At 66.1% G+C, this 55898-nt stretch carries 56 protein-coding genes (2 of these 56 running past the window's edge); 16 read left to right on the forward strand and 40 right to left on the reverse strand.

Annotated features, from left to right (window positions below):
- Positions 1-3196, reverse strand: the 5' portion of a protein-coding gene (locus ASD86_RS24040; protein ID WP_200957302.1) for a TIM-barrel domain-containing protein. It extends 140 nt beyond the left edge of the window; the window shows 3196 of its 3336 coding nt (coding positions 1-3196); its start codon is at positions 3194-3196; the stop codon falls past the left edge of the window.
- 377 nt (positions 3197-3573) lie between these two features.
- Here ASD86_RS24040 and ASD86_RS24045 point away from each other — a divergent pair, with 377 nt between their 5' ends.
- From ASD86_RS24045 to ASD86_RS24070, 6 genes are all read left to right on the forward strand, one after another.
- Positions 3574-4728: an SIS domain-containing protein gene (locus ASD86_RS24045; protein WP_056116851.1), complete on the forward strand. Its 1155-nt coding sequence runs from the start codon at positions 3574-3576 to the stop codon at positions 4726-4728.
- Entirely contained in the window at positions 4721-5662 is a 942-nt protein-coding gene (locus ASD86_RS24050; protein ID WP_056116853.1) for an ROK family protein, read from the forward strand. Before ASD86_RS24045 ends, ASD86_RS24050 begins: the two co-directional genes overlap by 8 nt.
- A 48-nt stretch (positions 5663-5710) precedes the next feature.
- Positions 5711-7039, forward strand: coding sequence for a D-tagatose-bisphosphate aldolase, class II, non-catalytic subunit (locus tag ASD86_RS24055; protein WP_056116855.1), 1329 nt, complete (start codon positions 5711-5713; stop codon positions 7037-7039).
- 48 nt (positions 7040-7087) lie between these two features.
- On the forward strand, positions 7088-7864 hold the full coding sequence (locus ASD86_RS24060; RefSeq protein WP_056117386.1) for a DeoR family transcriptional regulator: 777 nt from the start codon (positions 7088-7090) through the stop codon (positions 7862-7864).
- A complete protein-coding gene (gene nagA / locus ASD86_RS24065; protein WP_056116857.1) occupies positions 7861-8985 on the forward strand; it encodes an N-acetylglucosamine-6-phosphate deacetylase in 1125 nt (374 codons plus the stop codon). Before ASD86_RS24060 ends, nagA begins: the two co-directional genes overlap by 4 nt.
- Positions 8986-9269: 284 nt before the next feature.
- Positions 9270-9923, forward strand: coding sequence for an outer membrane beta-barrel protein (locus tag ASD86_RS24070; RefSeq protein ID WP_056116859.1), 654 nt, complete (start codon positions 9270-9272; stop codon positions 9921-9923).
- A gap of 54 nt (positions 9924-9977) precedes the next feature.
- Here ASD86_RS24070 and ASD86_RS24075 read toward each other — a convergent pair whose 3' ends face one another.
- From ASD86_RS24075 to ASD86_RS24090, 4 genes are all read right to left on the reverse strand, one after another.
- Complete coding sequence (locus tag ASD86_RS24075; RefSeq protein ID WP_056116861.1) at positions 9978-10157, reverse strand: hypothetical protein; 180 nt, start codon at positions 10155-10157, stop codon at positions 9978-9980.
- 143 nt (positions 10158-10300) lie between these two features.
- Positions 10301-11722, reverse strand: a complete 1422-nt coding sequence (locus ASD86_RS24080) for a hypothetical protein (RefSeq protein WP_162253730.1) — start codon at positions 11720-11722, stop codon at positions 10301-10303.
- A gap of 358 nt (positions 11723-12080) precedes the next feature.
- On the reverse strand, positions 12081-12875 hold the full coding sequence (locus ASD86_RS24085) for a pectate lyase (RefSeq protein WP_056116865.1): 795 nt from the start codon (positions 12873-12875) through the stop codon (positions 12081-12083).
- A gap of 119 nt (positions 12876-12994) precedes the next feature.
- A complete protein-coding gene (locus tag ASD86_RS24090; protein WP_056116866.1) occupies positions 12995-13228 on the reverse strand; it encodes a hypothetical protein in 234 nt (77 codons plus the stop codon).
- A 226-nt stretch (positions 13229-13454) separates the two neighbouring features.
- Between ASD86_RS24090 and ASD86_RS24095 the strand changes: the two genes are divergently transcribed.
- Complete coding sequence (locus ASD86_RS24095) at positions 13455-14510, forward strand: LacI family DNA-binding transcriptional regulator (protein ID WP_056116869.1); 1056 nt, start codon at positions 13455-13457, stop codon at positions 14508-14510.
- Between the two features lie 32 nt (positions 14511-14542).
- On the opposite strand, the gene ASD86_RS24100 is transcribed toward ASD86_RS24095, so the two are convergent.
- The 8 genes from ASD86_RS24100 to ASD86_RS24135 form a co-directional block, all read right to left on the reverse strand.
- Complete coding sequence (locus tag ASD86_RS24100) at positions 14543-14983, reverse strand: cupin domain-containing protein (RefSeq protein WP_056116870.1); 441 nt, start codon at positions 14981-14983, stop codon at positions 14543-14545.
- Positions 14984-15004: 21 nt separating this feature from the next.
- Positions 15005-15766, reverse strand: coding sequence for a 2-dehydro-3-deoxy-D-gluconate 5-dehydrogenase KduD (kduD, locus tag ASD86_RS24105; RefSeq protein ID WP_056116872.1), 762 nt, complete (start codon positions 15764-15766; stop codon positions 15005-15007).
- Between the two features lie 10 nt (positions 15767-15776).
- Positions 15777-16622, reverse strand: a complete 846-nt coding sequence (kduI, locus tag ASD86_RS24110) for a 5-dehydro-4-deoxy-D-glucuronate isomerase (protein WP_056116873.1) — start codon at positions 16620-16622, stop codon at positions 15777-15779.
- A 361-nt stretch (positions 16623-16983) separates the two neighbouring features.
- Entirely contained in the window at positions 16984-18054 is a 1071-nt protein-coding gene (locus ASD86_RS24115) for a LacI family DNA-binding transcriptional regulator (protein WP_056116875.1), read from the reverse strand.
- A gap of 134 nt (positions 18055-18188) precedes the next feature.
- The gene (locus ASD86_RS24120) at positions 18189-19472 is read right to left on the reverse strand and encodes a TRAP transporter large permease (RefSeq protein ID WP_056116877.1); all 1284 of its coding nucleotides are present in this window, start codon (positions 19470-19472) and stop codon (positions 18189-18191) included.
- Positions 19472-19999 (reverse strand): TRAP transporter small permease, encoded by a 528-nt coding sequence (locus tag ASD86_RS24125; protein WP_235567884.1) that lies wholly within the window; start codon positions 19997-19999, stop codon positions 19472-19474. The genes ASD86_RS24120 and ASD86_RS24125 overlap by 1 nt, the downstream gene beginning before the upstream one ends.
- A gap of 10 nt (positions 20000-20009) precedes the next feature.
- The gene (locus ASD86_RS24130) at positions 20010-21002 is read right to left on the reverse strand and encodes a TRAP transporter substrate-binding protein (protein WP_056116878.1); all 993 of its coding nucleotides are present in this window, start codon (positions 21000-21002) and stop codon (positions 20010-20012) included.
- Position 21003: 1 nt separating this feature from the next.
- Positions 21004-21834 (reverse strand): hypothetical protein, encoded by an 831-nt coding sequence (locus ASD86_RS24135; RefSeq protein WP_056116880.1) that lies wholly within the window; start codon positions 21832-21834, stop codon positions 21004-21006.
- A gap of 104 nt (positions 21835-21938) precedes the next feature.
- Between ASD86_RS24135 and ASD86_RS24140 the strand changes: the two genes are divergently transcribed.
- Positions 21939-23342, forward strand: a complete 1404-nt coding sequence (locus ASD86_RS24140) for a pectate lyase (protein ID WP_157477080.1) — start codon at positions 21939-21941, stop codon at positions 23340-23342.
- 52 nt (positions 23343-23394) lie between these two features.
- Complete coding sequence (locus ASD86_RS24145; protein WP_235567904.1) at positions 23395-24939, forward strand: carboxylesterase/lipase family protein; 1545 nt, start codon at positions 23395-23397, stop codon at positions 24937-24939.
- Here the strand turns inward: ASD86_RS24145 and ASD86_RS24150 are convergent.
- Both ASD86_RS24150 and ASD86_RS24155 read right to left on the reverse strand, forming a co-directional pair.
- Complete coding sequence (locus ASD86_RS24150; RefSeq protein WP_200957303.1) at positions 24936-25730, reverse strand: rhamnogalacturonan acetylesterase; 795 nt, start codon at positions 25728-25730, stop codon at positions 24936-24938. The genes ASD86_RS24145 and ASD86_RS24150 overlap by 4 nt on opposite strands.
- Positions 25731-25878: 148 nt before the next feature.
- Positions 25879-28677 carry a TonB-dependent receptor gene (locus ASD86_RS24155; protein WP_056116884.1) on the reverse strand — a complete coding sequence of 933 codons (2799 nt, stop codon included), beginning with the start codon at positions 28675-28677 and terminating at the stop codon, positions 25879-25881.
- Positions 28678-28878: 201 nt separating this feature from the next.
- Here ASD86_RS24155 and ASD86_RS24160 point away from each other — a divergent pair, with 201 nt between their 5' ends.
- Entirely contained in the window at positions 28879-29898 is a 1020-nt protein-coding gene (locus ASD86_RS24160) for a sugar kinase (RefSeq protein WP_056116886.1), read from the forward strand.
- Between the two features lie 92 nt (positions 29899-29990).
- Here the strand turns inward: ASD86_RS24160 and ASD86_RS24165 are convergent, their stop codons facing one another.
- Complete coding sequence (locus ASD86_RS24165; protein WP_200957304.1) at positions 29991-30875, reverse strand: hypothetical protein; 885 nt, start codon at positions 30873-30875, stop codon at positions 29991-29993.
- Between the two features lie 417 nt (positions 30876-31292).
- Positions 31293-31790: a general stress protein gene (locus ASD86_RS24170; RefSeq protein ID WP_056116888.1), complete on the reverse strand. Its 498-nt coding sequence runs from the start codon at positions 31788-31790 to the stop codon at positions 31293-31295.
- A 224-nt stretch (positions 31791-32014) separates the two neighbouring features.
- Between ASD86_RS24170 and ASD86_RS24175 the strand changes: the two genes are divergently transcribed.
- The 6 genes from ASD86_RS24175 (at position 32015) to ASD86_RS24200 (ending at position 38029) form a co-directional block, all read left to right on the forward strand.
- A complete protein-coding gene (locus ASD86_RS24175; RefSeq protein WP_082578681.1) occupies positions 32015-33073 on the forward strand; it encodes an SDR family oxidoreductase in 1059 nt (352 codons plus the stop codon).
- Positions 33074-33212: 139 nt separating this feature from the next.
- Complete coding sequence (locus ASD86_RS24180) at positions 33213-33830, forward strand: ferritin-like domain-containing protein (RefSeq protein WP_056116890.1); 618 nt, start codon at positions 33213-33215, stop codon at positions 33828-33830.
- Between the two features lie 43 nt (positions 33831-33873).
- Positions 33874-34719 carry an exodeoxyribonuclease III gene (gene xth, locus ASD86_RS24185; RefSeq protein ID WP_056116892.1) on the forward strand — a complete coding sequence of 282 codons (846 nt, stop codon included), beginning with the start codon at positions 33874-33876 and terminating at the stop codon, positions 34717-34719.
- A 289-nt stretch (positions 34720-35008) separates the two neighbouring features.
- Positions 35009-36274, forward strand: a complete 1266-nt coding sequence (locus tag ASD86_RS24190) for a phospholipase D-like domain-containing protein (RefSeq protein WP_056116893.1) — start codon at positions 35009-35011, stop codon at positions 36272-36274.
- Between the two features lie 148 nt (positions 36275-36422).
- Positions 36423-37076 carry a DUF6766 family protein gene (locus ASD86_RS24195; protein ID WP_056116896.1) on the forward strand — a complete coding sequence of 218 codons (654 nt, stop codon included), beginning with the start codon at positions 36423-36425 and terminating at the stop codon, positions 37074-37076.
- Positions 37077-37252: 176 nt separating this feature from the next.
- Entirely contained in the window at positions 37253-38029 is a 777-nt protein-coding gene (locus ASD86_RS24200) for a hypothetical protein (RefSeq protein WP_056116898.1), read from the forward strand.
- A 1246-nt stretch (positions 38030-39275) separates the two neighbouring features.
- On the opposite strand, the gene ssb is transcribed toward ASD86_RS24200, so the two are convergent.
- From ssb to ASD86_RS24320, 23 genes are all read right to left on the reverse strand, one after another.
- Positions 39276-39833, reverse strand: coding sequence for a single-stranded DNA-binding protein (gene ssb / locus ASD86_RS24210; protein ID WP_056116901.1), 558 nt, complete (start codon positions 39831-39833; stop codon positions 39276-39278).
- A 451-nt stretch (positions 39834-40284) separates the two neighbouring features.
- On the reverse strand, positions 40285-40977 hold the full coding sequence (locus tag ASD86_RS24215; RefSeq protein WP_056116903.1) for a sigma-70 family RNA polymerase sigma factor: 693 nt from the start codon (positions 40975-40977) through the stop codon (positions 40285-40287).
- Positions 40978-40992: 15 nt separating this feature from the next.
- Entirely contained in the window at positions 40993-41757 is a 765-nt protein-coding gene (gene fliP / locus ASD86_RS24220) for a flagellar type III secretion system pore protein FliP (RefSeq protein WP_056116905.1), read from the reverse strand.
- Positions 41741-42193, reverse strand: a complete 453-nt coding sequence (locus ASD86_RS24225) for a hypothetical protein (RefSeq protein WP_056116907.1) — start codon at positions 42191-42193, stop codon at positions 41741-41743. Before ASD86_RS24225 ends, fliP begins: the two co-directional genes overlap by 17 nt.
- Complete coding sequence (locus ASD86_RS24230; RefSeq protein WP_082578683.1) at positions 42190-42498, reverse strand: FliM/FliN family flagellar motor C-terminal domain-containing protein; 309 nt, start codon at positions 42496-42498, stop codon at positions 42190-42192. Before ASD86_RS24230 ends, ASD86_RS24225 begins: the two co-directional genes overlap by 4 nt.
- Complete coding sequence (locus ASD86_RS24235) at positions 42495-43265, reverse strand: FliM/FliN family flagellar motor C-terminal domain-containing protein (protein WP_056116909.1); 771 nt, start codon at positions 43263-43265, stop codon at positions 42495-42497. Before ASD86_RS24235 ends, ASD86_RS24230 begins: the two co-directional genes overlap by 4 nt.
- On the reverse strand, positions 43265-44431 hold the full coding sequence (gene flgF / locus ASD86_RS24240; RefSeq protein ID WP_036101697.1) for a flagellar basal-body rod protein FlgF: 1167 nt from the start codon (positions 44429-44431) through the stop codon (positions 43265-43267). The genes ASD86_RS24235 and flgF overlap by 1 nt, the downstream gene beginning before the upstream one ends.
- Before the next feature lie 78 nt (positions 44432-44509).
- Positions 44510-44929: a flagellar hook capping FlgD N-terminal domain-containing protein gene (locus ASD86_RS24245; RefSeq protein WP_036101693.1), complete on the reverse strand. Its 420-nt coding sequence runs from the start codon at positions 44927-44929 to the stop codon at positions 44510-44512.
- A complete protein-coding gene (locus tag ASD86_RS24250) occupies positions 44929-45726 on the reverse strand; it encodes a hypothetical protein (RefSeq protein ID WP_056116912.1) in 798 nt (265 codons plus the stop codon). Before ASD86_RS24250 ends, ASD86_RS24245 begins: the two co-directional genes overlap by 1 nt.
- Positions 45723-46172, reverse strand: a complete 450-nt coding sequence (locus ASD86_RS24255; protein ID WP_056116913.1) for a hypothetical protein — start codon at positions 46170-46172, stop codon at positions 45723-45725. The genes ASD86_RS24250 and ASD86_RS24255 overlap by 4 nt, the downstream gene beginning before the upstream one ends.
- Positions 46169-47500: a FliI/YscN family ATPase gene (locus tag ASD86_RS24260; protein WP_056116915.1), complete on the reverse strand. Its 1332-nt coding sequence runs from the start codon at positions 47498-47500 to the stop codon at positions 46169-46171. Before ASD86_RS24260 ends, ASD86_RS24255 begins: the two co-directional genes overlap by 4 nt.
- Entirely contained in the window at positions 47497-48171 is a 675-nt protein-coding gene (locus tag ASD86_RS24265; protein ID WP_056116917.1) for a FliH/SctL family protein, read from the reverse strand. The genes ASD86_RS24260 and ASD86_RS24265 overlap by 4 nt, the downstream gene beginning before the upstream one ends.
- A complete protein-coding gene (locus tag ASD86_RS24270; RefSeq protein ID WP_056116919.1) occupies positions 48171-48644 on the reverse strand; it encodes a hypothetical protein in 474 nt (157 codons plus the stop codon). The genes ASD86_RS24265 and ASD86_RS24270 overlap by 1 nt, the downstream gene beginning before the upstream one ends.
- Complete coding sequence (gene fliF / locus ASD86_RS24275; protein ID WP_056116920.1) at positions 48641-50068, reverse strand: flagellar basal-body MS-ring/collar protein FliF; 1428 nt, start codon at positions 50066-50068, stop codon at positions 48641-48643. The genes ASD86_RS24270 and fliF overlap by 4 nt, the downstream gene beginning before the upstream one ends.
- Positions 50069-50082: 14 nt before the next feature.
- The gene (gene fliE / locus ASD86_RS24280; RefSeq protein ID WP_056116922.1) at positions 50083-50406 is read right to left on the reverse strand and encodes a flagellar hook-basal body complex protein FliE; all 324 of its coding nucleotides are present in this window, start codon (positions 50404-50406) and stop codon (positions 50083-50085) included.
- On the reverse strand, positions 50406-50798 hold the full coding sequence (locus ASD86_RS24285) for a flagellar basal body rod C-terminal domain-containing protein (RefSeq protein ID WP_056116924.1): 393 nt from the start codon (positions 50796-50798) through the stop codon (positions 50406-50408). The genes fliE and ASD86_RS24285 overlap by 1 nt, the downstream gene beginning before the upstream one ends.
- A gap of 2 nt (positions 50799-50800) precedes the next feature.
- The gene (locus ASD86_RS24290; RefSeq protein ID WP_056116926.1) at positions 50801-51175 is read right to left on the reverse strand and encodes a hypothetical protein; all 375 of its coding nucleotides are present in this window, start codon (positions 51173-51175) and stop codon (positions 50801-50803) included.
- Between the two features lie 64 nt (positions 51176-51239).
- Positions 51240-52373, reverse strand: a complete 1134-nt coding sequence (locus tag ASD86_RS24295) for a flagellar basal body P-ring protein FlgI (protein ID WP_056117404.1) — start codon at positions 52371-52373, stop codon at positions 51240-51242.
- 5 nt (positions 52374-52378) lie between these two features.
- Positions 52379-53059, reverse strand: coding sequence for a flagellar basal body L-ring protein FlgH (locus ASD86_RS24300; RefSeq protein WP_235567885.1), 681 nt, complete (start codon positions 53057-53059; stop codon positions 52379-52381).
- Entirely contained in the window at positions 53052-53777 is a 726-nt protein-coding gene (flgA, locus tag ASD86_RS24305) for a flagellar basal body P-ring formation chaperone FlgA (RefSeq protein WP_056116928.1), read from the reverse strand. The genes ASD86_RS24300 and flgA overlap by 8 nt, the downstream gene beginning before the upstream one ends.
- A 2-nt stretch (positions 53778-53779) precedes the next feature.
- Positions 53780-54559 (reverse strand): flagellar basal-body rod protein FlgG, encoded by a 780-nt coding sequence (flgG, locus tag ASD86_RS24310; RefSeq protein WP_056116930.1) that lies wholly within the window; start codon positions 54557-54559, stop codon positions 53780-53782.
- Between the two features lie 17 nt (positions 54560-54576).
- Entirely contained in the window at positions 54577-55248 is a 672-nt protein-coding gene (locus ASD86_RS24315) for a flagellar hook basal-body protein (protein ID WP_056116932.1), read from the reverse strand.
- Between the two features lie 11 nt (positions 55249-55259).
- Positions 55260-55898: the final stretch of a flagellar biosynthesis protein FlhA gene (locus ASD86_RS24320; RefSeq protein ID WP_036101656.1), read on the reverse strand. Its footprint extends 1428 nt past the window's final position; the window shows 639 of its 2067 coding nt (coding positions 1429-2067); its start codon lies off the right edge, out of view; the stop codon is at positions 55260-55262.

Here is a 55898-nt window from a genome sequence, read left to right on the forward strand (position 1 = left end):
GTTCCGGCTTGACCACGCCGGGCGCCTTCACCAAGCCACTGTCGTAAAGCAGGCGCTCGTCGCCCCAGACCTGGAACTGCAGACCGCCGGCGGCGCGACAGGCATCGTCGATGCCGAGATCGGCGCGCAATACACGCCACTGACCTTGCAGGCGCAGATCGATACGGCTGGCCGGGCCGACGCCCAGGCCGCGGCGGAACAGCAGACCGTTCATGCGCAGCGCATCGTCGCCGCGAAACGCACGATCGGCATGCACCTGGCTCTTCAACGTGGCCGGTAACGGCAACTCGGACAGGTAACGCTGCTGCGCCGGACGCTCGGGCTCCTGGTGTTCGAGGATATGGAAACTCGACAATGCGATCGGGCCGACATCGCGCGGCTGCAGCGCATCGACCGCGCGCGCCGCATTGGCTTGCGCCGCGGTGACCATCGGATCGGTCGCCGACGCGCCATCACCCTCGGGGTTCTGCACGCTGAGCACGCGGAAGCGCAACAACCGGCCGGCGCGCGCGGGGAACTCGATTCGCTGCGGTTCCTGCTTGAGCTGCAGATGACCACGCGCGATCGGTTCGCCCCATTCGCCGTTGCTGTCGCCCAGGTACACCTCGTAGTCGCGGACCTGACCGTGCTTCCAGTTCTTGTCGTTGCGCGGCGCGATTTCGATGCCGTCGATCAACTTGCGTTCGCCGAATCCGATCGACCATTCGTGCGCGCCGGTACGCACGGCCTGATTACGCACGCTGCGGAACCACGTCGCGGGATCGTCGTCGAACGCATTTTCCAGCGCATGCCCGGGTTCTTCGGCCGGACGATTGACCACCAGCAGACTGTCCGCCGGCAACGCGCGGCCGAGCGCCGGCGCGGCCGGGAACGCATCGTCGCCGGGCGCCGCGGCGATGGCGATATCGAGCGCGAACTGCAGCGGCTTGCGAATATCGACCGCGGCGGTACGCACATGCACGCTGCCCTTGCGTTCGGCTGGATCGAAATACCAACCTTCGCTCGCCGCCTGCAACGCGGCGGCATCAGCCAGCTTCGGCAGCGCGCGGCCGTCGACCGACACCGCGCGCGGCGCCTGCCGGCTGAGCACGCGCAAGCCGTAGCGACGTTGCGGCAGCTGGCCCTGGTACTGACCCTGCACCGCGTCGATCCGCACACTGACCGGGCCACTGCCCTGCGCCGGCGCGTTCATGCGCACTTGCTGAGTGCTTGACTCGCCCTGCTCGTAACGACGCGTGTTGCCATCGTCTTCGTACATCGTGTACTGCGAATCGCCCTGCGGGTATAGGTCGAAAGTGATTTCGTCGAGCGGCTTTTCGCCGTCGAACAGCATCGCCGGATGCATCGGCACGATCGCGCCGGCGCGGACGAACAACGGCAGCGTGGCGAGGTCAACCTGGCGGTCGAGTTCGCGACCGGCGGCGCCGGCCTGCACGCTGCGCCCGTCCCAGTAATCGATCCAGCGGCCGGCCGGCAGATGGATACCGCGCCGCCAGCCACGGCTCGCGGCCTGACTGCGGTACACCGGCGCCACCAGCAGATCGCGACCGAGCAGGAACTGATACTTGTAGGCCTCGTCGCGCGCATGCGGATCTTGCGGGTAATCCCACATCAACCCGCGCACCGGCGGCGCGCCGGTCTGCGCGGCGTCGTGGGTGAGGCCGTACATGTACGGCGTCAGCCGCATCTTCAATTTCAGATAATCGCGATTGATGCTGCGGTACGGCTCGTCGAACCACCACGGATGCTTGCGCGCGTTCGACGACCAACCCGACATGCCCATGAGTACCGGCGTGAACGCCTTCCACTGCAGATCGCGGGTATAGGTTTCGGCGCTGCCACCGAAGATCGCATCGACGTCGCCGGTGGCGTAAGCCATGCCCGACAGGCCCGAACCGATCAGGGTCGGCACATGCCAGCGGATATAATCCCAGCTCGCGCTCTGATCGCCGGTCCAGGCCACTGCATACCGCTGGATGCCGGCCCAGCCCATCACTGTCCACAGGAACGGGCGCGAATCGGAGTTGTGCAGGATGCCGTTGAACGCCGATTGATTGGCGTCCATTGCGAACTGGTAGCCCTTGCCGGTCCAGGCCACGTCGAGCTTCTGCACCCGGCTGCCGGCGGTGCCGACTTCCCAGGCGATCTTGTCGACGCCGTTCTCGGTCCACAGGCCAGTGCGGAAGCCGTATTTCGCCAGCCCCTTCACCGTCTCGGGCAATTGTTTGTAACCGCAGCCGTAACCGTCGTTGGGCAGGATCCAGCCGCCGGGCATGTCGTGTTCGCGGTACTGGCGCGCGACGCTCTCGACTACATCGATCGTGGTGCCGGTCGGACCGTCGCGCCAGCCTTCGGGCACGGTGCCGGGTTTCTTGCCGTTGTCGCCGTCGTTGTAGCAATCGGCGTCGCCGTACGACAGCGCCCAGCGCGGCAACAGGCCGGGACGGCCAGTCAGTTGTGTGTAACGTTCGAGCAGGCGCGGCAGTTCGCCGACGAAGTAATAGGCGTCGAAGCGATCTTCGCGATGCAACAACGTGGATTGATCGGGCTGGCGCAGATCGTAACTGCCGTCGCTCCAGGTGTTGCGCAACATGCCCCAGCCGCGCGAGCTCAGCAGCATCGGCGCCGGGCTCGGGCGATCGCCTTCTTCCCAACCGCCGGAATACGACACGTCCAGTTCGCGGCCTTTGAATTGGTAACGGCCGTTCTGCTGGCCTCCGCCGTAGAACGCTTCGTCGGCCTGCGACGACAGCACTTGCACGCTCTGGGTCGCATCGAGATCCAGCGGTTGCAGTTCCTGCCACAGCGAGGTGCGGCGCTCGCCGTCGATACGTTCCAGCCGCAGCTTCAACGGTTGCCGCTGCACGTGCAGCACCAGCGCGCCGGTGCGCACGCGCACTTCGGCGGCGTCTTCCTCGAGCGTGGCGTCAACCTTGGCCGCCGTTTGCGGCAGCGGCAGCACGATCGGCGCGGCCTTGTCGCCGGCCGGGGTCAACTTGCCGCTACGTCCGGCCTGCACCCGCACGATGTCGTCGGCCAGCACCTCGATGCGCAGCACGCTGCCGGTGTCGGTGCTCAGTTCCCAGCCCGGCGTCGCGCCGGCATCGGCGCGGACCGCGTGCAGATTGCCGACCGGCTCGGCCGCAACCGGCAGCGCCGACAGCAACAGCGCGGCCGGGATCGTGATCGAGAGCATCGTTCTCGACAAACTCGCGATCGGCGGACACGGACGACGCATGCGGAATTTCACCTTGCCCCCAAGGAGCCCGCTCGGCGGGCATACGAAACCTGTTGCGGCCGACTCTAGGGCAGTGATTCGAAAGCTGTCAATGAATTGAAAGAAAAAAGGAAGAATTTATCGGGCAAAACGAAAGATTGTGCAATGCAATACTTTCTAAACATGGCAAAAATCCCTGTTAAGCACGCAACGAAAGCTTATCCAAGTCGATCTTTCGTTTTTTCCGAGCCGGTGCTGAGAATAAGCTCGTTCGGCCAATTTCTTTTGTTTTACTTTCGATAATTGACATTCCGAAAGAAAACGCAGATCGTCACCGCGCTCAACAGGGATTCTCCATGGACCTCACCCCGCTCCCCGACTCGACCGCCTGGCAGCGCCTGGGCGGAGCCGATACCGCCGCCGAAATCGCCCAGCAACCGGCTTTATGGGACGAAATGGCCGGCGATCTGGCGCAGGTGCAAGAACGCGTGCAAGCCTTTCTCGGCGACTGCCTCGACGACCCGCGCCAGCGCGTGCTGTTCACCGGCGCCGGCAGTTCGGGCTTCATCGCCGATCTCGTCGCCGACAGCATCAACGCGCAATGGCCGGCCGAAGTGCGCGCGCTGCACACCACCAACCTGCTGACCCATCCGGCGCTGTACCTGCAGCGCGACCGCCCGACCCTGCTGGTGTCGTTCGGCCGCAGCGGCTCCAGCCCGGAAAGCGTGGCCGCGGTCGAACTGGTGCGCGCGCAGGTCGAGCACGCGCGCTTTCTCGACATCACCTGCAATCCCGACGGCGAACTCGCGCGCCGCGGCGCCGGCCGCGACGACACCTGCACCGTGCTGATGCCGGCGGCGAGTTGCGACCGCGCCTTCGCCATGACCAGCAGCCTGAGCTGCATGCTGTTGACCGCGCTCAGCGTGTTCGACCGCGCGCCGTGGCCGCGGCGGATCGAACGCCTGCAACAACTGGCCGCGCTCGCGCGCGAAGGCCTCGCGCAGTGGGACGCACCGGTCGCGGCCTTGGCCCAGCGGCCGTTCAACCGTGTGATCTATCTGGCCAGCGGCCCACTGGAAGCCTTGGCGCGCGAAGCCGCGCTGAAGGTGCTCGAACTCACCGCCGGCCGCGTTCTGGCGTTGGCCAATACGCCGCTGGGGTTTCGTCACGGGCCCAAGTCCACGCTCGACGATCAAACCTTGGTGGTGGTGATGCGCAGCAACCACGCGCTCGCACGCCGTTACGAACACGATCTGCTCGACGAGCTGCGCCGCGACGGCGTGGCCGGACAGGTGCTGTCGATCGGCCCGCACGCCGATATCGGTGGCGACGACGACCACAGCCTGCACGTGCCAGCGCTGGAGGACACGTGGCTGGCGCCGGTGTGGCTGACCTTCGCGCAGATGTACGCGCTGCAACGTTCGGCCGCGCTCGGCCTGACTCCCGACAATCCCTTCCCGGACGGCACCGTCAACCGGGTGGTCAAGGGCGTCACCATCCACCATGGCTGACGCCGCCGCTCCCGCGATCCGCTACGGCATCGACATCGGCGGCACCAAGATCGAATTGGTCGCCTGCGATGCCGCGCTGGAAGTGCGCCATCGTCGGCGCATCGCCACGCCGCAGGGCAAATACCCGGCGTTCCTGACAGCGCTCGAAGCGCTGGTCGCCGCGGCCGACGCCGAACTCGGACTCGCCGATACCGCGATCGGCATCGCCCTGCCCGGCGTGCGCGACCCGCGCAGCGGCCGTCAGCTCAGCGCCAACGTGCCGGCCTTGACCGGCCGCACCGTCGCCGCCGACTTGCAGTCGCGACTGCAACGACCGCTGCACTTCGGCAACGATCTGCAATGCTTCGCGCTGTCCGAAGCGCATGGCGGCGCTGCCGAAGGGTATCCGAGCATGTTCGGCGCGATCCTCGGCACCGGCGCGGGCGGCGGTTATTGCCTGCACGGTCGATTGGTGACCGGCTTCAACGGCCTGGCCGGCGAATGGGGCCACTGGAGCGTGCCGGGGCAACTGCTGCAACGCTATGCGCTGCCGGTGCTGGACTGCGCCTGCGGTTTGCGCGGCTGCGTCGAGCGCTATGTCTCGGGCAGCGGCCTGGTCGCGCTGCACCGTCATTTCGGCGGCGAAGCGGACGACGCCGCCGCCGTGCTCGCCCTGGCCGACGCGGGCGATGTGCGCGCGCGCGAGGTGATGGCGATCCATCTGGATCTGCTCGGCCACAGTCTGGCCAAGCTGGTGCTGGTGCTGGATCCGCACGTGATCGTGCTCGGCGGCGGTCTGTCGCAACACGCACCGCTGTACGGCGTGTTGCCGGCGGCGGTCGCCGCGCATCTGTTCGATGGCGTGCAGGTACCGCCGATCGTGCCGCCGCGCTTCGGCGGCGCCGGCGGCGCGCGCGGCGCCGCGTTGCTGGCGTGGGCGCCGGCCTTGTCCTGAGTTTCCCGGCTCGTACCGAGTCGTCCTGAATCGCGTTGGAGTTTCGCCATGTCGTCCGTGCAATCGCTGATCGCCTCCCACCGCCAGGGCCGCAACGTCGGCCTGTACAGCGTGTGCTGCAGCAACGAACTGGTGCTGCGCGCCGCGATGGAGGTGGCCCGCCGTCATGACACTTTGCTGCTGATCGAAGCGACCTCCAACCAGGTCGACCAGTTCGGCGGCTACACCGGCATGACCCCGCCGCAGTACCGCGACTACGTGCTGACCTTGGCGCGCGAAGAAAACTTCCCGGCCGATCGGCTGGTGCTCGGCGGCGATCACCTCGGCCCCAACGCCTGGCAGAAGCAGCCGGCCGAAGAAGCCATGGCGCATGCGCGGGTGCTGATCGAAGCTTATGTGGCCGCCGGTTTCCACAAGATCCATCTGGATTGCAGCATGTCCTGCGCCGACGATCCCACCCCGCTGCCCGACGCGACCGTCGCCGCGCGTTCGGCCGAACTGGCGCGCATCGCCGAACGCACCGCCGCCGCGCACGGCCTGCCGCCGCCGGTGTACGTGATCGGCACCGAAGTGCCGATCCCCGGCGGCGAAGCCTCGCTGGCCGGCGGCCTCGCGGTGACCACGCCGCAAGCCGCCGAACAGACCCTGACGATCCACCGCGACGCCTTCGCCGCGCCCGACCTGGCGTCGGCGTGGGAACGCGTGATCGCGATGGTGGTGCAGCCGGGCGTCGACTTCGACCACAGCAGCGTGCACGACTACGATCCGCTCGCGGCGCGGGCCCTGGCCGATTTTCTCGAACGCCAGCCGCGCATCGTGTTCGAAGCGCACTCCACCGATTACCAGCGCGAGGACGGCCTGCACGCGCTGGTGCGCGATCACTTCGCCATCCTCAAGGTCGGCCCGGCCGCGACCTTCGCCTATCGCGAGGCGCTGTTCGCGCTGGCCGCGATCGAAGCCGAACTGCTGCCGCCGGAGCAACGCTCGAACCTGCCGCGGGTGCTCGAACAATGCATGCTCGACAACCCGCGCCACTGGCAGCAGCACTACCACGGCGACGAGCACGAACTGCATCTGCTGCGCCTGTACGCGCTCAGCGACCGCTGCCGCTACTACTGGGGCGAACCGGCCCTGGTCGCCGCGGTGCAGCGCCTGTTCGACAATCTGCGCGCGCATGCGCCGCCGCTGTTCCTGCTGAGCCAGCACCTGCCCGAGCAATACCGCGCGGTGCGCGCCGGCACCCTGGCCAACACACCCGAGGCGCTGGTGCGTCATCGCATCGGCCTGTGCCTGGACGAATACGCCCGCGCCTGCTCGGCGAACACGGCCGGTGAGCGCGGTGCCGGTGAACGCGCCGCCGCCGCGGCGAACGGCTAATCTTCGACCTTCAGCGCTTCGACTTTCATGGCGGACCCACCGATGGCCATTCGCAACACCCGCGCCCGCCGGCAACAGATCCTGCAATGCCTGATCGAACTCGGCTCGGTGCAGGTGGCCGAGCTGGTCGAGCGCTTCGGCGTGTCGGCGGTGACCATCCGCGCCGACCTGAGCCATATCGAATCGCAGGGCCTGGCCACCCGCACCCACGGCGGCGCCGCGCTGGTGCGCACGCCGCCGCAGGAACAGGACATCCACGAGAAGGACGCGCTGAACCTGCCGCTGAAAGAGCGCATCGGCGCGCGCGCCGCGCAACTGGTGCAGGCCGGCGACAACATCATCATCGACTCGGGTTCCACCACCATGACCCTGGCACGCCATCTGCGCGGCCATCGCGACGTCACGGTGATGACCAACGGCCTCAACATCGCCTGGGAACTCGCCAACGCGCCCGGCGTCGACGTGCTGCTCAGCGGCGGCGTGCTGCGCAAGCAATCGCTGTCGCTGCAGGGCAGCCAGGCCGAGGCCAGCCTCAATGCCTACAGCTTCGACACCTTGTTTCTCGGCGTGGACGGCCTGGACCTGCAGTTCGGCCTGACCACCCACGACGAGGCCGAGGCGCGCCTCAACCATCGCATGGTCGAACACGCGCGCCGAATCGTGGTGCTGACCGACGCATCGAAATTCGGCCGGGTCAGCCTGCACCGCATCGCCCGCCTCGATCAGATCCACGCCATCATCACCGACGCCGGCATCGACGAGCGCTATCGCGAAGGCCTGCAGCAACTGGGCATCGAAGTGATCATCGCCGAGGCGACGCCGTGACCGAATTGCATCACCTGCAAGGCCGGATCCTGACGTCAGAGGGTTGGCGCGTCGGCCGCATCGGCTTCGACCGCCAGATCCGCACCATCGAAGAGCGCGCGCTCGAAGCGCGCGCGTTCGAAAGCGGCGGCGACGAATTCATCATCCTGCCCGGCTTCATCGACCTGCACGTACACGGCGCCGCCGGCGTCGACCTGATGCAGGGCGGCGACGCCGCGCGCACCGTCGCGCGCGCGCACGTGCGTTACGGCACCACCGCCCTGCTCGGCACCACCATGACCGCGGCGGAACCCGATATCGTGCACGCGCTGCGCGGCCTCGCCACCGCCATCGCCGAACCCGATCCAAATGCCGCGCGCGTGCTCGGCGTGCATCTGGAAGGACCGTTCATCAGCCCGCAGCGTCTCGGCGCGCAACCGCCGCTGACGGTGGAAGCCACCCTGGAATCGGTGCAACGCCTGCATGCGATGGCGCCGATCAAGGTGTTGACCTTGGCGCCGGAGATCGGCTCGCACACCGAGTTGATTCCGCAATTGAGCGCTATGGGCATCCGCGTCCAGATCGGCCACAGCGCCGGCAGTTACGAAGACGGCGTCGCCGCGCTGCGCGCCGGCGCGGTCGGCTTCACCCATCTGTTCAACGGCATGACCGGCGTCGACCACTACAAACCCGGCATCGCCGCGGCCGCGCTGGCCCATGCCGAATACGCCGAGCTGATTCCCGATCTGCAGCATGTGCATCCCGGCGCGATCCGCCTTGCCGTGCGCGCCATTCCGCGCCTGTACGCGGTCACCGACGCGACCGCCGCGACCGGCATGCCCGACGGCGAATACGCGCTGGGTTCGCAGCGCGTGCACAAATGCCTCGGCTGCGTGCGCCTGGCCAGCGGTTCGCTGGCCGGCAGCGCGCTGACCATGGATCAGGCGCTGCGCAATCTGGTCGAGGTCGGCCTGGATCTCGCCGACGCCGCGCATCGCGTCTCCACCTTCCCGGCCGATTACCTGGGCCTGTCCGACCGCGGCCGCATCGCGCCCGGCGCCTGCGCCGATTTCGTGGTGTTGGACGCGCAGTTGCGCATCGTCGAGGTATATGTCGCCGGGCGCGCGATCGCATTGTCCTGATATCCGCCGCGGGCGCGCCGGCAGACGCGCCAGACACGCCAAGCGATCCACAGAACAGCGACAGTTTCCGTGCCTTTGCGGTGCAAGTTCGCGCCGACAAAGCCACTTGGCACATGCCACTCGCCCGCGTTCGAGTTCTAGTTCGAGTTCGAGTGATTCGGGCCCGGAACGTGTCGCCGCGCGCACACGACCTCGCGCCGCGCAGGTTTCGCAGACTTGATCGCAGTAAAATCGGGCACAAGCCGCTAAAATTTTCCGCTTTCGCAATAACCGGGGAAAATCTAATGACCGTCTTCTCGAGATCCGCGCTCGTCGCGGCCCTGTGCCTGGCGTCCGCTCAGGCGATGGCGCAGCAACCGCGCAGCCATACGTATCTGGAAGCCGGCTACGTCGCCCAGAAGATCGAATCCGGCGGCTCGGATCCCCAGCTCAAGCTCGACGACATCGATGTGGACGGCGCGTATGCCGCCGGCTCGGTCGAACTGGGCAGCCGATTCTTTCTGAGCGGCGGCCTGCACAAGGGCAATGGCGATATCGACCTGCGCTTCGACGGCGCCAGCCTGGCGAACCTCGATGTCGACGCGCAGCAGGTCGTCGTAGGCATCGGTTATTTCCAGCCGATCAACGAGCGGCTGGAATGGACCGCCGAGCTGGCCTATCAGAACACCCGGCTCGAATTCGAGAACGACAACCTGGCGTTTCGGGAAAAGATCGATGGCGACGACTACCGGCTCTCGCTCGGCCTTCGCGGCGATCTCAGCGAAAACCTGGAGGGCTGGGTCAAAGGCAGCTACACCGACGGCGACGTCTACGAGCAGGAGTTCAGCGGCACGGTCGGTGTCTTGCTGAAGATCAACCCGATCTGGGGCCTGGTCGCCGAAGGCAACGCGGGCGCCGGCAATCATCGCTATACGATCGGCTTCCGCGCGAGCTTCTGAGCGACCTTGGTTTTGTCTCCAACGCGCTACACAAGCAGGCGGCAGCAACTGTAATCAGCGCAAAAAAGACGGAAGGCACTGGCCTTCCGTCTTTTTGGTAAATGCATCACTGAACTGGACAACGACCAGGGACGCGACGTCGTCATCGGCGAAGTCGTCGCCGAATCTGAAAGGACCGTTCATCGCCCGCTGCACCAGCACCGACCTGGCGATGCCGGACGCGCATTTGCGCATCGTCCAGATGCATGTCGCCAGGCGGGCTGCCGCCTTGTCATGGCGTCCGCCCCGGCGCCATGCGCGCGCGAATCACAAGCCGATAAACCAACGCCGCAACAAGCGCAAGCCAGGGCGTCGAGCCGCGCATGATCGCGGACGGCCTAATTAACCACCCGCATCCATTGCTGCGCCGTCATGCTTATCTTTCCGGCGCCCATTGACGCGCGCAAGGCGCCGAGCTCATCGACCTGATGCAGCGTCATCGGATACGCAGGCACGCCATTGCGCCAGACGAACGGAACCTGCGCCGCCTGAGCCGGACCGAGCGTGCTTCCGGCCGCGCCGCTGTCTCCTTCCCAACGGGCCCACACGACGCCGCGATCGAGGAAGGTCGCCTGCTGCGACGACACCGGCATGTACTGGGTATCGCTCGCAAACAGCACATGGCGAACGCCGAAGGCCCGGATCGCGCCGGTGTAACGCGAATCGTCGGGATCGGTCTGATTGTTCCGCAGCGGGGTGAACACACCCCAGAACAGGCTGCGCTCGACCTGGACCGCGCCGCCTTCGGTCGACACCGAGCCATTCAACACCACATCGAACTTGTAGGTCGGCGAGCTGCCCTCGAGTTTGGAACGCAGCGCCGGATTGGCCTGAACGACAGCGTCGCGGGTGGCCTTCATGATCCGCGCATTGGAGCTGTCGACGTACAGGTTGTACGCATGCACGTCTCCGCCGCGCAAACGCGGCATGCGGTCTTGCAGGTCGCGATAGTGGTTGTGATGCAGGGTCACCGTATACGACGAAATCCCTTCGAGATCGTTGGAGCCGATCAGGTGCCCCTTCTTCTGCGGCAGCGAGATGTCGATGATCTGCTGTTTGGTGAAGAAACCGCGCAGGAAGTCGTACATCGCATTGGCCGATCGATTGGCTTCGAGGTAATCGAACTGGCGTGCTACAAAGCTGCCCGGCCCACTGGCCGGAGGAACGGTTTCGATCCACGACACGGTGATGTTGTTCGCGCCCTTCTTGATGTCGAGCACACCGTCGTAGGCTTTAGTGAAACTGCAATGGTCGATCCAGATGCCCGAGGTCACGCCGCCGCCGTCGCCGAGGGTGACGAAATCCCAATCGTTGCTGTCGTAATCGCCGCGCGTCCCCTCGTCCCATTCCCACAACTCGTCGAAGCGCAGATTGCGCAACACCAGATTGGTTCCGCTTTTGATGTTCAGCTCGACATGCCGCAGGGTCGATCCGTTCTTGGAATAGATCGTCAATCCGTTGAAGTTCGTCACATCGAGCAGGGACACGCCGCTGGCGATCAACGAGGGATGCTTCTTGGGTGCCTTGTTCTGGCGCAGCAGCCCATCGGCGCGGGCCGCGTCGTCGACTTCGTTCCAGCCCATGTCGAGATCGTTGGCGATCTCGATGACCTTGACCGGCGTGGCGCTCGACGTGCGCGCGGCGCGCAGCGCGGCGATGAAACCCGCCGGCGTGGTCACGCGCCGGTACTTGGCGTCGGTTTCGGCGATATAGCCGCCGCCGGTGACGCTGGCCGCCGCATAGCCTTCGATGTTGTACATCGAAATACCCGCCGCCGCGGCCGGCATGAGGCTTGCGACAACGAATATCAGCGACGCAATCAAGCATCGGCCACTGATGAAGCCGCGGCCGCGCCGTTGCCTGGCACGGTGGCGCAAGCGTGACGAGGATGCTGGAACGACTGCGCGCGCGATCTGCAGCACACGACGACTGGCGACGGTTTGCATGTGGACTCCAGTGACCGCGCGCGGCACGCGTGGTCGGATGGTTGATCTATGGATCGGGACAGCGGGCCGGCATGCCGTCGCGCTGTCCGGCGATGGCCTCCGAAAACGCCCGCGATGCCCGCGAGTCGGCGGCTGCGGACGACGGCATCGGCGCGGCGTTCGCGACGCGGCCTTACCTGATCGTGCAGGCCCCTGGAACCGGCGATATTTCACCGGGTTCGCCGCTGGTCAGCCCGAGATACTCGACGCATTTGCGCCCGGAGGTCGAAACGCTGGTAAGCACGGCCTTGTCGCCGGCCACGCCGTTGGCGTAGCGCGAGTTGATGCCGGCGATCGCGCCGGTCTCGGTGGCGACCACATTGCTGACCTGCACGGTGCGGCTGTACTGGGTCGAGCAATTGCCGCATGAGCGGTACAACTTTCCGGCTTTCTCGATCTCGAAGTATTCGATCTTCATCGTGCCCGGGCCGTTGTGCTGGAAGACCTTGTCCTTCGCCAGCCGCGCCCCGCCGCCCTGGATGAGAAACACGTCGGATGCCTTGTTGTTCTTGAAGGTCGCCGCGTCTTCGCCGACATCGTCCCAATAGACCTCCGACAGCGTGCAGGTGCCGTAGCAATGGATACCATCGCCGCCGCGGCCGCGATAATCGCGGTTGGTTCCGGATTTAGAACCGTCGCCGATCACCACGTTCCTGAGCACCGCGTTGTTCCTCAGGATGAAGGTCGGCTTCTGCTTTTCGGTCTGGTCGCCGGGATCGCCGACATAACGCACCGCGGTGCCGGCGGCGCAGTTGTTGCGCTGGGCCGCATCGTAGGTCTCGCCATCGACGGTGATGGTCTTGATAGCGCTGCCGCTGCCTATGTCGATGGTCTTGCACACGTTCGGAAGATCCAGCGCGAAGCAGGAAGGAGACACCAACAGCAGCGCCAGATAGATGCAGTGCCGGAAGCTTTGTACTTGGTTCATGATCGAACTCTCCTTCAGCAGGTTGATTGGAATGTCATCCGTGCTGCATCGACGTCGTCGCATGGCTGCAGCGGGCGTCAGTTATAGGAAGCTCATACGGCGCAGCATGATGATGCGAGTCACAACGCCCGCATCGGATCGCTGTCCCGGCGATGTCCCCGGACAAGCGCGTTGTCCGGGGACAAGCGTTCAATGCCGCGTTGCGGGTCGTTGCGCGCAACCGCGCGGCCAGTCGATTCGATGGTTTTTTCCTGGCGCACACGATCGTTGCGTCCACGATGTCGGTCGCAACGGAACAGACGAATTCGACGGTTCGATTCGACGATCGGATCGCGACTGTTGACGCAGCGCACGAAAGCGCCGGTGCGGCGTATGACGCCGGTTCCAGATCAGCCCCGTCTTAGGCTAATTCAGCGATATTCCCGCATCGCAGCATGCGCCGCGTAAGGGCCTCTGCTAGCGTATGACTACCGGTGTCATATTCTGGCGATCAGGATGATGCAAGACGACATGTCCAGGGCGAAACGCGCGCGTGGGCTTCGTGGCGGGACATCGAGCGGATCGACGCTCGCGAACCGCATGGCGCTGGCCGGGGCGTCGACCGTCGACGACATCGCGCGGCTGGCGAATGTCTCGACCAAGACGGTTTCGCGGGTGATCAACAAGTCGCCCTTGGTCAATGCCGAGACCCGCAACCGCATCCTGGCGTTGATGAGCGGCCTGCATTATCCCAGCGGCAGTCAAATGCCGGTCGTAGCGGCCTCGCGACCGAAGTTGATCGGACTGGTCTACGACAACCCCACCGCGCACTACGTCATCGACATTCAGCGCAGCGTGCTCGACGCCTTGAAGGACACCGGCTTCGAACTGGTCGTACATCCCTGCGACAGCAATCGCTCCGATTACGTCGACGGCGTACGCCGTTTCGCCCTGCAGCACAAATTGCACGGGTTGATCCTGATTCCGCGCGTTTCGGAGGATGAACTGCTGGCGACGGCGCTGCGCGAAACCGGCTGCCGCTATGTCCGCGTCGCCTCGATTCCATTGGACGACCCGATGCGCACCGTGCTGACGCGCGATCGCCAGGCCGGTATCGAAGCCGCCCAACACCTGCTTTCGCTGGGACATCGGCAACTGGGCGTGATTACCGGGCCACGGCGCTATCGCTCATCGATCGAACGCGCGGAAGGTTTCGCCCAGCATCTGGCCGAAAGCGACGTCGGGCTGCCGTCGAAGTGCGTGTATCTGGGCGGCTATACCTTCGAGTCCGGCGTGGCCGGCGCGGAGTATCTATTGGCGCAGACGCCGCGCCCGACCGCGATCTTCGCCTGCAACGACGAGATGGCGGCGGGCATCTACAAAGCGGCCATGCGTCTGGGGCTGTCGATCCCGGACGACCTGTCGGTGGTCGGTTACGACGACAGCCCGCTGGCGTCGCAGCTATGGCCCAGCCTGACCACCATCCACTTGCCGGTGTCCGATGTCGGACGCCTGGCTGTGCAATCGTTGCTGGGTCGCCCGGCAGCGGACAAAGCCGCGGCCGCGATCGTCGGTTGGCAGGCGGCGGTGACGCCTCGCCTCACCATTCGCGACTCCACCGGGGTACCGATCGGGCATCCAGCGGATGCGTACTGAATTCGCCGCAAACCCGCCGTTGCCTCGAACCGTCAGCGTTTGCGCCTGTAGACGACGATGATGCTCAGGTCTTGCGCACCGATCTGGCGAAGGCCATGGCGGCTGCCGTTTCGGGTCAGCACCGCATCGCCGGCAACGACCTTGCTTCGTTTTCCATCCAGCATCAGCTCTCCCTGCCCCGACACGATGTAATAAATCTCGTCCTTGTCGTTGGTGTGTTCGCCGATCGACGCGCCGGGATGCAGCGCGCGTCGGCGAAACACGATGTCGAAATCGCTGGCCTGTTCGAAGAACGGATACGCGGTCGTCGTGCCCTCGCCTTCGTGCGGCCCAGGCTGCTGCACCGCGATGTCGGCGGCCCGCTCGACATACGAATCCGAGCGCAATGACTGATCGCGATCGGCGGCCAGGGCCGTGGGTGCCGCGATCGCCGACGCAATGACGACGGCATGTTTGAAGACCTGGAGATTCACGATGAAAGCTCCCTATGGAGGTCAGCGAGCCAGCCAGCCTCCGTCGACCGGCAGGATCGCGCCGTTGACGTAATCCGAAGCGCGGCTGGCCAGAAACACCGCCGCGCCGCCGAGATCGGAGGGCTCGCCCCAGCGCCCGGCCGGAATCCGCGCGAGGATGTCGCGGTTGCGCGACTCGTCGGCACGCAGTTGCGCGGTGTTGTCGGTGCTCATATAGCCCGGCGCGATCGCGTTGACGTTCAGCCCCTTGCCGGCCCATTCGTTGGCGAGCAGACGAGTGATTCCGGCCAGGCCGGATTTGCTGGCGGTGTAGGAAGGAACGCGGATCCCGCCCTGGAACGACAGCATCGAGGCGATGTTGATGATCTTGCCGCGCCCGCCGGCAATCATGTGCTTGCCGGCGGCCTGGGCGAGAAAGAACGCGCTCTTGAGATTGACGTTCATCACCGCATCCCAATCGGCCTCGCTGAAATCGATCGCGTCCATGCGCCGGATCAGGCCGGCGTTGTTGACCAGGATGTCGATGCCGCCCAGCGTCCGCACCGTGTCGTCAACGATGCGCGCGATCGGTTCCAGGCTCGACAGGTCGGCCTGGATCGCATGCGCGCGCCGGCCCAGGCCGCGCACCTGCTCGACGGTGTCCTGCGAGGAGCCGCTGGCGACGCAGGCGATGTCGGCGCCGGCCTGCGCGAGCGCGAGCGCGATGCCCTGACCCAGTCCGCGATTGGCGCCGGTGACCAGGGCGACTTTGCCGCTCAGGCTGAAAGGGTTGTCGTGACTCACGCGCGCATCCTCACTTGAGCTGGCAGATGTCGAGTTGATGCATGTCGGTGTAGTCGAGGTTCTCTCCGCCCATCGCCCAGATGAAGCAGTAGTTCTTGGTGCCCGAGCCCATGTGGATCGACCACGGCGGCGAGACCACGGCCTCGTCGTTGCCGATCACCAGATGGCGCATGTCGGCCGGTTCGCCCATGAAATGCATGACCCGCTGATCGCCCAGATCGAAGTAGAAATACACCTCCGAACGACGATCGTGCAGATGCGGCGGCATGGTATTCCACACGCTGCCCGGCTTGAGCACGGTCAATCCCAGCAGCAACTGGCACGAGCGGCAGGTGGCCGGAACGATGTACTGATAGATCGTGCGTTCGTTCGAGGTTTCCAGTGCGCCGCGCTGCAGCGGCACGGCCTGGTCGATCGAGATATGCACGGTCTCGAAGCGCGCGTGCGCCGGCGTCGACGCGAGATAGAACTTGGCCGGCTGCGCGGCATCGGCCGAGGCGAACGTCACTTCGGCGCTTCCCATCGGCACGTACAAGCCGTCTCTGGGTTGCAGCAAATAGCTTTGCCCATCGACCAGGACCGTACCGGCGCCGCTGCCGACGTTGACGATGCCCAGCTCGCGACGCTCGAGAAACGGCTTGCCCGCGGCCGAGGCCGGTTCGCTATGGACCGGCAGACTGACCGGCGCGTGCGTGGGCGCCGCGCCGCCGATCACGAAACGTTCGTTGTGCGAATAGTTCAGGCGTACCTCGCCCTCGGCGAACAGATCGCCGATCAGATAGCGATCGCGCAGTTGCTGGTTGCTGGCGCCGGCCATCATGTCCGGGTGGGTCGCGTGATACGTCTTTTGGAACATCGGGGAACTCCCTGGAAGCGGGTGCGCACGGCGCGGCATCGGTTTCGAGCGATTCTAGTCCCGAAAGGTAACCGGTGTCATTAGTCTGGACAAGGGCTGCCCGAAGGGTGTTGGCGGTCGGAATTCATGGCCGCGGACCTGCCTGGCCGGCAACCCGACGGGCGAGGCATCGCGGTTCGGCATGCGTAGCGTTGTGATCGCGTTCGCTACGCCGCATTCGCCACGGGATTGGTCTGCGACGCGACGCCAATCGGTGGCCGGCGTTCTATTGCGCAGCCGCTCGCGAGCGACGCGCAGTCACAGGCTCAGGAGGGTGCGTGTTTAGCGCCATCGCTGTCGACGCGGCCGTACTTGCGCTCGCTCAGTACGCCGGCGGCTGACAGGAATCGCGCACGATCAGATGCGGCCGCACGCTGGCCGACGCCACCACCGCGGCGGCGCCGGACTCGGGCTGCAGCAGCATCGAGGCGGCGATCCGGCCCATGTCGCGCACCGGCAGACGCACCGAACTGAGCGCCGGCCACAGCCGCGATGCCAGCGGGCTGTCGTCGAAACCGATCACCGACAATTGCTGCGGAATGCTGATGCCCGAGCGCAGCGCGACCTTGTACACACCCGCGGCCATTTCGTCGTTGCCGGTGAAGATCGCGCTGGGCCGCTGACTGCCGGAGAGCAGCAGTTCCGCCGCCGCGACGCCCGATTCGAAGGTGTAACCGGCCTCGACGATGCGCGTGGACGGCAGTTCTATGCCGCGCTTGGCCAGCGCATCGACGAAACCGGCGGTGCGCTCGTGGGCCGAGCGGTAGCTGGACGGACCGGTGATCAGGGCGATGTCGCGATGACCCAGCGATTGCAGGTAATCGGCCGCTTCGGCGGCGCCGTCGCGGTCGTGGGTGATGACCATGCGCGAGGCTTCGTCCAGCGACACCGAGGCGATGCGCGAGTAGCGACAGCCGATGTCGGCAAGCATGTCAGCCAGCGCCTGATCTTCCGACACGCGCGGCACCAGCATCACCCCGTGCAGCTTCTGCTGCTGGACGAAGCGGCGCACGCCGTCGATATAGCCCGGGCTGCGGCTGTCGCAAGGATGCACGACCAGCTCGAAGCCCGAATCGCGGATCGCGTCGAGCGCGCCGTACTGCATGTTGACGATGTATTGCGCGGTCGGATTGTCGTAGACCATGCCGATCAGGAACGAGCGGCGGAACGCCAGCCCGCGCGCGAACGGATCGGGCGTGTAGTTGAACTCGCGCATCACCGCTTCGACCCGCTCGCGGGTCTCTTGATGCACCAGCGGCGATTGGTTGAGCACCCGCGACACGGTCTTCTTCGATACGTCGGCCAGGCGCGCGATGTCGTTGATCGTCTTGGCCCGATCCGGGACCGTCCGCGCCTGGGCCGGAACAGGTGCTTCAGTTTTCTTGCGCGGCATGGGCGACGGAACCGGAGGAGCGTTGCGGGGATTCTAGCCCGCATCGCCGGTTCGGGGCGCCCGGCCCTGCCCTCGCGTGTCCGCGTCCCGGCGATTGCCCGTGCCTGGATGAACCCGGCGCGGACGCGGGCGCCTCAGTGTTTGAGCAAGGACGGCAGCCACAACGACAACTGCGGGACGAAGGTCACCACCAGCAATACCGCCAGCGCCGACAGCCAGAACGGCCAGATCGTGCGCAGGGATTCGCCAATGGTGATCTTGCCGATCGCGGTACCGACGAACAGCACCGAGCCCAGCGGCGGCGAGATCAGGCTGATGCCGCCCTTGAGGATCAGGATGATGCCGAAATGCACCGGGTCCACCCCGATGGCCTTGGCCAGCGGCAGGAAGATCGGGGTGCAGATGATGATCATCGGCGCCAGATCCATGAACGTGCCCAGCACCAGCAGGATCAGGATCATCAGCAGCAACAGCAGGTTCTTGTCGGTGGTCACGCTGGTCAACGCGTCTACCGCGGCGGTCGGCACCTGCAGGTAGGCCAACAGCCAGCCGAACGATGCGGCCGACGCGATCACGAACAAGATCATGCCGGTGGTGCGCGCCGCGCTGGCCACGGTTTCGAGAAAATCGCCCCAGCGCAGGTTGCGGTATACCAGTGCTGTGACCAGCAGCGCATACACCACCGCGATCGCCGCGCTCTCCACCGCGGTGAAGATGCCGGCGCGGATGCCGACAAAGATCAGCGCGACCAGCAGCAAACCCGGCAGCGCGGCGACGAAGCGGCGCGCGACCATGGCGAAGCCGGGGAACGCTTCGACCGCGTAGCCGCGACGGCGGGCGATGATCCAGGTCGTGGTCATCAATGTCACCGTCATCAGCAGCGCGGGCACGATGCCGGCGGCGAACAGGTCGGCGATGGAAATGCTGCCGCCGGCCGAAGCCGAGTACAGGATCAGATTGTGCGAGGGCGGCACCAGCAGCGCGACCATCGCCGCGGTCATGGTGACATTGACGGCGAAATCGCGATCGAAGCCACGCTTGGCCATCTGCGGAATCATCGCGCCGCCGATCGCGGACACGTCGGCGATGGCCGAGCCGGACACGCCGCCGAAGAACAGCGACGACAGCACGCTGACCTGCCCCAAGCCGCCGCGCAGGTGTCCGACCAAGGCCGATGCGAGACCGATCAGGCGCTCGGAGATGCCACCGCGCAACATGATCTCGCCGGCGAAGATGAACAACGGAATCGCGATCAGCGAGGCCGAGCCCGCGCCCGCGGCGGTCTGCTGCACCACCACGATCGGCGGCAGGCCGATGTAGATCAGGGTCGCCAGCGCCGAAGCCGACAACGAGTACGCCACCGGCACGCCGATGATCAGCAACGCGGCGAAGACGCCGAACAAAATCGCGACTTCCATTATTCGCTCCGGGCCGAGGCGGGGGAAACCAGCACGGCGAACAGCCGTTGCAGCGCGAACAACGCCATCAACGCGCCGCCCATCGCCATCGGCGCGAACACCGCGCTCTGCGGCAGCGGCGCGCCCGCCATCGGGATGTCGATGCCGTCGAGCAGCAATTGCGTCCCCCACACCGCCAATGCGCCGCCGATGATCGCGATCACGCTGTTGGACAACGCCAGCAGCACGCGCTTGATCGGCGGCGATGCGGTATGTACGAGCACGAAGAAACCGAAGTGCGAACCGCGATGCACGCCCGCGGCGGCGCCGAAGCTCATCGCGGTGTTGAGCAGGATCAACGCCACAGGTTCGGTCCAGCCCGGCGAGTCGTTGATCACGTAGCGCGCGAACACCTGCAGCGCCTGCACCACGACCATGCCGAGTAAGGCGGCCCCGGCGACCGCGACCGCGCCGGCGGCGACGCGGTCCAGCAGGCCGAGCGCCACCGGTTGTTCGGCGTGCTCATGCGTATCGAGAGTCTCTTCCACGGTCGATGCCTCAAGCCAGGGAGCGGATGTCGCGGTACAGCGCTTCCAGCGCCGGCACGCGGTGGTAGTCGGACAGCAGCGGCTGCACCGCCTTGCGGAACGCGGGCAGGTCGCATTGGTTCATCTGCACGCCAGCGGCGATCAGGGCGGTGCGCGCCTGCGCTTCGGATTCGTCCCACAGCGTGCGCATCACCGCGACCGAGCGACGCGCGATGTCGAGCAACAAGATTCGATCATCGGCGCGCAGCGAATCGAAGCTGCGCCTGGACATCAGCAGCACGTCGGGCGCGTAGGAGTGCTCGCTCTGCGACCAGTAACGCGCCGCTTCGAAGTGGCGACTGGAATGGAAGCTGCGCAGATTGTTCTCGGCGCCGTCGATCAAATGGGTCTGCAGCGCGGAGAACACCTCGCCGTATGCGAGCGGAGTCGGATTTCCGCCGAGCATGCGGATCATGCGCATGAAGATGTCGGACGACGGCACCCTGAACTTCAACCCGTGCAGATCGGCCGGGCCGACGATCGGCTTGCGCGCGTTGTAGAAGCAGCGCGCGCCGCAGTCGTAGATCGCCAGGCCGACCAGATCGCGCGCGCCGAAGCCGCGCAGCACCTGCGCGCCGACCGGGCCGTCGAGCGCGCGGCGCAGATGCCCCACCGAATCGAACACATACGGCAACGACAGCACCTGGGTCAGCGGAAAGGCATTGTTGAGCGCGCCGCTGTAGACGCGGGTGATGTCGATCGCGCCGAAGCGCGCCATGTCGATGGCTTCGGACTCGCGACCGAGTTGGCCGGAGTGATACATGCGCAGTCGCAGGCGCCCGCCGGTCGCGCGTTCGAGTTCGCGGCCGATCCACTCGATCGCCGCGACGGTCGGGTAATCCTTGACGTGCACATCGGTCGCGGTCAGCAGCCGCTGGCCGTCGGTCGCCCGCAGCGCGGCCGGTACCGCGGTCGCTACGCCGGCGGCGCCCAGGCCCAACAGGAAGTCGCGTCGCGTCGTCATGTCATGCGTTCCTCGGATCGGTGGCCGCCATCGTTTCGCACAACACACTGCCCCAGCGGCCGAAATCGACCCGCGAGCGCTGACCGGCGACGATATCGTGAATGCCGGTGGTCGCGCCGGTGGCGATGTGCATGCCGGCCTTGAGCGGATAGCCGCGACGCGCGCAACGCGCAAGCGCGAACCGCAATGCCGCCAGCAGGCCGCCGGGAATGGAGGCGCTGCCGCCTCGACCCACCGAACGATCGTCGATGAAGGTTTCGCAGACCAGTTCGGCGCCGTCGATGTGTTGCCAGTCCTCGATCCGCGGCCCGAGGATCAGGCCGGAGTTGTTGCCGAAGTCGGAGACCACCACCGCCGGGCCGAGAATATTGATCAAGGGCAGCGGACTGCCGGCCAATTCGACGCCGACCGAGAGCGAATCCACCAACGCCGCCGCTTCGGCCGCGCTGTACTCGATCTTGTCCGCGGGCGCGTCGTCGCGCAGGGTGAACACGTACTCGGCCTCGACCGCGGCGAAGCCGTCGCGAATGATCGGAAAGCGGCCGCTCTGTCCGGCCGCGACGCGCTGCACCGCGTCGGCGAAAATCGGGCCGACCAGGCGTTCCTCGCCGAGTACGCGCTGCCATTGCTCGGGAATGCGCCCGACCTTCCAGCCGGCCAGCGGCCGATCCCACAGCGCGATCGCGCGATCCTGCACGCGGTAGCCCTCATCCAGGCTCTGCGGCTGCGGCCCCGGGTAAAGCGCGAGTGCCTGGGCGCCCAGGCGGGCGTCGACCAACCGGGTCGCGAGAGCGGACTCGTCGATAGGGTCGTGGAAAGGTTGGTTCGCCATGCTTGAGCCGATCCCGGGGCAAATCCTGTCTGCGGCTGTTGTATAGGAAACCGGTGTCATTGACAATCCGGTCGTATGCTTGGCTCACAACCTGGGAGGGTGGGATGGGGATTGGACACGTGCTGCGGGACTTCGGCGGCATCGCCGCGCAAGCGAGCCTGATGGCTTACGGCAAGGCCACGGCGCGAGGATTTCTGCTCGCCTCGCTGACCGCCGCGTCGCTTGGCGCCATGGCCAAAGAACGCATTTCAGCAGGGGAAAACGCAGCCCTGGCGTTTCCGGGCGCGCAGGGCTGGGCCGCGCACACGCCCGCCGGACGGGGTGGAAAACTGTTGCGGGTGACCACGCTGGCGTCGAGCGGTCCAGGCTCTTTCGCCGAGGCGGTCGCCACGCCCGGGCCGCGCATCGTGGTGTTCGAGGTCGGCGGCGTGATCGATCTGGAGCGCAAGGAGCTGAGGATCAGCGAACCGTATTTGACCATCGCTGGACAAACCGCCCCGCAGCCCGGAATCACCTTCATCCGCGGGGGCCTGACGATCGCGACCCACGACGTCGTTGTCCGCCATATCCGGGTACGCCCCGGCGAGGCGGGCCTGGCCAAGCGCGCCGGTGTCGACTTCGACGCGATCAACACGGTGCGCGGCGCGGCCGACGTGATCGTCGACCACTGCTCGCTGACCTGGGCCACCGATGAGAACCTGTCGGCCTCGAGCACGCGCTTCTTCGGCGAAAGCGAAACCGACTGGATGCGCGCCGCCTCCAGGCGGATCACCTTCAGCAACAACCTGATCGCCGAAGGCCTGGCCAACGCCACCCACGGCAAGGGCGAGCATTCAAAGGGCTCGTTGATTCACGACCACGTCAACGACATCCTGATCGTCGGCAATCTGTACGCGCACAACTACGAGCGCAACCCGCTATTCAAGGGCGGCGCGCGCGGCCAGGTGATCAACAACCTGATCTACAACCCCGGCCAACGCGCCGTGCATTACAACCTGATCGCCGAGGAGTGGCTGGGCCATCCGTACTCGACCGGGCAGATGGCGGTACGCGGCAACGTGATGCGCGCCGGCCCTTCGACCCAGACGCTGGCGTTCTTCAGCATCGGCGGATCCGGCGACCTGGACTATTACGCCGACGACAACCTGGTCGTCGATCGCATCGGCCAGCCGCTGCCGCAGAGCGGGCGTTACACCACCGCGCCGGTGAAGTTGAACGAACTCGCACAGGCGCCGCAGCTTCCGTTCGGGGTGAAGCTGTTGCCGTCGGCGCAGGTGCAGGACGCGGTGATCGCCACCGTCGGCGCGCGGCCGTGGGACCGCGACGACATCGATCGCCGCATCCTGGCCGACACCATCGAAGGCCGCGGCAAGATCATCGACGGCGAAAGCGAGGTCGGCGGCTATCCGAAGTTCGACGAAACCCGGCAGGCCTTCGTACCCGCCGATTGGGATCTGGCGACGATGGAGCCGTTGAAACCGTTGCCCCGACGCGCGCCATTGCGCTGAGACGGACATGCGACGTCGTGATGTGCTCAAGGCGATAGCCGGCGGCGCTGCCATGGCGATGCCACACGCCGCCCAGGCCGCCCTCGCCCATCGCGGCAACGAGGCGCCGCTGGCGAACACGCGCAGTGGACGCATCCGCGGCTACCGCGACCGCGGTATCCAGGTGTTCAAGGGCGTGCCCTACGGCGCCGACACCGCCTCGCGCCGCTTCATGCCCGCGCTGCGCGAACTGCCGTGGCGGGGCGTGCGCGACAGCGTCGAATGCGGGCCTTCCGCGCCGCAGAAGCGCGCCGACGACCGCATCAGCGAAGACTGCCTGTACTTGAACGTATTCACGCCGGCGCTGCGCGACGGTGCGCGGCGCCCGATCCTGGTTTATCTCCACGGCGGCGGCTACGACAGCGGCTCGGGCAGCAGCCCGTTATACGACGGCGTCAACCTGTGCCGGCGCGGCGATGCGGTGGTGATCACGCTCAATCACCGCCTCAACGCCTTCGGTTATCTGTATCTGGCCCAGTTGGGCGACGACAGCTTCGCCTGGTCCGGCAACGTCGGTCAGTTGGATCTGATCCAGGCGCTGACCTGGGTACGCGAACACGCGGCGCAGTTCGGCGGCGATGCCGGCAACGTCACCGTGTTCGGCCAGTCCGGCGGCGGCGCCAAGATCGCCACTCTGATGGCGATGCCGGCCGCGCGCGGGCTGTTTCATCGCGCGATGACCATGAGCGGGCAGCAAATCACCGCGGCCGGGCCGCGCGCGGCCAGCCAACGCGCGCAACGTTTTCTCGATGAGCTGCGAATCGCGCCGACGGATCTGCAGCGCCTGCGCACGCTGCCGTTCGAACGGCTGATCGAGGCGAGCCGGGTGCGCGACCCATCGCGGATCGAAGACACGTCGCTGTACTTCGGCCCGGTGCTCGACGGGAAGTCCCTGCCCCGGCATCCGTTCTATCCCGATGCGCCCGAGCAATCGGCGCGGATCCCGATGCTGATCGGCACTACCCGCGACGAAACCCGCGCGTTTCTCGGTCACGATCGCGCCAATTTCGACTTGAGCTGGGAGCAGTTGCCGGACAAGTTGCGCGATCATCAATATGTCGATCTGAATCCGCACACGGTGATCGCGGAGTATCGACGCCTGTACCCCGACTACACGCCATCGCAGGTGTTCTTCGCCGCGACCACGGCCGGGCGTTCGTGGCGCGCCGCGATCGTGGAAGCCGAAGCGCGCGCGGGCCAGGGCGCGCCGACCTGGGCTTATCAACTGGATTGGGGCTCGCCGCTGGAAGAAGGTCGCTGGGGTGCGATGCACACGCTGGATATCGCATTGGTGTTCGACAACACCGCGCAGCCCGGCTCGAACACCGGCGACGGCGCGCAGGCACGCGCGATGGCCGCGTTGATGAGCGATGCGTTACTGGCATTGGCGCGCAATGGCGACCCCAGCCACGCCGGGCTGCCCGTGTGGCCCCAGTACTCGCTGCAGCGGCGCGAAACCCTGCTGTTCGATGTCCAGCCGCGGTTGGCCCACGATCCTCGCGGCGGCGAACGCAGGCTGTATGAGCGCGTGCCGTTCGTGCAGCGCGGAACGTTCTAGCGCGGCGTGGGCGCGGGGTCGTTCGCTCGCAGGCATCGCGCCGGCAGCGGCCGCTGCAACATCCGGCTCAACGGCAACCGCAGCGCGCTCAGGCCGTCGGCGACTTCGGCGGCTATGCAGCGCGCGCCCAGCGGCGAGAAATGAGTATCGTCTTGCAGGCCGTCGGGATAGTTGGCGCTGTCGCCAGGCCGCAGCCACAGGAACAGCTGCTTTGAAGCTTCGGCGCCCTGCGAGGCCAACACCGCCTCGCTGCGCCGCTCCAGATCGATCAAGGCCACGCCACGCTCGGACGCGACCGCGCGCACCAGGTCAGGGTATTCGCCGTGGCTATGCAACAGCGTGCCGCTCAGATCGAACCGCCGCCGCGCGACCGGCGTCAACAGGATCGCGGTAGCGCCGCGTTCGCGCGTCTGATCGACGAATCGTTCGAGATTGCGGCGGTAGTCGGCCGGTGGCGTGTAGCGGTCGGGTTTGTTCTGCGATTGGTCGTTGTGGCCGAACTGGATCAACACGTAGTCGCCGGCGACGATGGCATCCAGCAGCGCCTGCCAGCGGCCTTCGTCGACGAAGGTGCGAGTGCTGCGTCCGTTCAAGGCGCGATTGTCGATCTTCACGCCACTGCCGGCGAACGCCTCGCCCAGGGCTTCGCCCCAGCCGGTTTCCGGCCGTTTTTCCGCGCGTTTGATCGCGATCGTCGAATCGCCGGCCAAGCGCAGCGTCGGTGCGTCACCAGCGACAGCGTGCCCGGGTAAAGCCATCAGCCACAAGGCGAGCAACACGATCGTGCGCATGAGTACCGAACCATTAGGAAGTTATCGCTGCACACGCGATGCCTTACCGCCATCGCGCGCTGAAGCCGCTATGACCTTGGGTTGAGCCCACGACGGCATGGCGACCTGCGTCGCCATGCCGTCATGAGTTCCCGGCCTCAGGTCCGCATCACATCTTGTAGCGCAGCCCGAGGAAGTACTGGCGCCCGGTGTGGTGATAGACCGAAACCCGATCGGCGGCCGAATCCACCCACTGATCGTTGTACTCATCGGTGAGGTTGAGCCCTTCCACGGTCAGCTCCAACTGGTCGTTGATCTTCCAGGACGCCGACATGTCGATGGTCGTCGTGCCCTTGGTGCCTTCGACATCGGCATTGTTGCGGCCGGGCACGGTGGTCAGGTAATCGTCGCGGTAGGCGGCCGACACGCGCGCACTGAAGCGATCGCCTTCGTAGTAGAGCGTGGCGTTGTAGGCGTTCTTGGACAGACCCACCAGATCGGTCTTGAGCGACGAAGCACCGGCCGCGGTGACGTACTGGATCTTCGAATCGACGTAGGTGTAATTGAACTGCACGCCGAAGTCGTGCCAGAAGCTCGGCAGGAAGGTGAAGGGCTGCTGGTAGCTCAGCTCCAGGCCGCGCAGCTTTCCGCCCGGCGTGTTGACCGGAATGTTGAACTGGAACTCATCGGTCGGCAGCGCGCCGGTGCCGGCCAGCAGTTCGTCGGGAAGCCCGGAGGTGTTGTACGGCCGGATCTCGCGCGAGGTCTGCACGAAGGTGTCGATGTCCTTGTAGAACAAGCCGAGCCCCAACAGCGCTTCTTCGGCGAAGTACCACTCGAAACCCAGGTCGTAGGTCTTGGCGCGGAACGGGTCGAGCAGCGGATTGCCGCCAGACACCACGCGGTTACCGCCGCTCACGCTCACCGTCACGCCCGGGGTGAGATTGCCCAGGCCCGGACGCGACATCACCTTGGAGGCGCCGAAGCGGATCAGGAAATCCGGAGTGATGTCGGCGACCAGATTCAACGACGGCAAGGTGTCGCTGTAATCGCGGCCAACCGTGGTCAACACTGGCGTGGTTCCGGCCAGGGCGAAACCGGTGGAGGACTGTTTGGTCTTGACATGGCGCACGCCGAAATTGCCGCTCAATGGGATCTGGCCCACTTGGGTGGAGAAATCGGCCTGCAGGTAGTAGCCCAGGTCCTTTTCCTCGACGCTGCGATTGTTGCCGCGCGCGCTGGCGACGTCGGGCGAGACCACGAAAATCCCGCTGTTGCTGTAGATGCCGAACAACCGGTTGAAGGCGTCGATGTCCGGAATCAGCCAACTGGAATCGTTGTTGCCGCCGACGCTGGTTCCCTGCAGTCCGATCCGCTTGGTCAGATCGACCAGGTTGGTGCCGGGTGGCAGCGCCGGCACCACCAGTTCCGATGCGCGTCGGCTTTCGCTGCTTTCGAACTGATATTTCTTGGACTGCACGCCGCCCTTGATCTTGAAGCCCGGCGCCACATTCCAGCGGAAATCCAGCTGACGATTGTCGAAGGTGTTCTCGGAGGCTTGCGGACGCAAACGGATTTCCGACACCCCGTTGGCGAAGCTCCAGGCGTTGGGGTCGTTGACGTCGAAGCCGTTGTCGATCACCGGCAAGCGGCTGTTGCCGCGGTAGTCGTAGCTGTAGCCCTGCACATTGTTGCGATCCAGGGTGACCGTGGTCTGGATCGGGTTGTCGAACTCGGACTTGGCTCGGCCGATCTGGCCGCTGAGCACGAAGTCGTCGCTGAACTTGTGCTCGCCGTAGAAATTGGCCTGGGTGAACTTGGTGGTGAGTTCGTCGTAACGCGCTTCCGAACGCACGTCGACGTTGTTGAAACGGCCGAAGACCAGATTGCCGTGTTCGTCGACCTCGCCGTCCAGCACCACGGTCTGCGGCTTGCCGGTACCGGTGCGGCTGAAGGAAATGCCGTTGAGGAAGTTCTCGGTGCGGGTCGCGTCGAATTTTGCGTACAGCAGGTCCAGCCCCAACTCGGTCTTGTCGCTGACCTTGAACTGCAAGGCGCTGGTGACGCCCAGGCGTTGTTGATCGTGCTCCATCACTCCGTAACGCGGAATGCGCGGGTGAAAGGTGGTCGGAAGGCGCGCGGCGGCAAACGGCGAGCTGGCGGCGAAACCACCGCTGCTCGGCCCGTTGTCCCAACGCACGGTGCTGTGCCCTTCCTCGGTCAGGCGGCGATCGGTGTAGGCCACCGACAGCAACGCGCCGAAACGGCCGTCCATCCAGGTGTTGCTGATCAACGCGGTGGCGCGCGGATCGGTGTCCTTGGACAAATCGTTGAAGCCGAGTTGGCCGCCGGCGACGAAGGTCAGTCCGTCGTAGTCGAAAGGCCGCGCGGTCTGCAGATCCACGGTGGCGCCGAGCGAGCCTTCTTCGACATCGGCCGACGCGGTCTTGCGTACCTTGAGGCTGTTGAACAACTCCGATGCGAACACGTTGAAGTCGAAGCCGCGGCCGCGATTGGCGCCGCCGGAACTGTCGGTGCCGCCGGCGGTGGTCAGCGCCTCCATGCCGTTGATGCGTACCCGGGTGAAATCGGGGCCCAGGCCGCGCACCGAAATCTGCCGGCCTTCGCCGGCATCGCGCGCGATCGACACGCCCGGAATGCGCTGCAGCGATTCGGCCAGGTTGAGGTCGGGAAAATCGGCGATGTCCTCGGCGACGATCGCGTCGACGACGCCGACTTCCTCGCGCTTGATGTCCAGCGCCTGCTGCAGGCTGGCGCGGAAGCCGGTGACGATCACCGCGTCCAGGTTCTTGGCGTCCTGCGTCGATTCCGCGCCCGCCTGCGCGGGCGGTGCCGGATCGGCGGTGGTCTGCGCGTGCCCGGTCACGGGCGCGATCGACAGTGCCAGCGCGATCGCGCCGGCCAGCATGGTAACCGGTGTCTTTCCTATCACTGACTGCACTTGCATTCCGCTCCCCTCCCAAAGGTGTCAGGCCGCTTCTGAGCGGCCTTGACGGGCTTGCTGCGCCTGTTATGGTGTCCCCTGAATGAAAATGACACCGCTGGTCAAAACCCTAACAAAACCTTGAGCGAACAGCATGCTGCGGTGCGCAAATAGTTACGAGAGCTCGGTCACAGGTGACCGTGCCGGCAACCTTGAGGAGGCCGTATGAGCCGGAAAGTGCTGTGTTTCGGCGAGTTGCTGCTCCGCCTTGCGGCGCCGGCCAGCGAGCGCCTGTTGCAGTCGCCACGCCTGGATATCTGCGTGGGCGGGGCCGAGGCGAATGTCGCGGTGTCGTTGGCTCGACTCGGTCACGACGTGGGCATGGTCAGTGTCGTTCCCGACAACGCCCTGGGCCAGGCCGCGGTGGGCGAATTGCGCCGGCACGGCGTGGATACACGGACGATACGCACCGGCGCGGGGCGGATGGGATTGTATTTTCTCGAAGCCGGGGCAATCCAGCGGCCGAGCCGGGTGCTGTACGACCGCGCCGGCTCGGCATTCGCGCGCGCCGATGCCGACAGCTACGACTGGCCGACGCTGCTGGACGGTGCCGCGTGGCTGCATTTGTCCGGCGTTACTCCGGCGCTGGGCCCGTCGGGCGCGGCCGCGGCGATCGCCGCCGCGCGCGCGGCGCGTCAAGCCGGCGTACGCATTTGCTTCGACGGCAACTTCCGCAGTTCGTTGTGGCAGGACTGGGGTGTCGATCCCGCGCCGATCCTGCATGAGTTGATGAGTCACGCCGATGTGCTCGTCGCCGACCATCGCGACATCGCCGTCGCCCTGGCGACGCAGATCGAGCCGCATGCCGCCGACAGCGGCTTGGCCAAGGCGGCCGAGCTCGCATTCGCCGCATTCCCGAACCTGCAACGGCTGGCCTGCACCCAGCGCCAGCAGCGCAATGTCGATCACCATGCCTTGTCGGCGGTGCTGTTCCATCGCGACGGCTCGGTGATCTGGACGCCATCGTACGAGTTGCCATCGATCGTGGATCGCATCGGCACCGGCGATGCGTTCGCCGCGGGACTGCTGCATGGACTGTTGCGCGCAATGAGCGACGAGGACGGGCTGCGTTTCGCGTTGGCCGCGGCCAGCCTGAAACACTCGGTGCCCGGTGATTTCAATCTGGTCGATGCGCAGGAAATAGAAGATCTGCTTGGCGGCAGTGGGTTTCACGTACGACGCTGAAACCTAGCCCCCGTTGCAAGGCGCTTGCCGAGCGGGCGCCGCATGCGCCGTTGCACGCTGCGCTCTCGAATGAAAGCGTCATGCGTTTTACATTATTCCCAGCGGCTCCACACTGCACCGTCGAACGAGAATAAATTCCGTTGACCGACTGACCACAGCACATCTTCCGCGTCGGTCAGCTTGTAACAACTTTCGGGCGCATCGGCTCCGAACTCGACCGGTACCAGTGCGTCGCCATACAGCGCGTACAAGCTGCTCGTGCTTGCGACGTAGACTCGCCCCTTGTACCAGCGCACGTCCCAAAAATCGTCCGTCAGCCCTTCGGTATTCAGCGCCTCCCACTCACGGCCTCGACCGCGCAGCAAAGTCCCGGACTGGCCGCAGGCGTAGACCAGACCATCGCCGCCGCAACAGATACCGGACAACACGATATCGACTCTGGTTTCGCATCGGCTCCAGGCATCGCCCCGCCAATGCCACACCTCGCCGCCCCAGCCCGCGGCATAGAGATCGTTCGCACCGAACCCGTCGATCGCCTCAAAGCCCGCGACCTCGTTATCGGCCTCCACACCCGGCGCGTGCATGGCGGTCCATCGCCGTTCGTGTCCACGCCGGAAAACCGTACGGTTCATCCCGAAGGCATAAGCGTAACCATCGACCGTCGCGCAACCGCGCAGATCGAAAGCACCCGCTATCTTTTCGCTGCCTTCCTGTCCGCCGACATAGGTGAAGACCGTGCCGTCGCCCGCGACGACCACGAGCTTTTCACTCGGCAGCTTCGCCACGCACATTCCGACCGCGTGCCAGGCCAGATCCTTCACATTGGCGATCTCGCCTTCGTCAAGGCTCCCGAGCCGCGTATGCACGGTTCCGTTGCGCTGCAGCTTCTTGTCCTGCAGCGCGAGATAGACCAGATCGTTGAAACGCGCCGCGCCGCGGGAGATGAGATTTTGCTTGGACAAGCCCAGTCGCGCCATTTCGCGTTTCCTTGGATACAGATCGCTTCACCCCGGGCATCTTGCCCGGGTTCGATGCGGCGCCTCACAAGGCGCGCAAGCGCATAGGCTGCCAAGGGCGATCCAGACGGTCAACATCCGCCTCGGGCTTCGACTTGAGCTTCACGCAGCGGATCTGCCGGGTCATGCAATTCGAAGCCGCCAGTGATGCAGCTGATACCGATGCGCCGGTCCGTGACGGGCCATCATCTGACCTCATTACGGTTACCGCCACGAAAACATTTTCGCTCGGCGTGCCGAATGGGCTTGGGTAGTCAGCCGCATCGCGGATCAGCGCGCACCTGCGGATCGGGCTTGTTCGGTGTAGATGGCGATATCTGCCGGCGCTGCGTTTACAAAACGTCCAGGGCCCTTTCGATGCGGCGAGCGCGACTCGCGTCAGGTCATCGACGCGAGCGCCTCATAGTCCAGCAGCGTCGCGCCGGTGTTCGCCAACGCAGCGCCGAGCCGCTCGTGCACCGACGATTCGGCGTCGACCAGCACCAGGATGCGACCGGCGGCGATCTCGTCGTCGAATTTCTGCCGGATGGGATCGGGCAAGGCCGCGCCCATGAGCGCCGACGCCCAGGTGCCGACCAGCGCCCCGACCGCGCCGACCACCGCCGCGCCCGCCAGGGTGATGCCGACCGGAGTGATGACGGTCGCGGCCAGGCCGGCCAGCAACCCGGTCGCGCCGCCTAAGCCGGCGCCGCGGATCGCCGCCGGCATGAAATCCGTGTCGGCTTCCTTGTGCCGGTTGGGAATACTCTGCAGTTCGATATCCGAACGCGCCACCAGCGAAATATCGTCGTCGCTGACTCCCTGGGCGCGCAATGCGTCGACGGCGCGCGTGGCCTGGGCGATGTCGTCGGTTCGGTAAACGCGGCGCTGTTTCATATGAATGACCTGCCGTTGGATGACTCAAACCTGCACGGCCGTTCGTTAGCCGCCCGCGAAGATCGCGAGCCGCCACGCATTCATCCGCTTCGACATTAACCGTACAGCTGCGATCGCATGTCGAGCACATCGCCGTCTATTTCATCGTCTATCGCCGCGGATTTCACGTCGATGAAAGATGCGCTGGCTTAGGTTCGGTGCTGATCGCATCAGCAGGAGGCGTCATGGCCAAGAAGACCGGGAATGGAGAACGCTCGATTCCGTCGCCGGACAGCCCATCGGGTCCATCGGGTTCCGGTTCTGACTCCGGCGCGGGCGCGACCGTTCGCCGCCAAAAGGCCATCCAGCGCCGGGTCGACGCGCTCGATCGAGGCAAGCCCGACAAGCAAGGGAAAACCGCGAAAAAACCCGCGGTCCAGGCCGGCGAGCGCGCGCAACCGGAAAACCCGTTGCCGAAACAACATCAGGTCAAGCCCGGGCACGAGCACATGCTCAATCCGGCGCCGAAGTTCATGGCGCCCGATTACCGCGGCAGCGGAAAGCTACAGGGCAAGGTCGCGCTGATCACCGGCGGCGATTCCGGCATAGGCCGCGCGGTGGCGGTGCTGTTCGCGCGCGAAGGCGCCGACGTCGCGATCGTCTATCTCAACGAGCATCAGGACGCGCAGGACACGCGCATGTTCATCGACCAGGAAGGCCAGCGCAGCCTGGCGATCAGCGGCGACGTGCGCGACCGGGCGTTCTGCGACGACGCGGTCGCGCAAACCATCGCCGCGTTCGGCCGACTCGACATTCTGGTCAACAACGCCGCGTTCCAAGCGCATTGCGATTCGCTTGAAGACCTCGGCGACGAACATCTGCAGGAGACCCTGCAGACCAACATCGCCGGTTATTTTCATATGGCGCGCGCGGCCCTTCCGCACCTGGGCAACGGTTCGGCGATCATCAACACTGGCTCGGAGACCGGTCTTTTCGGCCACAAGACCTTGCTGGACTACTCGGCGACCAAGGGCGCGATCCACGCCTTCACCCTGTCGCTCGCCAGCCAGTTGCTGCCGCGTGGCATCCGCGTGAACGCGGTGGCGCCCGGTCCGGTCTGGACTCCGCTCAATCCCGCCGACAAATCGGCCGAGGACGTGGCGAAATTCGGCGCCGACAGCGACATGGGCCGGCCCGCCCAGCCCGAGGAAATTTCTCCCGCCTACGTATTCCTCGCTTCGCCGGTGACCGCGTCCTATGTCAACGGCGTGGTGCTGCCGGTCATGGGAGGGCCCAGAGGATGACCGAACGCGCTGCATCGTTGCCAGCGCCTGCGTGCCGCGCTGAATCGTTCACGACGCCGCGCGGAACTTCACACCGATCGAATCCCGTGGCTTCTAAGTTTCCTCATCGGCGTCATAAGGCGCTCTGAGGAGAACTTCAATGGCCAAGAACGCACAAGATTCCGCGCAAGTCGAAGAACTGCTGTATCAGGCATTGGAAACCGAACTCGGCGGCATCCAGATATACGAAACCGCGATCCGTTGCGCGGTTAACGACGATCTGCGAAAGGAATGGAACGAGTATCTGGATGAAACCCGCACCCATCGCAAGGTGCTGTTGAACGTGTTCGAGGAACTCGGTCTCGATCCCGATACCCCCACGCCCGGACGCAAAGTGGTCGGCCACATCGGCAAATCACTGGTCAAGGCAATGGAGATGGCGTTGGCGGCGGGCGACCCGGCCGCGGCCGAACTGGTCGCCGGCGAATGCGTGGTACTGGCCGAAACCAAGGATCATCTGAACTGGGAGCTGATCGGCCACGTCGCCAAGCACGGCAAGGGCCCGCAGGTGAAAGTCCTCCAGGCCGCATTCGAAGCGGTCGAACAGGACGAAGACCATCACCTGTATCACACTCAGGGTTGGACCCGAGAGTTGTGGATCCAGTCGCTGGGTTTCCCCGCGGTGCTGCCGCCGCCGGAAGAGATCAAGCAGGTCGAAACCGCGATCGGCGCGTCGCGCGCCGAGCAGGCGCGCGATCAGATGTTGAAGAAGAACTGACCCGCAAGCGACCAGCGACAGATTGCGTGGAAAACCCGACGCCGTGACCGCGCGCACCCTCAAGCTGGCAACCTTCAACATCAACGGAGTGCGCACGCGCCTTCCGCATCTGCTGCAATGGTTGCAACGCGAATCCCCGGACATCGTGTGTCTGCAGGAACTTAAGGCCGAGGACGCTGCGTTTCCGCTGCAAGCGGTGAACGATGCGGGGTATGGCGCGCTGTGGCGCGGACAGCGGGCGTGGAACGGCGTCGCCATTCTCGCCCGCGACGCGGACCCGATCGAGAGCCGCAGGGCGCTTCCAGGCGATCGCAACGACGATCAAGGCCGTTATCTGGAAGCGGCCGTCCATGGCCTGATCGTCGCATGTCTTTATCTGCCCAACGGCAATCCACGGCCGGGACCGAAATTCGACTACAAACTGCGCTGGTTCGACCGATTGATCGCGCACGCGAACGAGTTGGTGCGCAGCGGTCATCCCGTGGTGCTGGCCGGCGACTTCAATGTCGTGCCCACCGACGCGGATATCTACGATCCGCGCTCGTGGCGCAAGGACGCTCTGCTGCAACCCGAAAGCCGCGAGCGTTACGCTCGTTTGCTCGCGCAGGGTTGGACCGACGCGCTGCATGAGCGTCATCCCGATCCACCGCTGTTCACGTTCTGGGACTATTTCCGCCAGCACTGGCAACGCGATGCGGGCCTGCGCATCGACCACATCCTGCTGAGTCCGCAGCTGGCCCCGCGATTGAAAGACGTCGGCGTCGATCGCTGGGTCCGCGGTCTGGTCAAGCCCAGCGATCACGCGCCCGCGTGGGTCACGCTGGGGAGATCCGCATCGCGCGCGAAGCCGCGCGGCCGATCCAAGCGACCGACCGCAGACGCCGGATGATGCGTGGCGGACACATCGGTACGAACGCGACGCGGCATTAACTATTCGAACGCTAGCTTTTGCGAAGCAAGAACCGACGCCGAGGCGTGCGGGCGCGGGCTCCGGGCGACGACTGTTCGCCGGATGAAGCTGGGGATTTTGGTGAGGATCGGTACGGCCCGCGGGCACGGTCACCGGTTGCCTGTCGTCTCCGATTCATTACGCCGAGCACGCGCCGCCTGCCCGCCTACGAACATCCACCCACCTTCGCCGAGCACGTCCAATGGCTCCGCATCGCAATGGCCGCCCCATGCTTGCAACGATTATCCTTACAGCGCTTCTGACCCTGGCGGTGGTGATCGTCGTCGCCAACGTGACCGGACCGGAGAAGAAGGTCCAACGGCTGGTGCAACATCGCTTCGACGTCACCGATCCGCAGTTCCGTCGCGAGATGAGCGTGATGCTTGGGCCGCCGGTGCTGAGCGGAAACCGCGTCCGTCATCTGCGCAACGGCGAAGAAATCTTTCCGGCGATGATCGCGGCCATCGCGGCGGCGCGGCGCTCCATCGTCTTCGAAACCTATATCTACTGGTCCGGGGAGGTGGGCCAACGCTTCAGCGACGCGCTGTCCGAACGCGCGCGCGCCGGCGTCCAGGTGCATGTCACCCTGGACTGGGTCGGCAGCAGCAAAATGGATTCGCGCTTGATCGACGGCATGAAACAGGCCGGGGTGCAGGTCGAGCGCTACCGGCCCTTGCGTTGGTACAACCTCGACCGGATCAATCACCGCACCCATCGCAAGCTGCTGGTGATCGACGGCGAAACCGCGTTTACCGGCGGCGTGGGCATCGCCGACCAATGGCAGGGCCACGCTCAGGACCCCAAGCACTGGCGCGACAGCCATTTCCTGATCGAAGGTCCGGCGGCCGCGCAGATGCAGGCCGCGTTCGGCGACAACTGGGTCAAGATGACCGGCCGCGTGCTGCATGGGCCGTCCTACTACCCGGACTTGTCCCGGCGCGGCGACATGGATGCGCAGGTATTCCTGAGCTCGCCGTCGGGCGGCAGCGAAAGCATGCACCTGATGTACTTGATGTCGATCGCAGCCGCGTCGCAGTCCATCGATCTGGCGGCGGCCTATTTCGTCCCCGACGAACTCACCCAGCGCGCCTTGCTGGAAGCGAGAAAACGCGGGGTGCGCGTGCGCATCCTCGTGCCCGGCGAGCACATCGACTCCGATGCCGTGCGCCTGGCGTCCAGGGCGCAGTGGGGCCCGCTGCTGCAACAAGGCGTCGAGCTGCACGAGTACCGACCCACGATGATGCACGTGAAGCTGTTGATCGTGGATCGCCACCTGGTGTCGGTGGGATCGACCAATTTCGATTCGCGCTCGTTCCAGCTCAACGACGAGGCCAGCTTGAACGTCTACGAATCCGGGTTCGCCGACGAGATGACCAGGGTGTTCGAGGACGATTTGTCTCAGGCCAAGGCGTACACCTACGAGGCCTGGACGAATCGCCCGTGGACGGAGAAAGCCATGGAGCGGTTCGTGCTGCCGATCAAGTCGCAGCTTTGAGCGGCGTGCGCGGTCGGGACTGACGTTCGACATCGATGCTTGGTACCCGACGCGAAGACAAAGCCGGACTCGGGTCATCCACGCCGTAAAAGACTCCCACAGCGTCGAAGGCACCGCCCCGACCGCGCCCGCGTACCCGGAGACCCGCATGTCCCTATCCGCATCGACGTTCTGGCGCCGCAACGGCTTGTCCATCGTCTTGCTCACCTGCCTGCTCGCCGCCTTGTTCGGCCAGATCGCCACCGGCCGCTCGGTTTACAACGCCGAGCGGTTGGAGCATCACCTGTTGGCGCTGACGCTGGGCCAGTATCTGACCAGCGGCCACTTCGTTTCGGCCACGTTCGAGAACTGGGAAAGCGAGTTCCTGCAGATGGGGCTGTACGTGCTGCTGACCGTGAGCTTGCGTCAGCAAGGCTCGGCGGAATCACGACCGCTGGAACCGCGCAGCGAACGCATCGAACCGGGCCCCGCGCCATGGCCGGTCAAGGCCGGCGGACTGTGGCGACGGCTGTACGAAAACTCTTTGTCGATCGCATTCGGCCTGCTGTTCTCGGCTTCGTTCGTGCTGCACCTGTGCGGGAGCTGGCGCGCGCGCAACGCCGAACAGGCGATGAAAGGCGAACCTCAAACCGGACTGGTGTCGTTTCTGGGCGATGCGCAGTTCTGGTTCGAGTCGTTTCAAAACTGGCAGAGCGAATTTCTGGCGGTAGCCGCATTGGTGATCCTCACGATCTGGTTGCGTCAGAAGGACTCGCCGCAATCCAAGCCGGTCGAGGCGCCGCATTCGCAAACGGGTGTGTGATCCGGCGTTTATGTCTTAATGATTCAGCCGCAATGTGCGCAGCGTGTTGTGAATACGAGGCGTCGACCGCCGATGTTAAAAGCGCTTTCGCAACACGACGACATCGCGCATATGCGCCGCGGTGAATTCTGGACTCCTATCCGCGGACGTTTCCGCCGAAGGCAAGGAGCGACAGAATGAGCAACAGCAACGACAAGCGAGACCTCAACCGCGATCCGATCACCGGAACGCCCGGCGCGCATCCGGTGGGCGTCGGCGTGGGCGGCGTAAGCGGCGCGGTGGCCGGCGCATTCGTCGGCGCGTTCGGCGGCCCGATCGGCATGCTGGTTGGCAGCGGCATCGGCGCGATCGCTGGCGCGGCCGCCGGCAAGGGCGTGGCCGAGCGCATCGATCCCACCGGCGAAGCGCAGTACTGGCAGGAAGAACATGCGCGTCGCCCGTACTACAACCCCGAGTACAACTACGCCACCGACTACGCGCCGGCGTATTCGTACGGCGCCGAAGCCAGGTCGCGCCTGGGCGACCGGCCTTGGGACGAGCAGACCGCGGCCGAGCTGGAACGCGATTGGGCCGGCGCGCGCGGCCAATCGAAGCTGGATTGGGAGGCCGCCCGGCCGGCCGTGCAGGATTCATGGACCCGCGCCGATCGCACCTACCGCACCTACGACGCGAGCGATCGTTATCACCAGTCGCAGTTCGAGCAGACTTCGTACCGTGATCCCGATGCGGAGTTTTCCGATTATCGTCCGGCCTATCGGTACGGCACGCATGCGCGCCAGCAGTACCGCGATCGTGACTGGGACGACAAGCTCGAAGCCGAACTGGGACAGCGCTGGGACACGGTGAAGGGCGAATCCAAACTCGGCTGGGAGAAGGCCAAGGCCGCGACCAAGGACGCCTGGCACAACGTCGAGCGCGCGCTGCCTGGCGACGCCGACAAAGACGGCCGATAAAAGACCGCCGATAATCCAATAGACCGTCACGCAAGCGGCGCGAATGCGCCGCTTGCGTCTGTGCGAAGCCCGCGACCGATCACCGCGCAAAGGAATTCCACGATGCAAGCCTCTCATCCACCGGCCACTCCGACCGACTACGCCGCTCGCGGCGCTTTCAACACACCGACCGTCGACGTCGCCAGCCCGATTCCGGCGCTCGATGTCGCCGATCGCGGCAGGCCGGCGGGGATGCTCGATCAGGCCGTCGCGATCGCGCGCCGACACCCTGCCCAGACCTTTCTTATCGCGGTCGTCGCGGGTTGGGCGATCGGTGCGTGGACGCGCCGACGGAATGGGCCGTCCGATCGATAGCAACTTGTGTCGGTGCGTTGCGGATGCGGGGAGCCAGCGAGCTTTCTATTCACGAAGCGGTGCTGTGGCCGTGTCCAGATTCACCTTAGCAGCGGATCGATCACCCATCCTCTTCAAGAAGGCCGTTGCGCTGTTCGTCTACGCGAACTAGAACTAACGCCAATGGGCATGGCGACCTTGGAGAACTGGTGGCGGTTTGCGGCCAGGATGCCTGTTGCGGCGCGTTGTTGGCGAAGCTAATTACGCCGCAGTCCGACGATTTCTACATCCTCAAGCCCAAGCAATCCGCGTTCCATTCGACTCCGCTTGCGGTGTTGCTGGATCACTGCGGCGTCCGGCGCGTGGTGATTACCGGAATTAACCGCGGACCTATGCGTCGCGGCCACCGCGATCAACGCGACCATGCGCGATGCGCTTACCGCGATGCGCTTACGACGCTGGCCGGTTCCATTCACGCCTCTTGCGAGGCGTCGCGGTCGATTCGCCCTTGATCGACGGTGCGCGATTGCGCATACGATGCCGTCGCGGATCGAACGATGCGCACAGGATTAAACAGATCCCATCGCAACGTTTGCCTCGCCGAAACCGAGCGGCCTGTGCCCATGCCGAGATCCGGTCTGAAGTGACTAGCCGAGCGGCTGGCACGACGTCGGACCTTACAGCCAGCAAACGCGATCGATGCTACGTGATCGCGACCGTCGTCCGCGGCAATACCTCAAACCGGAGGATGCCGCGGCGGTTCGACCCAGCCTTGCGTCGCGACCCGATGCGCCCTGCCCTTGACGGCCGCCACCGCTGCACGTTCTCAATACGACAAGGCCGGCCGTAAAAACAAAAGACCCGCGTCAGCGGGCCTTTTGCGGCAGAAGCAAGACGCTGCTCGATGCCGGAATCAGAACGGGATGTCGTCGTCCGCGAAATCGTCGCCGAAATCGTTCGACTTGGCCGGGGGCGCTTCGCGGCGCGGCGGGCCGGCATCGCGATTGCCGCCGTAATTGCCGCCACCACCACCGCCGCCAGCCGCGCGTGCCGGGCGATCGCCACCGCCACCGCCGCCACCACGGAAGTCGCTGCGGCCGCCGCCTTCGCGCGCGCCACCGCCACCGCCGCCTTCACCGCCGCCGCCGAGCATCTGCATCTCGTCGGCGATGATGTCGGTGAAATACTTTTCGACGCCGTCTTGACCGGTGAACTTGTCGTAACGGATCGAGCCTTCGATGTAGACCTGACGGCCTTTCTTCAGGTATTCGCCGGCGATCTCGCCGAGCTTGCCGAACAGCTTGACCCGGTGCCACTCGGTGCGTTCCTGTTGGTTGCCGTCCTTGTCCTTGCGGACGCTGGTGGTCGCCAGGCTGAGGGTGGTCACGGCCATGCCGCCCTGGGTGTATTTGGTCTCCGGATCGTTACCGAGGTTGCCGACCAGGATGACTTTGTTGACGCCGCGTGCCATGGGATTCCTTAACTATTGCCGGGATACGGCTGAGATGATGGATTATAGCCCCCCGCTCCGCCATGGGTCCCCGGCGCGGAGCCGGGTCGGACTAATCTGGTTGAAGCGTAGGTGGGGCGGGCCTTGCCGGGTGGGCTTGGGGCTCGAACGGAGCCGCGGATGGCTCTGTGCCGGCGCCTGTCGAAGCCGGCTTCGGCCCGGCGCGCCGGCCAGGGCAAGCACCGTAGCGCCTGCGACGGAAGGCATCGGGGCTCAAGCCTCTACCACCACAGCACCGGGCCAGCCGGGGTTGCGGCCGGACAGGACGGCATAGTCGTGGTCGGGGCCAGCCCCGCGGTCCTGGGCTCAGTTCGCGCCGCGCTGCCCATGCCTCTCGCCCGGTCGCGGGCTTCGGCGCGATCTACCTCGTCCAGGCACCCGCCGAGCCGCGGCGATCCGACCGCCTCGCGGCCTACTGCATATCCCGCAAACTCTCGCGCAGCTTGGTCAAGGCCGCGTGGTGCAGTTGCGACACCCGGCCCTTGGTCAGGCCGAGGCTCTGGGCGATGTCCTGGAACGGGACGTAGTGGAAATAGTGGGTCTGGATGATCAGCTTCAGCCGCTCGGGCAGGTTGTTCAGCGCCGCGCTCAGGCGATGCTCGGTCTGCTGGCGGTCGACATAGGCCAGCCCGTCGCGAGTGTCGCTGGCGCCGCCGTGACGGCCGGCTTCGTCGAGCAGGAAACCCAGGCCCAGGCCGACCACCGAGTCGACGATGCTTTCCAATGTGTCCTGGCCGCCGTTGTCCTGCAGGCTCTGCAGGCGCTCGCGGATGGTGGCCTCGTCGCGCGGCGGCGGACGGTCGCCGAGGATCGCGCGCAAGCCGTTGAACACCGCGCCGCGCACGCGCGGCTTGGCGTAGACGCGGAAGGTCACGCCGCGCTCGGGGTTGAAGCGACTCATCGCATCGAGCAGCCCGATGGTCGCGTTCTGGATGAAATCCTGACGGTCGACCGGATAGGCGCGAATGCGGCCGTGCACCTGCGAGGCGATCGCCCTGGCCCAGCCGACGTGACGCAGGAACAGCCGGTCGCGCGCGTCGTCGCTGCCGCCGCGGTAGCGCTGCCACAGTTCGGCGTCCTCGCCTTCGGCCGTCGCCGCTTCCATCACGTCCCGGCGTCCCTACGTCCAGTAACTGCTTAACAAGGCCCTGGACACCAGCACCCAGCCGTCGATCAATACGAACAGCAATATCTTCAGCGGCAGGCTGATCGTCGCCGGCGGCACCATGATCATGCCCAAGGCCATCAGCACCGCGCCCACCACCAGGTCGATCAACAGAAACGGCAGGAAAATCACGAAGCCAATCTGGAACGCGGTCTTGAGCTCGCTGAGCAGGAACGCCGGCAGCAGATGACGGAAGCGGATGTCGTCGATGGTCTTCGGCGCCGGCACGCGAGCCATTTCCAGCACCGCGGTCAGGTCCGATTCGCGGGTCTGGCCGACCATGAACTCGCGCATCGGCAGCAAGCCGCGCCGCACCGCTTCGCCGCTGCCGATCTGCTCGGCCATGTATGGCTGCAATGCGTTGTCGTTGACCTTGTCCAGCACCGGCGCCATCGAGAAATAGGTCAGGCAGATCGACAAGGTCACCACCACCGCGTTCGGCGGCGTTTGCGGCAAACCCAGGGCATGGCGCAGCAAGGACAGCACGATCACGATGCGGGTGAACGAGGTCATCGCGATCAGCGCCACCGGCAACAGCGACAACGCGGTCAGCGCGATGAGATTACGGATCGCCGGCGAATAGTCCTGCTTGAGCGCTTCGCCGACCAGGTCGCTCGGCGCGGTCGCGCCCGCGGCCACGGCGGCGCCGGCGAACAGCAATGCGCCGGTCATCGCACCGATCACGATCGGCCAACGGCGGCGGTCAGGCGTGCGGGTCATGGGACGGGGTCGCTTGATCGAGAGGTTGCGCGGGACCGAGCTGGGCGCTGGCGGTCGATTCGAGAATCAGATAACGGTTGCGTTCGTCGGCGACGCGATACAGCACGGTACGCGGGCTCAGTCGCAGCACCTGCTCCACGCGCAGGCGCGAAGCGTCGTCGGCCGCGCCGCTCGGCGCCGGCAGCCAGCGGTTCAACCAGCCCTTGCGCTTGGCGAACAGCAGGCCGCCGAGGCAGGCGCCGAGCAACACCACCAGCACCAGCAGCACGCCGACCGCCGAATCGGCGACCGATTCGTGCTCATCGCGAAAACCGATCGGCGCGGCACTGTGCACCGCGCCGGGCGCGACGACAGGTGCCGTCGCAGGCGCAACGACAGGCGTGGTCGCCGGCGCCGCGGTTTGCTTCGCGGCGGGTTGCGTTGCGTCAGCGCTCACGCCAGTTCCAGGATCCGCACGCCGAAGTGATCGTCCACCGCGAGCAACTCGGCGCGCGCGACCGCGCGACCGTTGAGCATCAAGGTGATCGGCGCTTCCAGCGCTTCGTTCATGTCGATCACGTCGCCGGCCTTGAGGCCGAACAAACGCTCGACCGACAGATTGATCGTGCCGACCTGGGCGGCCAGCGAGACCTGCACATGGCCGATCAGGCCTATGTCCTGGCGCGCGCCCGCGTCGCGCAGGCTGCTGTCGAGGGTGGTCTTGTCGGCCGGGATGACTTCGGCGGCTGCACTGTTCTTCATGAGGTTGCCCCTTGCTGCATGGAAATCGAGGAAATACGAATGGCGCGTTGGCCGTCCTGGGCGATCAGCTGACCGCGCGCGAGCGCCGCGCCGGATGCCGAACGCAAGGTCAATGCGGTGTCGAGCTTGACCGCGGTGCGGATGATTTCGCCCGGGCGCAGATCGAAGGCCTGGCCGATCTCGGCCATGCCCAGATCGAGCACGACCTCCAGGCCGACCTGCGCCTGGGTCATCGCGTCGCCGCGCTTGCTCAGCGCGAGCGCCGCGGCGGGTTTATCGACCGGCACCAGCGCATCGCAGACGCCGGCGTCGAGGTACAAGGCAATGCGCACGCCGGCCACCTGCACCAGCAGACCGACCACGCCATGACGCGCGGTCAGCGCGCGTTCGCTCGGCGCGGCCGCGTCGCTCAATGCATCGGCTTCGGACGCGGCGGCAAACCAGGCGCGCATCAAATCGCTCCAGGCGCGGCGGCCGACGCCTTCGGCCAGACCGAGCGTGTCGGATTCGTTGCTGCCGAGCAGGCGTCGTCCGAGCTGATCGAACGCAGCCGAGGCCATGCACGCATGCACCGTTCCGCCGCTGGCGCGCGTGGCGAACCATTGACCTGCGCCGACGCCGCTGTCGAGCGGTTCCAGATTGAACTCCAGCGCGGCCTTTTCGCTCGACCACTCGCGCAGCCATTCGCCGCCGCGCGCCGACAACAGCGAACGCAGACGCGCCAACCGGCTCGCGCCGTGCCAGCGCACCGGCAACAACACGGCCATCAGCTGCCCCTCGTGCTGTTGTAGAGCTGCTCGATCATCTCGTTGCTCACGGTCATCACCCGCGAGCTGGCCTGATAGCCGCGCTGGATGATGATCATGTCGGCGAACTCGCGGGTCAGGTCGATGTTGGACAGTTCCAGGCTGCGGCCGACGATGCGGCCGTAGCGCGACTCGCCGGGACGGCCGAGTTCCTTGTCCTGCACGCTCGGTCCCGATACCAGTCGGCCGCCGTCGAGCTTGAGCGAGCTTTCGTTGGGCAGCGAGGCCAGCGCCAGACGCGGGCCCTGGCGTTTTTCCTTGGCCGAATACGACAGCTGCAGCACGCCCTTCTCGTCGAAAGCCACGTCGTTGTAGCCGAGGATGGCGTGACCGTCGGCGACCGTCGCGGTGACGTTGACGCTGCCGCCGCTGAACGAATAAATGCCGTCGAAGCCGCCTGGCGTGCCGAAGTTGAAGGTCACCGGCTGCGGCGTGGCGCCGCCGAAGGCGAACTGGGCGGTGAACTCGTTGGTCTCGCGGGTCGGCGTGCCGAGCGTGTCGAACTTCAAGGTATGCGTGGCGATGGTGGCGTCGGTGGAATCCTTGATCACCACGTTGAACTCGGCCGGCATGTTGTTGGCGCTGGTGCGGGTGAACACCGCCGACAAACGCCGCGCGGTGCCGTTGGAATCGAACACGTCGATCGAGGTGATCGTGTACGGCGTGGTCATGCTCGGGGTCAGCGTGCCCTTGAAGTTGACCTTGCTGGTCAGCTCCGGCGGCAAGGTGCGCATCGGGGTGAGATCGATCGCGGCCAGGTTGCCGTCGCCGTCGTAGCCCATCACTTCGTAATCCGACACCGTGTCGACCAGCACGCCCTTTTCGTTGAAACGGAATTGGCCGGCGCGGGTGTAGTGCAACTCGCCGCTGCGATCGCGAAGAATGAAATAGCCGTCGCCGTCGACCGCCATGTCGGTGGCGTTGCCGGTCTGACGAATATCGCCGGGTTCAGTGCGCATGCCCTCGCCGCTGATGCGCGAGCCTAGGCCGCCACGCACGTTCTCGAAGAACGCATCGCTGCCGCGGAACCCGGGCGTGTTCATGTTGGACACGTTGTTGCTGATCGTGTTGAGCCCGCGCGAGAAACTGAAAAGTCCCGACAGGCTGTTGAACAAGGCTTGGAACATGAGCGCGCTCCTGCGACTTAAGACTGCTTGGTGTAGCTGCTGGTTACGACGGTTGACTCGGGCTGCCGCGGCGGTCGGTTACGGCTGCTTGACCAGGGTGACCTGGGACAGGCGGATGCCGGTGGTGACCTGTTTGTTGGCGTCGGTGACGCTCAAGGTCGGGCCGTTTTCGGTGAACTGCACCGCGGTGACCGAACCGGTCAGCGGAATCGCCTGGCCCTGCACGTCGACGCCGCGGCCGATCAGCGCCAGCGCCTGGCTGGTGGCGTTCATCGACAGCAGCTCGTTGGTGTTCTCGCTGGTCTGGCGCGATTGCTCCAGCGAAGTGAACTGCGCCAACTGGGCCAGGAACTCGCGGTTGTCGACCGGTTCCAGCGGGTCCTGGAACTGCAGCTGGGCCAGGAACAGCTTGATGAAATCCTCCTGATCGATGCTTTTCTGCCGGGTCAGGACCTGGTTCTGCGGGTTCGGCGTGCTGCCGATGGCGTCGATGGCCATTAGACGTTCTCCTGTGACGTGTTGCGATCGGCGCGCCAGTATTCGCGGCCGTTGACGACGATGCGTTGCAGTCGGGTGCCGTGTTCTTCGGCGAGCGCGTGCATCAGGCGGCCGAGCCGTTGCGCGGCATCCGGGTCGAGGCGGTAGTCGCGAATCCACAAGGTGGCGTCGCCGCCTTCGCTCTCGATCCAGCGCAGCACACGGCTTGCCCACGGCGCGGCCGCGCCGTCGGACGCGTTGCGCGGCGCGCTCGCCGAAGCAGTGGATTCGCCGGATGTCGTGGCGCTCGATTGCAGCGGATCGGCCAGGTTCGGCATCGGCAACACCTGCGGCGACGCCGCGTCGGCCTGGGCCAGATGGCGAATGCTGTATTCGACCCAGGCATCGGCCAGGCTCGCGTTGGCGCGGGTCGCGGCCTCGCGCGCGGGCGACGAGGCCAGGCCCTGCCCGCCCGGTCGCTGGGTTGCGCTGAGCAATTGCGACAGGCGGCCGTTGGCCGACAACCGCCATGGCATGGCCAGCAATTCCTGCTCGCCGCCGCGGCCGCTTACGTGGAACTCCAGCAGCAGATCGGCTTGATCGGCCTTCGCGATATCGAACGCCAGCGACGGCGCATCGATGTCGCCGGCCGCGCGCGATTCGCGCTGGGTATCGCTTTGGATATCGCGCGCATCCGGGGCCGCGGCGCGGCCCTGGTCGGAGCCGATCCAACGGCTGAAATCGGAGCCGCCTTCGCGCGGCGTCGCGTTGTGGCGCGGCAACAGCGCCGCGGCGGCGATGGAGGTGGGTTTGATCATGCGCGATCGCTCCGGTGACTCGCGTACAGATCGGCCATGCGGTCGAACATCAGTTTTTCCTCTTGATCGCGTTCGCCGGCGCGCAGGCGCTCATGCCGGGTCTGGGCCACGCGGGTGCGGGCACGCGCGGCGACGTGTTCGTCCTGCGCGGCATCCTGTTGGCGGCGCGCGGCGGCGTGTTCGTCGCGGCGAGTGTCGAGCCGGCTCCAGGCCTGCGCTTCGAAACTATCGACCGCCTGCAACAGCACCAGATCGACGCTGTCGGCGGCGAGCAGTTCCTCGCGACGCGCGTTGATCGCTTGCAGCACGCCCTGCGCTTCTTGCATGCGCTCGAGCGCCTGACGGGTTTCGTGGCAACGCTGCAGGAACGCGGTCGAGGCGCGCGCTTCCTCGAATTCGCGCCAGCGCAGCAAGGTCGAGACGGCGGCGGATGGTTTGCGGTTCATGCCGCGCCGCCTTCGTGCTTGATCGCGGCGGCGAGCTGGCGATAGGCCTCGGCGCGCGCGGTCGCTTCCAGCGGGGTCTGCTGCATGATCTTGTCCAGCGCCGGCTTAAGGTCGACCGCGCGATCCAGCGCCGGATTAGCCCCACGCTGATGCGCGCCCAGTTCGATCAGATCGCGCGAGGCGGCATAGGCGGCGATCTGCTTGCGCGCATCGCGGGCGATGGCCTGTTCGGATTCGCTGGCGACCTGACTCATCAGGCGACTGGTGCTTTGCAGCAGGTCGATCGCCGGATGATGGCCGCGCGCGGCGAGGTCGCGGGTCAGCACGATGTGGCCGTCGAGAATCGCGCGCATGTGGTCGGTGACCGGCTCGTTCATGTCGTCGCCTTCGACCAGCACGCTGTAGATGCCGGAGATCGAACCGCCACCGCGCAGGCGCCCGCAGCGTTCGAGCAATTTCGGCAACTGGCTGAACACCGACGGCGTGTAGCCGCGGAAAGTCGGCGGCTCGCCGATCGCCAGTCCGATCTCCCGCTGGGCCATGGCGAAGCGGGTCATCGAATCGACGATCAGCAGCACCGAGCGGCCCTGGTCGCGGAAGTATTCGGCGATCGCGTGCGCGGCGTGGGCGGCATGCGCGCGCAGCAGCGCCGGTTCGTCGGACGTAGCCGCCACGACCACCGAACGCTTGAGCCCTTCGGCGCCGAGCGCATGGGTCAGGAATTCGCCGACTTCGCGGCCGCGTTCGCCGACCAGCGCCAACACGGTCACATCGCTGCGCACCTGGCGCGCGAGCATGCCGAGCAAGGTGCTCTTGCCCACGCCGCTGCCGGCGAACACGCCCACGCGCTGGCCGGCGCCGAGGGTCAGCAAGGTGTCGATCGCGCGCACGCCGGTGTCGAGCGCGCTGTCGATCGGCGCGCGCGCCATCGGATTGATCGGCTCGCGGTACAGCGGGTACGCGTCGGAATACGCGATCGGACCGTGATCGTCGAGCGGATTGCCGAACGCGCCGATGACCCGGCCGAGCATGGCCTCGCCGACCGGCACGGTGACCGGCTGCCCGGTCGCGCGGATGTGGCTTTCGGTGGAGATCGCGCCGACGTGGCCGTACGGCATCAACAGCACGCGCTCGTCGCGGAAGCCGACCACTTCGGCCATCACCCGCGGACCCGGCGCGGCCGATTCGATCTCGCACAATTCGCCCAGGTGCGCTTCCGGCCCGAGCGCTTCGATCACCAGACCGTTGAACGAGACGATGCGGCCCAGCCTGCGTCCCATCGGAGCAAGTTGGATATGGGCCTGGGCGCGCGCCGTCAAAGCGTTCATGCGTCGGCGTCTCCGCCGTCGACGCTGCGCAGCAGCGCCTGCTTCAACGCGTCCAGACGGACTTCCAGGCTGGTGTCGTACAGGCCCTTGTGGGTTTCCAGACGGCACTGTCCGGGGCTCAGGCGCGCATCGGCGATCACCCGCACCTCGGCATCGGACGCGAGTTCGCTGACCGCTTCGACATCGGCCGCGGCCACGCGCACGGTGACCGGACGCTGGCGGTATTCGCTCAAGGCTTGACGACACAAGCGCTTCATCAATTCGCCGTCGGCGCCGATTTCGCCGAGCAGGCGGGTTACGCAGGCGAAGGCGATGTCCAGCGACAAGGTTTCCAGGCGCTGATCGAGTTCGCCCGCGGCCGCCGGCCAGGCCTTCAGCAAGGCGGCGAGTCGTTCGTTGGCGTTATCCAGCTTGCGCGTCTGCGCGGCATGCGCCTGTTCGATCCGCGCCTCGGCTTTCTGCTGGCTGGCGAGGATCTGTTCATCGGCGCGCTGAAGGCCGCGCTTGAGCCCTTCGGCTTCGGCGCGTTCGAAGATCGCCTTGCGTTCGCGTTCGAGTTCGGCGGCCGGATCCGGGCGCGGCTGCGACGGCGCCGCGTTTGGCACCGCGGCCGGCTGCAACAAGGTCGACAAGTCGACGATGCGCCCGTGGCTGGCGGGAATGCGCTCCATCAGACGCGCCCCCTGGCCGGCGTCGCGGCGGGCACGGCCATCGCTTCGGACACCAATTGCAGCGATTCGGCACGCAGCGCGTCGGCCAGCTTCGGCGGCATCCGGCCGATGCGATCGAGTTCCTCGCGCACCGAAGCGGCCACGCGGCTATCGAGCAAGGCCAGGCAGAAATTGCGATCGACGCCGGTCCACACCGACAGCACGCGAGCGAACCAGGCATGCGGCAAGGTGGTCGACAACGCGACCAGTTGATCGACATCGAGCGAAGTGCGCGCGGTCAGGCCGCGCATCTCGTCGCCGAGCAGGGCGTCGGCGAGTTCCGCCGCCGGCAGCTGGCTGCGGCGCAGGTCATGCATCAGCGCGCGGATCGTGCGCGCCGACGCCGCCGGCAGCCGCGCCAGCAACTGGCGCTGGTCGGATGCGCCCAGGCTCAGCAGCAACAGCGCGCTCTTGCGTTCGCCCAGGGTGCTCATGGGGTCTTGCTCGCGACGATGCGATGCTCGACCGGCATCTGCCCTTCCGACAGCCAGCCGCGCAGCTTGGCCAGCACCGCTTCGCGTTCTTCGGCGCTGAGCTTGCGCGGCTTGCGCTGCGCGGCGAAAGCGAAGATCGCGCCGAGCAACAGGCCGACCGCGCCAGCCAGCGCCCACGGCATCCACGGTTGCAGTTGCAGCGAGCGGTTAGCGATCAGGTTGCCGTGCTGCGTAGCCGGTGAAACACGATCGGCCGGTTGCGGCGTGGTCAATGCGGCCACCGCGGGCGGCGTCGCGCGCACCTTGCCGCTCGGCAGGCGCGAGACTTCCAGTCGGTCGCCGCGATTGGTGTCGATGCCGGCGGCGGCCGAGATCAGCGAATGGATACGCGCGACCTCCTGCTCGTCCAGGTGCTGCGGCAGGATCACCGCGACCGACAGACGCTCGACCCGGCCCGGCGCGCGCGAAATCTCTTCGCGCGACATGCCGTGCACGTACTCGGATTCTTCCTGGCTCTGGCTGCGGCCGGCCGCGTCGGGCGCCTGGCTGGAATTCACACGTTTGCGCGCGAGCAGGCCGTTGCCGTCGTCGCCTTGAGCGATCGGACGCTCGCTGACTTCACGCACCGCGTCGAAGTTCAGGCTCGCATCGACCGAGACCTTGAACTCCTCGTTGTTGAGCACCTGACCCAGCAGTTCAACCACGCGCAGGCGGATGCGGTCTTCCAGCCGCGCTTCCTCGTCGGAACGTTCGTCCAGCGCGATCGCGCCGCGTCCGCCATCGGCGCCGCCGGCGAGCAAGGTGCCGTTGGAGTCGAGCACCGACACGTCGGCCACGGCCAATCCTTCCACCGCCGAAGCCACGAGGCTGCGGATGCCCTGCACCTGTGGCCGCGCCAAGGTCTCGCCGGGATTCATCGCCACCGCGACCGAGGCCTTGGAGCTTTCGCGATCGCCGACGAACATGCCGGGACGACGGATCGTCAGATGCACGCGCGCGGTCTGCACGCCCGGCAGCGAAGCCACGGTGCGTTCGATCTCGCCCTGCAGCGCGCGCTGGTAATTGACCCGCTGAGCAAACTCGGTCACGCCGAAATCGGCGTCGTCGAACAGCTCGAAGCCGACATGGCCGCCGCGCGGCACGCCGGCCGAGAGCAGGCGCATGCGGGTTTCGTACACGCTGTCGGCGGCGACGGTGATACCGGTGCCGCCGTCGATGATCTGGTGCGGAATCTTCCACTCGTTGAGCGACTGCACGATCTCGGCGGTGTCGGCTTCGCGCAGCTTGCCGAACAGCAGTTGCTGGCGCGGCGCCATCAGCCACCACAGCATGCCGGCGGTCAGCGCCACGATCGCCAGCACGCCGACGATCAGGCTCACGCGCGCGGCCGGGGACAGGGAAACGAAATAGCTTTTGGGATTCATGGGCGTGGGTCAGGTCACAACTGCATGCGGGTCAGTTCCTGGTAGCTCTCGAGCATCCGGTTACGGACCTCGACGACCAGGGTCAGGTCCATGCGCGCTTGTTCCATCGCGATCATCACCTCGTGGATCGGGATGTCCTGGCCGGCGGCGAGCGCGCGCAACTGGGTGTCGGCGCTGCGCAGGCTCTGGTCGGCGCGGCTCAGGCCGGCGCCCATCACGTTCATGAAATCCGCGCCTTTGATAGCGGTGGCGCCGGTCGGCGCGATCGCGTCGGTGCGGATGGTTTCGGGTTGCGCGAGCGCGCTGAGCGCGATCGCTCCGATGGCTTCGACGCTCATCATTTGGCTCCTATTTCGAGCGCGCGCAGCATCATGCCGCGCAGCAGGTTGAACGAACGCACGTTGGCTTCGTAGCCGCGGCTGGCGGTCATCAGCGTGGTCATTTCGCCGACCATGTCGGTGGCCGGGTAATGGACCATGCCGTCCTTGTCGGCCATCGGATGCGCCGGGTCGTTGACTTCGCGCAGGCCGGTGGGTTGTTCGGACACCGCGGCGGCGAAGTCGCCGGGCGCTCCGGTCAAGCCGGGCGCGCCGACGCTCAGGCGGGTCGCGCCGTGACCGGCGGCGACCGGCACGTTGGCCGCGGCGATGTTGCGGCTGGACGCATCCAGGCGCAGGCGTTCGTACTGCATGCCGGCGCGCGCGGCGTCGAGGATCGATTCGATGGCCATGCTCAGCTCCTTCCGGTGACGGCCAGGCGCATCAGGCCGAAATGCCGGCTCAGCGCTTCGCTCAGGGATTGGTAGTTCAGGCTCGCCGCGACCATGTCGCCGACCTGTTCGTCGAGTTGCACGGTCTGCCCGACTGAGGCGACCGGCACCGATTCGGGGCTGGTCGTCGTCTGATGCAGACGCGCGACGAGTTCGGAATCGCGGCCGCCGGCTTGCGCGGCTTCGTTCAACAGACCTTGCAAGCGGCCGAAGTCGGCGCGCTGCACGCGCGCATCGGCGCGATTGGCGCCGGCGATGTTCGCGCTGGCCAGACGCGCCTGCAGGTCCTGCATGCCCAGCGCGAGCCGGACCGCTTCGGTGGTGATGTCGCTGCTCATTGCCGCTTCCCCTGAAAAATGCCGTAGACCGCCATCGATATGCCGCTGCTCGTAAACCCGTGCATCACTGGATCACCAGCTCGCCGTCCAAGGCACCGGCGGCCTTGATCGACTGAAGTACCGCGATCACGTCGCGCGTGCTGAGCTTGATCGCGCGCAAGGCCGACACCAGTTCGGCCACGCTCGCGCCCTCGCGCACGCTGACCAGCGGCGCCGGACCTTCGTCGGCCTTGATCTCGGTGCGCGGCACCACCACCGAACCGATGCTGCTGCCCGGACGCACGAACACGCCCTCGGGCTGCGACACGGTGTAGTCGGTGCGGATCTCGACCTTAAGATCGCCGTGCGACACAGTCACCTCGCCCAGGCGCACGTCGCCGCCGGCGACCACGGTGCCGGTGCGTTCGTTGACCACCACGCGCGCCTTGCGCTGCGGCTGCACCGACAGGTTTTCCAGGCGCGATATTTCCGATACCAAGTTGGTCGGCGCATTCGCATACGCCACCGTAACCTTGCCTGCATGCTCAGCCCGCACACTGGCCCCCGACACCGACCCGCGAATCGCATCGGCGATGCGCTCGGCATTGGTGAAATCCGGCTCATTGAGCAGGATGCTGAGCGAACGCCCGTCGCCGGCTACGCGCAGCGGCGAGCCCTGCTCGACGCTGGCGCCCTGCGGCACCCAGCCGACCGTCGGATGGTTTTTCTGCAACGAGGCAGTGACGCCTTCGAACTGATAGCCGCCAACCGAGATCGCGCCCTGCGCGATCGCATACACGCGACCGTCCGGGCCCGACAGCGGGGTGAGCATCAAGGTGCCGCCGGTCAGGCTGCGCGCGTCGCCCGAAGACGCCACCTGCACGTCGAGCATCTGCCCCGGCTCGGCGAACGCCGGCAGGCGCGCAGTCACGATCACCGCGGCGACGTTGCGGCTGGCCAGATCGGCCTCGCTGACGTTGACGCCGAAATTGCGCAAGGTGTTGGCGACCGACTGCAAGGTCGCGCGGTTGCGCGCCGAGTCGCCCGAGCCGGACAGGCCGAACACCAAGCCGTAACCGGTCAACGGATTGTCGCGCACGCCGGCGACGCGGGCGAGTTCCTTGACCCGCACGCCGGCCGCGGCCTGCGCGGTCGCCGACGCGCCCAGCAACATGCCGAGCGCGACGCCGGTCAGCAACAGATTCTTGAAAGTCGTCATCGCGATCACATCAACCTCAGCCACTTGAACATGCGATAGATCAGGCTCTGACGCTGCGACGAACTGACCACGCCGACGCCGACCAATTCCAGATCGGCATTGGCGATGCGGTGCGAGAGCACGGTGTTGTCGGGGCCGACGTCTTCGGGACGGACCAGACCGCTGACCTTGATGGTCTGCTTCTCGCCGTTGACCTTGAGCGTCTGCAGACCCTGGATCTGCAGGCTGCCGTCGGGGGTCACCCCGACCACTTGCGCGGAAATCTGCGTGCGCAGTTCGCCCACGCGGGTGGTCTGGGCGCCGGCGCGGTTGCTGCCGCCCAGGCCCAGGCGCGCATCGAAGTCGGTCGACGGCGAAGTCAGGCCGGCGCGCATGTCGAGATCGCTGGACGCGTCGGTGGCGGCCTGCGACTTGGCCCGCGTGGCTTCGATCACGTACACCGTGATCACGTCGCCGATGCGGTGCGCGCGATGGTCCGCGGCCAGGCCGCGGTAGCCGTTTACATCGATCAGGCTTTCGCGCGAGGGCTCGGGTGTCGACATCGTTTCGATCGTCTGCGGCGGCATCGACTGCTGCTGGGCGAACGCCGGGCCGGCGCAGACCGCCGCAACGGCCAACGCGATCGCGATCCGCCTCGGAGCCCGCATCGAAGTCAGCGCATGCCGCGTAGGGGCGTGCTTATTCATCCACTTGCACCTTTTGTTTTCCGGTGACGCGTGAAACCACGGTTCGTTCTCCATCGTCGGCCCGCACCGGGATGCGCTCGCCGACCCGGCCATCGCGCAGGGCGACGCCGGGTACGCTGAGCCGCACCGCGCCGCGGGCGACATCGATACGCACGGGCTGTTGCGCCTGCACGTCGGGAATGACTTCGAAATCGGCGGCCATCGCCGGTTGGCCGGCACGCACCGAACGCTTCAGGCGCAGCGACTGCACGCCATCAATCGATTCCAGCGCGTCGCCCGCGCAGCAATTCATGTCGACCTGCGCCGTGGCCAGGGCGATGCCTTCACCGCCACGGCGCGCCGGGTAATCGGCGCTGTAGGTCGGCACGTCGCGCAGGTCCTGGCTTTCGACCCACACCGTCAAGCTGCGCGCGACCGCGCCGTCGACGCGCAACTGCACCGGCACGCCGACCCGCGCGCGCGGCCAGCGGCCGGCGATGGTGCCGACCACGGTGCTCAACGCGCCCGCGGGCACGGTCTGATCGTCGATGCGTCCGGCCACTTTCACGCTGGCCTGAGTACGTCCAGCCGCTTGCAGACGCGCACGCAACTCGGCCTCGACCGTGCGCGCGATCGCGTCCGCGCTGACCTGCTGCACGGGCGCGGCGGCAGGCGCGGCCGCGCCCGTCGCCGATGGGGCGGCGAGCGTGGACAACAGCAGGACGGCGCAGGCTTTCATTTTCAGCGACGCAGGTTGTTGATGGTTTCGAGAATCTGGTCGGCCGCCTGCAGCACGCGCGCATTGAGCTGATACGCGCGCTGCGCCAGCACCAGCGCCGACATCTCGTCGATCATCTCGACGTTGGCCAGTTCGACATAACCTTGCTGCAACCCGCCGAAACCCGGCTCGTTGGGTTGGCCGTAAGACACCGTTCCCGAAGCTTCGTTGGGCACGTAGCGGTTGTTGCCGATCGAGACCAGCGCGTCGGGCGCGGCGAAGGTCGCCAGCTCGATGTCGCCGAGCACCGAACGCGCTTCGTCGCCGGCCAGCAGCGCGGTGATCTCGCCCTTGGCGTCGATGCGGATGTCCTTGGCGTCAGCCGGAATCTGCACCGAATGAGCCAGGCGCTGGCCGTGGATCGAGGCCAGGAAGCCTTCGTCGTCGAGACGGAACTGGCCGTCGCGGGTGTAGACCGTGCTGCCGTCGGCGGCTTCGAGTTCGAAGAAACCGTTGCCGTCGATCGCCAGGTCCAGCGCGCCCTGGGTCTGGCGCATTTCGCCGGGCGAAAACAGGGTCGACGTCGAGATGACCCGCGCGCCGTTGCCGCGCATCAGCGACTGCGTCGTCAGCTCCGGCTCGCTGGACTGGGCGGCGACCGCCGCGGTCGCGACTTCGGCGAAGTTGACCCGGCTGCGCTTGAAGCCTGGGGTCTGCATATTGGCGACGTTGTTGGAAATCACGTCGATCTGTTTCTGTTCGCCGCGTAAACCGCTGGCGGAAATATAGAGTGCGTCGATCATGGTCGTGCTCCGTTGATTCAGTTGTCGCCGAGACGGTTGATGCCGGTGTCCATGGCTTTGTCGTAGATCGAGATCGCGCGCTGCACCGATTCGGCGTGGCGCGTGGTTTCCATCAGGCGGATGGTTTCGCCGGCCGCGTCGATGTTGGCGGCCTCGAGCGCGCCCTGGATCACTTGGCCGCTCCATTCGCCCTGCTCGCCTTCGTAGCGGTACGCACCGCCGCCCGCCGGACGCAGCGCGCCTGCGTCGGCGACGGTGATCAGTTCGAGTTGCCCCAGGCTTTGGGTGCCGTTCCACAACGCGCCGTCGGCGTCCACACGCAAGGGATCGAGATCGGTTCCGATCGGCGCGTTCGGACCGCGCACGATGTCGCCGTTGGCGGTCACCAGTTGCCCCTGCGCATCAACCCGGAACGCACCCGAACGTACCAGCAGCGGCTCGCCCTCGCGTTCGACCACGAAGAAGCCGGGGCCTTGCAGCGCCAGATCGAGCTTGCGCGCGGTCTGCATCACGCTGCCGTCGGTCTGGTCCAGCGAAGTGCGCAGCAGCGCTTGCTGACTGAACTCCGGCACCGCGCGCACGCCGCGATAGCCCGGGGTGTTCATGTTGGCGACGTTGTGGCTGATCGTGCCCAAGGTCTGCACGTCGGTGCTCAAGGCGCGGGCGATGGCTTGCAAGGTGTCGGTCATGGCGGGATCGCTCAGTTGGCCTGGATGGCGGCGAAGGAACGCACCGAGGTGGTCGCGGGAATCTCGTTGAGACCCAGCACGGCGACGTAAGGCATCGAACGGTGCAGCAAGGCGCGCAGCGAACGCCGCACCGGCGAGGGGCACAGCACGACCGGGCTGAGATTGCGGCCCATCATCGATTCGGCCTGGCGCCCGAGGTTTTTCATGAAACCGTCGAGCTGGCCGACTTCGTTGAACAGTCCGCCCTTGAAATCGCCGGGACGCGCATTAGCCATCAGGCTGCGTTCGAGTTCCGGCGCGAGCGTGAGCACATGCAGGTCGCCCTGCGCGTCGCGCAGGCCCTGGCAGATCATCGGCCCGAGCCGTTCGCGCACGCGTTCGGCCAGGTCATCGGGCGACTTCAAGGTCTTGCCGGCATCGACCAGCACTTCCAGGATCGCCTCGATGTGGCGGATGCTGACCTGCTCGCGCAGCAACAACTGCAACACCTTCTGTACGTCGGAGAAACTGAGCACGTTCGGGATCAGTTCGTCGATCAGCGAACCGTGCTGATCGCGCACGCGCTGCAACAGGCGCTCGGTATCGGCGCGGGTCAGCAGATCGGCGGCCTGGCGCTTGACCAGTTCGCTCAGATGGGTCATCAGCACCGT

Source organism: Lysobacter sp. Root690, assembly GCF_001427785.1.
GTDB lineage: Bacteria > Pseudomonadota > Gammaproteobacteria > Xanthomonadales > Xanthomonadaceae > Lysobacter.

What these genes read in the sequence shown, in the direction of transcription:
- ASD86_RS24165 (WP_200957304.1), bottom strand. Translation starts at nt 30,875, where the DNA reads ATGGCGCGACTGGGCTTGTCCAAGCAAAATCTCATCTCCCGCGGCGCG.
- ASD86_RS24175 (WP_082578681.1), top strand. Translation starts at nt 32,015, where the DNA reads ATGGCCAAGAAGACCGGGAATGGAGAACGCTCGATTCCGTCGCCGGAC.
- fliE (WP_056116922.1), bottom strand. Translation starts at nt 50,406, where the DNA reads ATGAGCGTCGAAGCCATCGGAGCGATCGCGCTCAGCGCGCTCGCGCAA.
- flgA (WP_056116928.1), bottom strand. Translation starts at nt 53,777, where the DNA reads ATGAAAGCCTGCGCCGTCCTGCTGTTGTCCACGCTCGCCGCCCCATCG.
- ASD86_RS24160 (WP_056116886.1), top strand. Translation starts at nt 28,879, where the DNA reads ATGAGCCGGAAAGTGCTGTGTTTCGGCGAGTTGCTGCTCCGCCTTGCG.
- ASD86_RS24145 (WP_235567904.1), top strand. Translation starts at nt 23,395, where the DNA reads ATGGCGATGCCACACGCCGCCCAGGCCGCCCTCGCCCATCGCGGCAAC.
- fliP (WP_056116905.1), bottom strand. Translation starts at nt 41,757, where the DNA reads ATGACCCGCACGCCTGACCGCCGCCGTTGGCCGATCGTGATCGGTGCG.
- ASD86_RS24050 (WP_056116853.1), top strand. Translation starts at nt 4,721, where the DNA reads ATGGCTGACGCCGCCGCTCCCGCGATCCGCTACGGCATCGACATCGGC.
- ASD86_RS24155 (WP_056116884.1), bottom strand. Translation starts at nt 28,677, where the DNA reads ATGCAAGTGCAGTCAGTGATAGGAAAGACACCGGTTACCATGCTGGCC.
- ASD86_RS24235 (WP_056116909.1), bottom strand. Translation starts at nt 43,265, where the DNA reads ATGGCCGTGTTGTTGCCGGTGCGCTGGCACGGCGCGAGCCGGTTGGCG.
- ASD86_RS24270 (WP_056116919.1), bottom strand. Translation starts at nt 48,644, where the DNA reads ATGAGCACCCTGGGCGAACGCAAGAGCGCGCTGTTGCTGCTGAGCCTG.
- ASD86_RS24215 (WP_056116903.1), bottom strand. Translation starts at nt 40,977, where the DNA reads ATGGAAGCGGCGACGGCCGAAGGCGAGGACGCCGAACTGTGGCAGCGC.
- ASD86_RS24135 (WP_056116880.1), bottom strand. Translation starts at nt 21,834, where the DNA reads ATGGCGAACCAACCTTTCCACGACCCTATCGACGAGTCCGCTCTCGCG.
- ASD86_RS24230 (WP_082578683.1), bottom strand. Translation starts at nt 42,498, where the DNA reads ATGAAGAACAGTGCAGCCGCCGAAGTCATCCCGGCCGACAAGACCACC.
- ASD86_RS24260 (WP_056116915.1), bottom strand. Translation starts at nt 47,500, where the DNA reads ATGAACGCTTTGACGGCGCGCGCCCAGGCCCATATCCAACTTGCTCCG.
- flgG (WP_056116930.1), bottom strand. Translation starts at nt 54,559, where the DNA reads ATGATCGACGCACTCTATATTTCCGCCAGCGGTTTACGCGGCGAACAG.
- ASD86_RS24045 (WP_056116851.1), top strand. Translation starts at nt 3,574, where the DNA reads ATGGACCTCACCCCGCTCCCCGACTCGACCGCCTGGCAGCGCCTGGGC.
- ASD86_RS24255 (WP_056116913.1), bottom strand. Translation starts at nt 46,172, where the DNA reads ATGAACCGCAAACCATCCGCCGCCGTCTCGACCTTGCTGCGCTGGCGC.
- ASD86_RS24285 (WP_056116924.1), bottom strand. Translation starts at nt 50,798, where the DNA reads ATGGCCATCGAATCGATCCTCGACGCCGCGCGCGCCGGCATGCAGTAC.
- ASD86_RS24170 (WP_056116888.1), bottom strand. Translation starts at nt 31,790, where the DNA reads ATGAAACAGCGCCGCGTTTACCGAACCGACGACATCGCCCAGGCCACG.
- ASD86_RS24095 (WP_056116869.1), top strand. Translation starts at nt 13,455, where the DNA reads ATGGCGCTGGCCGGGGCGTCGACCGTCGACGACATCGCGCGGCTGGCG.
- ASD86_RS24140 (WP_157477080.1), top strand. Translation starts at nt 21,939, where the DNA reads ATGGGGATTGGACACGTGCTGCGGGACTTCGGCGGCATCGCCGCGCAA.
- ASD86_RS24115 (WP_056116875.1), bottom strand. Translation starts at nt 18,054, where the DNA reads ATGCCGCGCAAGAAAACTGAAGCACCTGTTCCGGCCCAGGCGCGGACG.
- ASD86_RS24085 (WP_056116865.1), bottom strand. Translation starts at nt 12,875, where the DNA reads ATGAACCAAGTACAAAGCTTCCGGCACTGCATCTATCTGGCGCTGCTG.
- ASD86_RS24200 (WP_056116898.1), top strand. Translation starts at nt 37,253, where the DNA reads ATGAGCAACAGCAACGACAAGCGAGACCTCAACCGCGATCCGATCACC.
- ASD86_RS24080 (WP_162253730.1), bottom strand. Translation starts at nt 11,722, where the DNA reads ATGTACAACATCGAAGGCTATGCGGCGGCCAGCGTCACCGGCGGCGGC.
- ASD86_RS24315 (WP_056116932.1), bottom strand. Translation starts at nt 55,248, where the DNA reads ATGACCGACACCTTGCAAGCCATCGCCCGCGCCTTGAGCACCGACGTG.
- ASD86_RS24250 (WP_056116912.1), bottom strand. Translation starts at nt 45,726, where the DNA reads ATGATCAAACCCACCTCCATCGCCGCCGCGGCGCTGTTGCCGCGCCAC.
- ASD86_RS24300 (WP_235567885.1), bottom strand. Translation starts at nt 53,059, where the DNA reads ATGAATAAGCACGCCCCTACGCGGCATGCGCTGACTTCGATGCGGGCT.
- ssb (WP_056116901.1), bottom strand. Translation starts at nt 39,833, where the DNA reads ATGGCACGCGGCGTCAACAAAGTCATCCTGGTCGGCAACCTCGGTAAC.
- ASD86_RS24190 (WP_056116893.1), top strand. Translation starts at nt 35,009, where the DNA reads ATGCTTGCAACGATTATCCTTACAGCGCTTCTGACCCTGGCGGTGGTG.
- fliF (WP_056116920.1), bottom strand. Translation starts at nt 50,068, where the DNA reads ATGAATCCCAAAAGCTATTTCGTTTCCCTGTCCCCGGCCGCGCGCGTG.
- ASD86_RS24055 (WP_056116855.1), top strand. Translation starts at nt 5,711, where the DNA reads ATGTCGTCCGTGCAATCGCTGATCGCCTCCCACCGCCAGGGCCGCAAC.
- kduI (WP_056116873.1), bottom strand. Translation starts at nt 16,622, where the DNA reads ATGTTCCAAAAGACGTATCACGCGACCCACCCGGACATGATGGCCGGC.
- flgF (WP_036101697.1), bottom strand. Translation starts at nt 44,431, where the DNA reads ATGTTCCAAGCCTTGTTCAACAGCCTGTCGGGACTTTTCAGTTTCTCG.
- ASD86_RS24130 (WP_056116878.1), bottom strand. Translation starts at nt 21,002, where the DNA reads ATGACGACGCGACGCGACTTCCTGTTGGGCCTGGGCGCCGCCGGCGTA.
- ASD86_RS24290 (WP_056116926.1), bottom strand. Translation starts at nt 51,175, where the DNA reads ATGAGCAGCGACATCACCACCGAAGCGGTCCGGCTCGCGCTGGGCATG.
- ASD86_RS24265 (WP_056116917.1), bottom strand. Translation starts at nt 48,171, where the DNA reads ATGGAGCGCATTCCCGCCAGCCACGGGCGCATCGTCGACTTGTCGACC.
- ASD86_RS24150 (WP_200957303.1), bottom strand. Translation starts at nt 25,730, where the DNA reads ATGCGCACGATCGTGTTGCTCGCCTTGTGGCTGATGGCTTTACCCGGG.
- ASD86_RS24245 (WP_036101693.1), bottom strand. Translation starts at nt 44,929, where the DNA reads ATGGCCATCGACGCCATCGGCAGCACGCCGAACCCGCAGAACCAGGTC.
- ASD86_RS24195 (WP_056116896.1), top strand. Translation starts at nt 36,423, where the DNA reads ATGTCCCTATCCGCATCGACGTTCTGGCGCCGCAACGGCTTGTCCATC.
- ASD86_RS24070 (WP_056116859.1), top strand. Translation starts at nt 9,270, where the DNA reads ATGACCGTCTTCTCGAGATCCGCGCTCGTCGCGGCCCTGTGCCTGGCG.
- ASD86_RS24120 (WP_056116877.1), bottom strand. Translation starts at nt 19,472, where the DNA reads ATGGAAGTCGCGATTTTGTTCGGCGTCTTCGCCGCGTTGCTGATCATC.
- ASD86_RS24180 (WP_056116890.1), top strand. Translation starts at nt 33,213, where the DNA reads ATGGCCAAGAACGCACAAGATTCCGCGCAAGTCGAAGAACTGCTGTAT.
- ASD86_RS24075 (WP_056116861.1), bottom strand. Translation starts at nt 10,157, where the DNA reads ATGCGCAAATGCGCGTCCGGCATCGCCAGGTCGGTGCTGGTGCAGCGG.
- ASD86_RS24295 (WP_056117404.1), bottom strand. Translation starts at nt 52,373, where the DNA reads ATGACGACTTTCAAGAATCTGTTGCTGACCGGCGTCGCGCTCGGCATG.